Raw genomic sequence first — 57,671 nt, 5'->3', positions numbered from 1 at the left:
GGCCCCGTGCTCGATGGGGCGCAGCAGGTAGGGGGTGGGGATGGTGTTGTCGACGATCAGCGGGATCCCGGCCTCGTGGGCGACGTCGGCGACGGCGCGGATGTCGAGGACGTTGCCACGCGGGTTGCCGAGGGTCTCCGAGAACAGGGCCTTCGTCTCGGGCCGGATGGCGGCCCGCCAGGCGTCGAAGTCGTCCGGGTCCTCGACGAAGGTCACCTCGATCCCGAACTTGGGCAGGGTGTGCCGGAAGAGGTTGTAGGTGCCGCCGTAGAGGGAGGCGCTGGAGACGATGTGGTCGCCTGCGCTCGCGAGGTTGAGGATGGCGAGCGTCTCGGCGGCCTGGCCGGAGGCGACCGCCACGGCGGCGACCCCTCCTTCCAGGGCGGCGATCCGCTGCTCGAAGACGTCCTGGGTGGGGTTGTGGATGCGGGTGTAGATGTTCCCGGGCTCGGCGAGCGAGAAGAGGTCGGCCGCGTGCTGGGTGTCGCGGAAGACGAACGAACTGGTCTGGTAGATCGGGACCGCCCGGGCCCCGGTGGTGGGGTCGGGCACGGCACCGGCGTGCAGTTGCTTGGTCTCGAAGGACCAGGCGGGGGCGGTGGATCCGGCGGACTCGCCGTCAGGCGTGCGGTCGGCGGTGACGGCGTCGGTCGGCTGGCTCATACTTCTCCTCGGACACGTGTGGAGCCCGGCAGACCGGGCAGGCGCCGATGCGAGCGGCGCGGGTGCGGGGAAGGGGCGTACGGGCGCTCCGGGCGGAGCGGGTACGCGGATCGCGGCTACGGCTGCGGAAGGATCACCAGGCGCCGCGTCAGCGGGCGGCGGGACAACTCGTGGTCGTGACGCGCGTGTAGTCCACGTGGCGCCGGGTCACGAGGATGATCATGGGCCCAGGGAACCACAGTCGCGTTGCGGACACCAACGCGTCCCATCATTCGGACAAATGGGGTCCGACGGGTGGATGCGCTCCACCTTCCTGCTGTGGCGCGCACGTTGGGAGCGGTACTGCGGTGGCGCCGTGCGAGCGTGCCGACCCGCTCGCGCAGCGCCCCGCCGTGCGTGCCCCGACCGTCCGACCGGCTGCCGTGCGCGGCGACCGGACGATGTCCTCCGCTCGCCGGGGGCAGGAGGGTGCTCCTCGTGGATCGGGCTGATCCTGCGGGGCCCGAGCGGCGAGGGCGGCGGGGGCGGCCGGTGCCGGTGGCCGGCTACGGTGCGGCGGTCAGGGCAGTTCGTCGGTGATCGCGTCGAGGAAGACGGCGAGCTCGGCCCTGGCGGCCGGGTCGCGGACGGCATCGGGCAGCGCCCGTCCCGCCAGGCGGACGTGTTCCCTGATCCGCGTTTCGAGCCAGGTACGGCCTCCGCACGCTTCGACCAGGGCGGCGACCTGCACGAGTTGATCGGGGTGGGGCTCGCCGGAGTCGTCGTAGAAGGCGGCCAGTTGGTCCCGGGCCGGGCCCCGGGAACGGAGTGCGCGGGCCACGAAGGCCCGGCTCTTGCGCCGGCGCAGGTCGGCGAGGGGGTCCTCCAGGGAGTCGCGCGAGCGGCTCCAGACTCCTTCCCAGTCGTCGAAGAACGCCATGGCCATCCCGGCGTGGTAGCCGAACCGCTCGGCCGCCGCCACCTCGGCGTCGGCGGCTCCGCGCACCACCGCGCCGACCAGGCAGACACCGGCGGTGGGCAGCGCGATGGTGCGCTCCAGCAGGTCGAGCGAGTCCCGCAGACTCATCCGCGAACTGCCCTCGGACTGCAGGTCCCGGATCTGGCCCGAGCAGCACTCCCGGACGGCGAGGGCGGCGCGGCGGCTCAGTTCGACGGCGACCCGTGGCTCCTCGGCGGCCAGGAGCTCGAAGGCGAGGCAGTGGAGGGCGACGCCCACCTGGATCGCGGCCGGGACGCCGAATGCGTTCCACAGCGTCGCTCGGCCCTTGCGGATCAGCTCGCGGTCGATGATGTCGTCGTGGACGGTGCCCGCCGCGGACATCAGGGTGCCCGCCACGGCGGCATTGCGGACGCCGTCCCACGCTTCCTCGGTGCTGCCGGCGCACAGCAGGGACATCAGTGCCGGACGACGACGGAACCCCACCGGGGTGGACGGTCGTCCGTCGGCGTCGACCCAGCCGAAGTGGTACTCCGTCATGTGCAGAACGGGTTCGCTGAGCCTGCTCGTGGCCTCCCGCAGCGCGGGTTCGAGGTAGGCGATCACGTCGTGGGTGATCTGCTGTGAGGTTCGTGCGGTCCGCAAGATGGCCTCCTGCGACGATGGGCGGGACCGGTGCGGGTGTGCGGTGTCCCGGCCGGACGCCAGGGTGATCGACCGGAAGCCCGTCGGAACTCTACGTCACTGAGGTGGCACGGGCCGTGTCAGTCAGTATCGGGGATCGGTATCGGCCGCCGCATGTCGGGAGCGTCATGTCGAGGAGCGGCGCTGCACCCTCGACGGCATCACCACAGCCGGCGCCGCCATCCGCGCGACCCGCGCCTTCGCCCCCGGCATTCACCCCCGGGGCGCGGACCGGCCCGCCGCCCACCCGCCCCCCGCGGGGATCCCGCCGTGGTCGAATTCCGGTGGGTATGCGGTTGGAGTGACTCACTGATTCGTTCCGGAACAAGTTGAGCCCCGAGTATCGCGCTCGCCGATCTTGGGCCTGGCCGCACCCCAGGCCGTCCGCAGGGCTGCCGGTTCGCCGGCTGCCGGGCGATCCAAGAACAGGACTAGTGCAATTTCACATTGCGATGTAAGTTTCCCCATCAAGATCGGCGGGTCTCCCCACAGGTGGCTACGGTCCCCTCCTGCCGCCGGTTCCAGCCCCCCCTCAGGAGAACCGTGTCGATTTCTCGTATCCCGCTTCCGGGCAGGTCCGTCCGGATGGAGGGCTACGCCCCCTAACAGCCGCCACGCCCCGTCAGCGGGCACCCCCACTCCCGTACGAGGACACCCCCCCGGCTGCTTCCCGTACGGTCCACGGCTCCGCGTCGGCTCTCGGCGCGGTCATCGGCCCCGGCCGCCAGTTCCCCCACGCCTCGGCGCCGGTGTCGCCGGCGCGTGCCGCCTCTCTCTCCTCCCTCGGCACGCGCCCGCACACGCACCACCAGACCACCCCCCCACACCCCCCTTGAGGAGATCTCGGTGCCTTCATCAGCCACCGTGCGCAACACCCTGCTCTCGGCAGCGCTGGCCGCCGCGCTCGCGGTCCCGCTGCTGCACAGTGCTCAGGCGTCCGCCGGGCCCGCGCCCGCCGCCTCGGCCGAGGCCCGCACCGCCCCCGTCCTGCCGCAGACCGGCGACCACCTCGCCCACCAGGGTGCCCCGGGCGGCGCTGCCGCCACCGGCCCGCAGGGCTGGCCGGGCACGGCGACGCGCCAGCCGACCACCGGCCTGCAGTCCGGCGACCCGGCCAACCCCGCCCTCCCGGCCGCCACCTCCGCCGCCTCCGCCAAGAGCGCCGCCTGCACCCCCGAGGTGTTCACCTCGCTCACCCCCGCGGCCCTCGTCGACTTCCTCACCGACCGCGGCCACACCTACCAGGACTGCCTGCGGCCCCTGCTGGTCAACTGGGACCCGCGGACCGCGAAGGTGATGACGCCCGAGCACGTGCGGGCCGTCGCGGCCGAGGTGAGCTCCCGCGCACCGTCCTTCGACAGCGCGAACAACCTCAACCAGCAGGAACTCTGGTACTACCTGCACATCGCCGTCTTCTTCGACTTCGGCCAGACCGAGATCGACCTCGGCGACGACACCACCGTCGCCGCCCTCGACCGCGCGATCCGCGACTACACGGCCAACCCCCGGGTGTTCGAGCCCACCACCACCAACGGCGACACCATGGGCGAACTGCTCCAGGCCGGCAGCGCCCCCAGACTGCGCCTGGCCCGCCTGCCGCTGGTGAAGCAGGTCATGAGGACGTTCGCGCCCGGCTCGCCCGTGACCGGCGACCGGGGCTGGAACTGGGCCGTCCAGGGCGCCCTCCAGATCAACTTCCAGGGCATCGAGAACGTCGGCGAGGACCCGCAGGGCCTCTTCCGTGCCGCCGTTGCCGCCGACGCCGACTACCGCGAGGCGTTCCGCGCCTACGCCGGCTACACCCACCTCAAGGGCACGGCCAGCGAGTGGGCGGCCGCCGACGCCATGCTGGAGTACGGGCGCTTCGCCCGGATCGACGCCCTCAAGCCCGAGCTGAAGCAGCGCATCGGCGCCCAACTGGATCTCGCCGCGGCGACCTTCGGCCGGATGAGCCGGCCGTGGGCCAACCTCATCGCCCCGGTCAACGACCTCGGGCTGTGCGGCCAGTACGCGGTCTGCCGCACCGACCTGGAACGCCTGGTGTTCCCCCACACCTACAGCTACGACAACGGCACCCTGATCGTGCGCACCGCCCTCGACAGGGCCACCGCCGACCAGCTCTATTACGCCACCAAGCAGGTCAAGGCCCAGTTTTTCCGGACCCTGGGCACCGACCAGCCCCTGGCCGGTGACGACCACCCCGTCCTGACCGTCCAGCTGTACGACACCAAGTCCAACTACCAGGCCCTGCAGTACGTCCTGTTCGGCATCGGCGACGTCCAGAACGGCGGGATGTTCATCGAGGAGAACTCCACCTTCTACACCTACCAGCGCACCACCCAGGAGTCGTACTTCAGCCTGGAGGAGCTGTTCCGGCACGAGTACACCCACTACCTCAACGCCCGCTGGGCGATCCCCGAGGAGGGCTACACCACCCGCTGGCCCAGCGACGCCACCTTCGCCATGAACGAGGGCACCGCCGAGTACTTCGCCGGCGCCACCCGCGACGGCGGCGTCAAGGCACGCAAGTACATGCTGCGCCAGATCGGCTGGGACGACCAGGCCGGCACCCCGCGCCTGAGCGTCGACCAGATCCTCCACGCGACCTGGAACGGACTGGGCTTCCGCGCCTACCCCTACTCGGCCGCCTTCTTCAACCTGCTCGGCGAGAAGCACCCCGACCAGCTCGCCGAGATGTACCGCCTGCTGCGCGCCGACGACCGCACCGGCTACGACGCCTGGCGGGACCGCCTCGGCAAGGACACGGCCCTCCAGCGCGAGTACACCGCCTACCTGGACGCCGAGGTCCCACGCGCGGACGACCTGTTCGTCCCCGACACCACCTACACGGCCAACGGTTCGCTGAACTACGCCTGGGCCTCCGAGATCCGCAACGCCTTCGCCGCCGCCACGCAGAACACACCCGACTGCAAGGACAACGGCGACTGGGACAACAAGATGCGCTTCACCTGCACCGGCCGCATCACGGCCAACCTGACCAACTCCGCCGACTCCGGCCAGACCCGCAAGGACATGGCCGCCACCGTCGACCACTTCCTCCTCGGCCGCGCCGGTGCGGCCGCCAACAACATGGCCGACATGAACTGCTGGTTCGGCAAGGTCGACGTCTGGCCCTCCGGCGGGGCCGGCACCGCCGACTACACCTGCGAGGGCCCGCTGCGCCGCTGACACCGCCGCCCGTGCACGACGCGCCCGGTCCACCAGGCCACCGGGCGCGTCGTGCACGCCGCCCTCGGCCGTCGTCACCGGGACCCAGGCTTCTCCGGCCGGCAGTTCGGCTACGGCCTCGCCCTGCTGGCCGTCATCGAACCCGGCGTGGCGACCGGCCACTTCCCACGTGGACCGGCACCTGGATCGCCCAGCTCGCCACCCCCTCCGCCGAACGCCTCACCGCCGGCGACCAGCAGATCCTCATCGACCACGCCACCGGCTCCCACGCCCGCACCCGCCCCGACGGCCACGGCGGCTGGACCGTCACCCAACGCGGCCCGCTGCGCCTGTGGGACCAGGTCGAGGACGCGATCGGGGTGTGGCTGGCGCCTGCCCCTGTGACACCGTCCCAAGGCGGACGGGCCCCCGAGGAACCCGCCGCGGCCGACTCCGCCGCTCACCGAGACCCGCCCGATCGAGGCGCCGCCCGCCGACACAGCGGACCGGGGGTCCTCGTCCGGTCCGCCCGGCGCCTGCGCCACGAGGTCCAGGGTCGCGAACAACTCGATGTGGATGAGGCCCATGTCTGTACTCCCGATCCGAGCCGGTGGTCCCTGTCGAGATGTAGACCCCCCGGGGCCGGAAATCTCATCGCCACGCCGCCACGCCGTCACCCCTTCGCCACCGCCACCGCCGGTGGCCCGGTGATCGGGCGTCGGGTCGGAAGCTAGTGCTGAAGATCAGTCAACTCAATGGAAACAGGAGGTTGTTGCATCCTGCAAAACATGTCCGGGCGGGCCTTGACCGCGGTGAACGCGAAACGATTCAGTGTGCGCCAACATCGTCCCCCACGGCGCCTGTCGGCCGACCCGGCCCCCACCGGGTCTGATCGGCGTGCGCGCGATGTACGAAAGGGAAACACGTGCTCAGAGCTCGTATGAAGGCAGCGCTGGCCGGTCTGATGGCAGCCGGCTCCCTGGCCGCCGCGGCCCTCGTGCCCAGTACGGCGTCCGCCGCCACCCCCACCCCGGCGGACGAATGCGCGATAGCGCCCAGCTGGTCGAAGGGCGCCAACTACCAGGCGCACGACATCGTCCGGTACACCGACGGCAGGATCTATGTCGCCCAGCGCGACAATCCCGGTTACGACCCCACGGTGAGCACGTACTACTGGTCGCCGTACACCTGTGGAACCGGTGGCAACCCGTACCCGAACAGCTTCGTGGTGAGCGAGGCCCAGTTCGACCAGATGTTCCCGAACCGGAATCCCGCCTACACGTACCAGGGCCTGGTGGATGCCATGAAGGCGTTCCCGGCGTTCGCGCACACCGGTGACAGCACGATGCGCAAGCAGGAGGCCGCGGCCTTCCTCGCGAACATCAGCCATGAGACCGCAGGGCTGTACTACATCAAGGAGGTCAACGAGGCGAACTACCCGCACTACTGCGACACCGGCCAGCCCTACGGCTGCCCGGCCGGCCAGTCGGCGTACTACGGGCGCGGCCCGATCCAGCTGAGCTGGAACTACAACTACAAGCGGGTGGGCGACTTCCTGGGCATCGACCTGCTGAACGACCCCTGGCTGGTGGAGAACGATCCGGCCGTCGCCATGATGACCGCCCTGTGGTACTGGAACACCCAGAACGGGCCGGGTCCGATCACCGGGCACGACGCCATGATCAGCGGCGCCGGCTTCGGGCAGTCGATCCGCTCGATCAACGGCGCGCTGGAATGCGACGGCAAGAACCCGCGCCAGGTGGAGAGCCGCGTCAACCGGTACAAGGCGTTCACGCAGATCCTCGGCGCGCCGACGGGCTCCGGCGTCTCCTGCTGACCCCTCGCGGCACACCGAGGTTGCGGGCCGGGCGTCCTCGCCCGGCCCGCAACCGTGCGGGTGGGGTCCTGGACGCAGTCCTGCGATGAACCGGTCGTGCGCGCACGCGCCGCGCCCGGCACCGCGGACCCCTCGGTGGTCGGTGTCCTGCCCGGCCGTGCTTGCCGACCCCGTGGCGGTGAACGGCCGGTTCGACGAGCCGTTGCCGCAGACCGACGGCCGGTTCCTCTCCACCGCGCGGCGCTGGTTGTTCGAGCGGGCCGAGGTTCGCCTTCGCCGGACGACCACCCCTTCCACGAACTCGCCGCCCTCCGGCTGCCGGGAGGCCGAACGGCCTGCGCGGGTCCGGCCGGATTCCCCGATCCGGGCCCACCGTCGGCGATGTTCTGACATCCTCACCGGAAGTTTCCGACGTGCGACACGGGGTGGGCTGTGCGGTACACGATCAGCATGAGCGCGTTCCGCGCGATCGCCGCCGTCGTCCGCCTGAGCCCGCGCCTGCGCCGGCGGACCCGGCCCGGCTCCCGCAACGACGAACCGGTCACCGTGCTGAGCGCCGTCACCCCCAGGGCGCCGCTCGCCGCCACCCCGCCGGGCCGGAGCATCCACCAGGCCGTCGAAGCGGCCGTCAGGGCCTTTCGGCCACCGCACCGAGCCGGCCGTGTCCGCCCTGCTGGAGGCCCCGCTCGCGGGCTTCGTCCATCCGATCGCCACGCACAACGCGTTCGGACGCCGGCCGGGCGGACACCCCACCCGGAACAGAGGACCCGCACACCCCTGGCAACCCGCCACAGGGGCCCGCGCGAGGCGACCGGCCCGGGCCGTCACCCCGCCTCCCACCAGCAGCTGACCACGAGCCCTGTCGCGGGGGCCGCAGACAGGAGGGTTCACCAGTGACCAGCCCGGACGAAACCGCGGCCCCCCGGCCCGCGGACGCCGGCCCGCGGGCCGCGCACCGCCCCGCCGCCTGGGTACGCACCCGGCTGCGCGCGGCCCCGCTCGCCGCGCTGCTCACCGCCGCCCTCGCGTTCGGCACCGTCTTCCTGGCGACGGCCTACCCCCGCCTGCTCGACCGGACCGCCGACCAGGGCCTGCGCGAGTTCCTGCGCGACCGGGGCCCGGCGGCCACCAGCGTCTTCGCCGTCTCCGACCGGGGCATCGACGACCGGGGCAGGGCCGACGGAGCCGAGGGCCCGCGCGTTGATGCCGCGCGCCTGGACGCCGACGCCGCCCTGCTCGCCGCCCGCACCGGCATCCTCGGTGTTGCTCCCGGCGACGTGGTCCACGGTTCCCGCAGCCGCAAGCCGCGCGTCCTCATCGACCCCGGCCTGACCCGGCCCGACGACGCCGACCCGACGATGGACCTGCTCTACGTCCAGGGCCTGCGCGACCACGTGACGCTCGCCGAGGGCAGCTGGCCCGGCACCCCGGTACCGGGGGAGCCCGTGCCGATCGCGATCAGCCGCGACGCCGCGGACACCATGGGCATCCGCCTCGGTGCCGTCCTCAGGACCGGTCCGTCCTCGCTCGAGGACGAGGCACCCCGGGCCGAGGTGGTCGGCATCCTCCGTGTCAACGACCACAACGACCCCTACTGGACCGACCTGCCCTGCCCCGACCGGGCCTGCCTCAACTTCCTCCGGCGCCAGGGCAAGCTGCCCGCCAGGTACTGGCGCACCGCCGGCCTGGTCGACGGTACCGCCCTCGAACAGGTGCGGACGTGGCAGCTCGGCGCCCAGGACTTCTGGCGCCTGCCCGTCGGCGTCGACCGCCTGCGCGCCGACCGCCTCGCCGAGACCGACCAGGCGCTCGCCTCCTACCTCACCGGGGCCACCGCCAACACCCTGGCCAACGAGACCCAGCGCCCCGGCCTGCGGATGACCTCCCCGCTGCCCGTGCTCTTCCGCCAAGCCACCGCCCGCAGGGAAGCGGCCGCGTCGCTCGCCACGATCGGCCCGGCCGGCCTCGCCGGCGTCGGCGCCGTCGTGCTCTGCCTGGCCGTCGCACTCACCGGTGACCGACGGCTCGCCGAACTGCGACTGCTCCAGGCCCGCGGCGCGTCCCGGACCGGCGCCGTGCGGCGACTGCTCGGCGAGGGCGCGGTGACCGTCCTGCCGGCCGCCGCCGTCGCCACCGCGCTCGCCCTGTGGCTGCTTCCCACCCCGCGCTGGGGCACCGCCGTACTGGCCGCCACCGCCGTCGCCCTGTTCAGCCTGCTCGCCTTCCCGCTGCGCGCCGCCCGGCTCTGGTCCCGCGCCCGGCCCGGCGGCCGCCGCCGACGCCTGGTCGCCGAACTCGCCGTGCTGGCCCTGACCGCCGCCGCTGTGGCGGAGGTCCGGCGGCGCGGCGTCGCCACCACCGAAGAGGGCGCCGACCCGCTGCTGGTCGTCGCGCCGCTGCTGCTCGCCCTCACCGGGGGACTGCTGCTGGCCCGTCTCCAACCGCTGCCGCTCGGCGCGCTCGGCCGGATCGCCGCCCGGCGGCCCGGCGCCATCGGCTTCCTCGGTCTGGCCCGCGCCGCCCGCGGCACCGGCGAACGCAAAGGCCCCTCCGTGCTGCCGCTGCTCGCCCTGCTGCTCGCCGTCACCACCGCCGGCTTCGGCGCCACCGTGCTGGGCGCCGTCGACAGCGCCCGCGTCCACGCCGCCCGGATCAGCGTCGGCGGCGACGCCTCCGTGCTCGTCCCGATCGGCGTCACCGTCCCACCCGCCTTCGCCGAGGCCGCCGCCGCGCTGCCCGGCATCCGGGCTTCCACACCGGTCTGGGCCGACACCGAGGTCTTCGTCCTCGGCGGCGGCGACGCCACCCGAATCTTCGCCGTGGTCGCCGAACCGGCCGCGTACGCGGAGATCTCCCGCTCGCTCGGCCGCGGCACCTTCGACCCCGTCGCGCTGTCCGGCGACACCGGCGGACCGGACGCGGCGGTGCCCGCCCTGCTCTCCACCGCGCTCGCCAAGCAGCTCGGCCCCGAGGCCACCCACCGCCTCCGACTGCCGAGCGGCGGCGAACTGCCCACCGCCACCACCGGCACCGTCGACGCCACCCCCGCCCTCCAAGGCGACGACCGCCTGTTCGTCGTCCTGCCGGCCGGCCCGGCCGCCGCCCTCGCCCCCGAACTCGGCCGCCCCAATCTCTGGCTGGCCACCGGCTCCGTCGACCAGGACGCCCTCCGACGCCTGGTGCGCGAACGCATCGCCACCGGCGACGAACGCACCGCGTCCACCCCCGACGGCCAGGACGCCCTACCGGACGGCTACACCGTGCGCACCAGCGCCGCCGTCACCGCCGAACTGGGCGACGACCCGCTCCAGGACTCCGCGGCCCGGCTGTTCTGGACGGCCGTCATCGGGGCGGGCGCCCTCGCCCTGCTCGCCGCCCTGCTCACCCTGGTCCGTGCCGCCCCCGAACGGGCCGCCCTGCTCGCCCGGCTGCGCACCATGGGCCTGCGTCCCCGGCAGGGCCTGGCCCTCATCCTGATCGAGACCCTGCCGCAGACCGTGGCCGCGGCGGTCGGCGGCGGCCTCGTCGCCGTGGGCGCCGTCGCCCTGCTCGGCCCGGCCTTCGAGCTGTCGATCCTGGTCGGAGCGGAGACTCCGCGCGGCCTGCCGGTCGACGTCCCGCCGGTCCTGCTGCAGACGCTCGGCCTCGCCGCGCTCGTCTCGGCGGGCGTCGTCGCCGAGGCACTCGTCGCCGGGCGGCGCCAGATCGCCACCGAACTGCGCGCGGGGGACCAGTGATGACAGCCCCGCCCCGGCTGCGCGGGTGGCAGCTCGGCTGTGGTCGATGCCGGGTGCGGCCTCGCGGGTCATCCGTAGGTTGGGCAGCCTTTCGTGCCAGAGCTCTCGTTCACCCGTGATTCTGAATCCGTGCCGCTGGTAGAAACGGACTGCGCTGTCGTTGTAGTCGGTGGCCCACAGGCATATGGGTGCGGCTCCGGCCCAGGCGAGGAACTCGGTCATCATGCGACCACCGAGTCCCTGGCCTTGGACATGTCTCAGCAGATACATCGGTCCGAGGGTGACCACCTCGCCGCGGCGCCCGCAGAGAACGCCGACGATCTCGGTGTGAGAACGGACAACACGACAGAACAGCAGGTCCGGTTCCTGGTTCGCTGCCTCGATGAACTCCCGCCACTGGTCAATGCCTTCCGTGGTGGCTGACGAGCCGCGATGCTCGCGGATCCACTCCTCGTCGATCCCCACCTCCGGGTTGGGGTATGTCTGCAGCCAAGCTGTCAGCAGCAACGGCCCCAACTGCGCGGAGTCGTCCGGGTGGGCAGCTTCGATCGTGTGGGCCATGGCAGCGATCCTCGTCGACTGTCCACTGCTTCGGGCCGCCCGGCCGGATGTCAGCCGGTTTTGGTGGGCTGCTCCGCTCGGGCCCTGGTGTCGAGGGAGCGGCCGCTCGCGGTGACGGGCCGTTGGTGAAGCACGGATCGACCACCCCGAAGCGCCGAAGTCGGTACCGGCACCGCAGGGTCACCGGCCGACGGAGCGCCCGGACTCCGCGCGGCGGAGCCCGGGCGCGGCGCCGGCCGCCGTCGACGGATCAGACCGACGGCCTCCGGACGGAGGCCGGCTCGGTGGTGAGGAGTGCCGTGATCTCATCGGCGAGGTGCGGGCCGAGCTCGCCCCAGCCGTCCTTGTAGCCGTAGACGCCACCCAGGGTGCGGGCCTCGTAGTCGCCGTTGAGGATCTCGATGTCGTTGGTCGTGATGAGTGCCGGGTGGGCGACACCGACGGCCGACGAGACCTTCATCAGCTCCTTGCGCAGGGTGCGCAGGTAGACGGCGGCCCGGGTGGCCTTCGAGGCCGGGTCGAGGCCGCGGGCCAGCCACGCGTTCTGGGTGGCGATGCCGGTGGGACACCTGTCGGTGTGGCACTTCTGCGCCTGGATGCAGCCGATGGAGAGCATCGCCTCACGGGCCACGTTGATCATGTCGGCACCCAGGGCGAAGGCGACCGCGGCGTTCTCGGGCAGGCCGAGCTTGCCGGAGCCGATGAAGGTCAGGTCGTCGGTCAGCCCCAGCTCGGCGAAGGTGCCGTAGACCCGGGAGAAGCCCATCCGGAACGGCAGCGACACCGAGTCGGCGAACATCCGCGGGGCCGCCCCGGTACCGCCCTCGCCCCCGTCGATGGTCACGAAGTCGACACCGCGGTCACCACGCGCCATCAGCGCGGCCAGCTCCTGCCAGAAGCCCATCTCGCCCACCGCGCTCTTGACCCCGACCGGCACGCCGGTCTCGGTGGCGAGCAACTCGACGAAGTCGAGCATCGAGTCGACGTCGCTGAACGCGGTGTGCCGCGACGGGGACGCGCAGTCCTCGCCGACCGGGATGCCGCGGATCCGGGCGATCTCCGGGGTCACCTTCGCGCCCGGCAGCATCCCGCCCAGCCCCGGCTTGGCGCCCTGGGAGAGCTTGATCTCTATCGCCTTGACCGGGGCGCCGGCGACCACGTCCTTGAGCTTGTCGAGGTTGAAACTGCCGTCGTCATTGCGGCAGCCGAAGTACGACGTACCGAGCTGGAGGACGAGGTCGCCGCCGTTGCGGTGGTACGGCGAGAGGCCGCCCTCGCCCGTGTTGTGCATCGCGCCCGCCAGCGCCGCCCCCTTGTTGAGCGCGGTGATGGCCGCGCCGGAGAGCGATCCGAAGCTCATCGCCGAGATGTTCACCACGCTCGCCGGCCGGAACGCCCTGGCGCGCCCGCGCGGCCCGCCCAGCACCTTGGCCGAGGGGAGGGGAGCCTGCGGGTCGTGCGTGTCGGGCAGAGCGCCGGCGAACGTGCGCTGCTTCAGGTAGGCGTGTCCCTGCACGTGCTCGACGTCGACCTCGGTGCCGAACCCGAAGTAGTTGTTCTCCTCCTTCGCCGACGCGTAGATCCAGGTGCGCTGGTCACGACTGAACGGGCGCTCCTCCTCGTTCGAGGTCACGATGTACTGCCGCAGCTCCGGCCCGATCCGCTCCAACAGGTACCGGGCGTGCCCGACCACCGGGAAGTTCCGGAGCAGTGCGTGCCTCTTCTGGATGAGGTCGCGGGCAGCCAGAAGTGTGACCGCTGTTGCGGCGGCTGTGCCGATCCTCCGGGCGTGCATGAACGTTCCTCCTCGATGCACGACTCCATCGCCGGGCGGTGGAGTCGCGTGGTGTCGTGTTGGGCGCTGGACGCGCGGCCGAGCGGGCATCAGCGTCCGTCGAAGAATGCGAAATGATAGTAAAAGGCCACGCGGACAGGGACGTGGCCAGGGCCTGGTCCCGGGTTCGGCTTCGTTGTCGGTGTTGCCCGGCATGATGCCCGCATGACCGACGACACCGCCCCCGCCCTCTCCACCGCGGCCGACTACACCGACGCTGTCGACCGGGCGGTGCGGGCCGCCGCCGCCTACTACGGTGACGGATCGACCCCGCTGGGGGACGACGAGTACGACGCCCTGCTGCGGGCCGTCACCGCCTTCGAGGACGCCCACCCCGAGCAGGTACTGGGTCATTCCCCGACCGGCAAGGTCGCCGGCGGCGCGGCCGGCGGGGACGTGCCGCACAGCGTGCCGATGCTCTCCCTGGACAACGTCTTCTCCGCCGACGACCTCACCAAGTGGGCCACCGGGCTGGAACGGACCCTGGGCCGCGAGGTGTCCGCCTGGTGCGTGGAGCCCAAGCTCGACGGCATGGCCATCGCCGCCCGCTACCGCGCCGGCCGCCTGCACCGGATCCTCACCCGCGGCGACGGCCTGGCCGGCGAGGACATCAGCCACGCCGCCGACGCCATCCTCGGCCTGCCCGCCGCGCTCACCGACCCCATCGACGTCGAACTGCGCGGCGAGGTCCTGCTCACCCACGACCAGTTCGAGCACGCCAACAAGGTGCGCACCGCCCACGGCGCGACACCGTTCGCCCACCCCCGCAGCGGCGCCGCCGGCACGCTGCGCGCCAAGGACCGCCCCTACCGCGTCGAGCTGACCTTCTTCGCCTACGGCGCCGTCGGCCTGGACGACGACCTCGGCCACAGCGCCCTGCTGGAACGGCTCGCCGCCCTCGGCGCGAACACCGCCGCCACCACTCCCGCCCACCCGCAGCGCTGCGCCACGCAGGAGGAGGTCCAGCAGCGCGTCGAGGAGATCGCCGCGCTGCGCGCCGCGCTGCCGTTCGGCATCGACGGCGTGGTCGTCAAGGCCGACTCCGCCGCCGACCGGCGTGACGCCGGGGCCGGGTCGCGCGCTCCGCGGTGGGCCGTGGCCCGCAAGCTCGCCGCCGAACACACGGTCACCCGGCTGCTCGACGTCGAGTGGAACGTGGGCCGCACCGGCATCATCGCCCCGCGCGCCGTCCTCGAGCCCGTCGACATCGACGGCGTCACCGTCACCTACGCCACCCTCCACAACCCCGCCGACATCACCCGGCGCGACCTGCGGATCGGCGACCAGGTCTTCGTCTACCGGGCCGGTGACGTCATCCCGCGCGTCGAGGCGCCGCTCACCGACCAGCGCACCGGCGACGAGCGGCCCATCGCCTTCCCCGACGCCTGCCCGCGCTGCGGCGACGCCATCGACACCACCGAGCAGCGCTGGCGCTGCACCCGCGGCCGCGGGTGCCAGGCCGTCGCCTCCGTCATCTACGCGGCTGGCCGCGACCAGCTCGACATCGAGGGCCTGGGCCGCACCCGTGCCGTCCAGCTCGTCGAAGCCGGCCTGGTCGCCGACCTCGGCGACCTGTTCACCCTCACCCGCGACCAGCTCCTCTCCTTGGACCGCATGGGCGCCACCAGTACCGACAACCTCCTCGCCGCGATCGAGACCGCCCGCAGCCGCCCGCTCAACCGGGTTTTCTGCGCGCTCGGCGTACGCGGCACCGGGCGCACCATGTCCCGCCGCATCGCCGCCCACTTCGGGTCCATGGCCGCGATCCGGGCCGCCGACGCCGAGACGCTGGCCGCCGTGGACGGCATCGGCACGGAGAAGGCCCGCGTCATCGTCGCCGAACTCGCGGACCTCGCGCCCCTCCTCGACAAGCTCGCCGCCCAGGACGTCGGCACCGCCGTCACCGAACCCCAGGTGCCGGCCGCCGGGGAGAACGACGCCGCCGACGAGAACACGGACGGCCCCGCCACGCAGCAGCCGACCGAGGGCGCGCCGCTCGCGGGCGAGGCGGTCGTCGTCACCGGCAGCATGACCGGCCCGCTCGCCGCCCTCTCGCGCAACGAGATGAACGAACTCATCGAGCGCGCCGGCGGCAAGGCCTCGTCCTCGGTGTCCGCACGCACCACCCTGCTGGTGGCCGGGGAGAAGGCCGGCTCGAAGCGGGCGAGGGCCGAGACGCTCGGCATCCCGATCCTCACCCCGGAGGAGTTCGCCGACCGCGTCGCCGCGTACCTGCCGTAGCGCGCCGGACGCCCTGCGAAGACAGGTGCCGGCTCGGATCGGATGACAGGGCGATCGCACCTTGGCCACGTCGCCGACGCGATCAACCGGTCCACCCGCAGGTCGCAACCGCCACCGTCCCGGTCGGCGGCCCGCCGCGCGCCTCAAGGGCGACGGCGTCCACCACGCCGTGCTCGGCATCGCCCGCCTGCACAACCTCCTCCAAGCCGCGTCGTCAAGCTGATCCCACGGCGGCCGGTCCCGACCGAACCGCCCGAAGACCAATGACGGGACAACCCTGCGGCCAGCAGGGCGTGCACCACGGTGTGCCGGGACCGGGCGCGGTCGGCGAACCTGAAGCCCGTCGGCCAGGGCGGGTCCGCGTTCTCCTTCCGCCCTGCGGCCTCGACGGGAATGGCTCGACTGGGCAACGGAGTTGCGGCACGCGGACACTGTCGGTGGCGGGTGACGGCCCGCTCGGCCGGGGTGTTCGCTGTCCACGGTGGCATCGCGGAGCGGATCGGCCGCACCCGGGAGGGAGCGGTGGCAGCCGGGAGCCGGTCGCCCCTGCGGGGTGACCGGCTCCCGGCTTTCGTCAGGTCCAGGAAGCTCGCTGCCCGGTGACGGCACTGCCACCGGCTGCCCGGCACGGAGACGCTCTCCACTGTCTCCTCGCCGCCGGCCCCGACCGTCACCGGCCGCGCCTCCTCGATGTGCTGGCGCTTCACCCGTGTCCTGTGCCCCGTGTCCTGCGTCCCGTGCCCTGCGCTCGTGGTGCCTGACGGACCGGGTCGGCGTGGTGTTCGTGAGCGCGGACCGGTTCCTGTGCGGCGTTCTCGGGTTCGCCGTGGCGGCCTGTTGGGCGGCTGTCGGCTGCGGGTGGGCCTCGGTCCGGGCACGGTCGGCGGGTCCCGCTGGTCCTCCTCACGTTCGGCCCGGCAAGCCCGCCGCGTCCGCGCCGGGGGGTGGGCGGTTTGCTGTGGGAGAGCGTTGTCGTCGGGTACTTGTACCCGGTCGGGCACGCTTCTTCATGTGCGACCGGTGGCTGGTAGCCGCCGGTGTCTGCGGGTGGTCAGCGGCACAGGGCCGCGTCGAGTGCGTCGGTGAGGTGTGTGGCGGTGGGTTCGTCGGGGACGGTGGTGAGGGTGATGTTCGCGGCGCGGCCGTCCTGGGTGACGGCGCCGCGGGTGCGGTGGCCGGGGGAGGTGCCGCCGTGGCCCCAGGCGAGGCCGCCGCAGGTCAGTGGCCTGCTCTGGATCCCCAGGCCGTAGCGGATGCCGGGGCCCAGGAACTCGGCGGGGACGGTGGTGAGCATCTGGGCGAGCTGGGCGGCGGGCATCAGACGTCCCTCCAGGAGCGCGCCGTAGAAGGTGTTGAGGTCGGTGTTGGTGGACACGACGGCGCCCGCGGCCCAGGCCATCGAGGTGTCCATCACGGTGTAGTCGACCAGCGGCGCGCCCGGGTCGGTGCGCAGGTAGCCGTGCGGGTGGGCCTCGTGGATCGTCATGTCCCCGGCTGCCGGGACGTACGTGTGGCGCAGGCCGATCCGGTCGATGACGCGTGTGGTGACCTCCTCGCCGAAGGGGCGTCCGGTGACCTTCTGGATGATCAGGCCGGCCACCAGGTAGTTGGTGTTGCTGTAGTCCCAGCCGGTTCCGGCGGGGAACAGCGCTTTCTGGGCCAGTGCCTCGTCGAGGAGTTCACGCGGCTCGAAGTACCGGTACTGGATGGTGGTGAAGTCGGCCAGCGCGGGGGCGTTCATGTAGTCGGGCAGGCCGCTGGTGTGCTGGAGCAGTTGGCGGACCGTGATGGTGCGGCCGTCGAAGCCGTCGCCGCGCAGGAGGCCCGGCAGGTAGGTGTCGACGGCCGCATCCAGGCCGACCTTGCCCTCGGCGACCAGTTGCAGGACGACGACGGCGGTGAAGGCCTTGGTGTTGCTGCCGGCCCGGATCTGCCCGTCGACCGGGACCCTGGCCCCGGTGGCCAGGTCACCGACCCCGGCGGTGTACGTGCGGCTTCGCCCGTCGCGGCCCTTGACGGTGGCGAGGGCGGCGGGCATCCCGTCCTCCTTCACCAGCGCGTCGAGGCGCTGCTGAACGACGTCCGGGCGCGGTACGGCCGAGGCCGGGAGCGGGGTGAGGGCGGTCAGGGCGATGCCGGCGGCGGCCGTGGCTGTGGTGGCGTACCGCGCGAGGCGCATGCGGTGCGCCCTGCGCTGCGGGGCGTGTTCGTTCATCGGGGGCTCCGATTCCGGGAAGTGAGGGGGGAGGTGCGGTGCGGTGCGCCCTGGCGGCAGGTGTCCGGGGGTCAGCGGCACAGCGCCTCGTCGACCGCCTGCGTGATGTGGTCCATGGTGTTGCCGTCCGGGATCGTGGTGACGGCGATGTTCACGGCGCGGCCGTCGTCGGTGGTGCCTCCGGCGGTGTAGTAGCCCGGGATCGTCCCGCCGTGGCCCCAGGCGGTGCCGCCGCAGGACAGCGGGCGGCTCACCAGGCCCAGTCCGTAGCGCACGGCGGTGCCGGCCGCCTCGGCGGGGACGGTGGTGCGCATCTGGGCGAGCTGGGCGGCGGGCAGCAGACGGCCCTCCAGCAGTGCGCCGTAGAACCGGGTGATGTCGGTGTTGGTCGAGACGACCGCGCCGGCCGCCCAGCCCCAGGACGGGTCCAGTTCCGTGTAGTCGCGCAGCGACCCGTCCGCGGCGCGCTGGTAGCCCTGGGGGTGGGCCTCGTGGATCGTCATGTCGCCGGGGACGGGGACGTAGGTGTGGCGCAGGCCGATCCGGTCGATGACGCGTGTGGTGACCTCCTCGCCGAAGGGGCGTCCGGTGACCTTCTGGATGATCAGGCCCGCCAGCAGGTAGTTGGTGTTGCTGTACTCCCACTGGGCGCCGGGCGCGAAGCGGGCCTTCTGCGCGAGCGCGGCGTCGAGGAGTTCGCGCGGCTCGTAGTAGCGCCGGGGGGCGTTGAGTATGACCTCCTTGTCCAGGTAGTCGGGCAGGCCGCTGGTGTGCTGGAGCAGCTGGCGGACCGTGATGGTGCGGCCGTCGAAGCCGTCGCCGCGGACCAGGCCCGGCAGGTAGGTGTCGACGGCCGCATCCAGGTCGACCTTGCCCTCGGCGACCAGTTGCAGGACGACGACGGCGGTGAAGGCCTTGGTGTTGCTGCCGGCCCGGATCTGCCCGTCGACCGGCACCTTGGCCTTGGTGGCCGCGTTGCCGACGCCGGCCGTGTAGGTGCGGGTGCGCCCGTCGCGGCCCTTGACGGTGGCGAGGGCGGCGGGCACCCCGTCCTGCTTCACCAGCGCGTCGAGGCGCTGCTGCACAGTGTCCGGCCGCGGGCCGGCGAAGGCCGCGGTCGGTGCCAGGACGCCGGCTGCCACGGCGCCTGCCACCGCGGCGGCGGTCACCGCGGTCACGGCCGCCGCCCGGCGTCGGCCGCCGCGCAGGCGGTTGGGAAGGTGGTACTGCGGTGCGTGCTCGTTCACGGGAAAGCCCCTTCGGGTAGGGCGCCGGAGCTCTTCTCGGCGCCCTCCAAGAGGACCATCTGATGGACCGTCGATCCGTCCGCGCGAAGGACGAGACGGCGCCCGGGAGCGTGCTCCGGGTCGGGGCCGGGCGCGGGAGCGTGCTCCCGGGGCCCACCGGGCGGAACACTCCGCCCGGTGGCCCGGGGTCCGGACCGGCCTCGGGCTCGGCGCATTCCCGGCCCGCGCCGCGCGTCCCGCCCCCGGAGTCGACCGGCGGCGCACCCGGACGACGGCCAGGGCCGCCGCGCCGCCCGCGTCCGGCCGATCCGCACCGCCAACACCCCGGGCTGCGCTCCGCGGCACAGGCGGGGTCCCCGAAGCCCGCCGCCACGAACTCACCCTTCACCGAGTGGGACAAGACCTTCGGCGACGCCCGCCTCTGCACGGCCATCGCCGACCGGATCACCTTCCGCTGCACGCTGATCCAGACCGGTACCGAGTCCTACCGCTATCAGGCCACTCAGGAATCCCTCTTCCCCACCCCGAACTGACATGCCGTCAGCAGCACGGACCCCACGGGTCCAGCCGGCGGCATACATGTGAGAGTGCTCGGCCACGCGCTGGTGAACGTGCACAAGTCCAGGACGACGCTCAGGGATTGATCCCAGTTGTCCCGCATATCGAGCGTCCACGACCGGACCCCGCACCCTGCCGCACGACAGCACGTTTGCCCGTGAGATGGTTCCTGTCATGACAGAGACTCCGGACAGCGAGTTTGTACTTGAGACGAGTCGCCTACTGCTCAGGCCTTGGCGGGTGGCCGAGGCTGTCGTCCAGCGTGAGCTGTGGACCGAACGTGATCCACGAGTGCCGCCGCACCGCCGAATTGACGCAGACGGACATCCCACGGTCGCGGAGCTCGAGGATTCGATCCGCACCAACCAGCTGTGGTCGACCGGTTTGCTGGCGGTCGAGCGGAAGGCCTCTCATGACGTCATCGGCTACTGCGGGGTGGTAGACACCGGGCGAGGAGCGGCAGGGGAACCGGAACTGGCATTCGAGCTGCTACGCCGGGTTTGGTGTCAGGGATACGCGACCGAGGCCTCGTTGGCGGTTCTGGAATGGGCGAGAGCGTCTGGATACGAACGTCTGTGGGCCACGGTCTGGGACTGGAACACCGCTTCTCGCCGTGTTCTGGCCAAGGTCGGGTTCACCGAGACCGAGCGGAAGGAAGTGGACGCGGAGCGCGGGACCACCCTGTTCACGACGAGACGGCTCTGACACACCCGATGTTTGGCCTCGCGGACGGCTCAGTGCAGTTCTGGCAGGCGGCAGTTTCCCCATACAGTCGGCAGAAGCGGCTGCGGCACACGCTCGATGCCGGGGCGTTGGGAGCGGAACATCACGGCGGCCGCCGGACTGTTCTTATGGGTCTCGCTGAGTCCGGTGGTCGGATCGTGGTCGGTTGAAGCGTCGGTTCTGCATCCGCTCGTCTCAATCGCCGATCCGCACGACGCTGTGCACGTCTATCCAAAGTGCTGATGTCCTGCTCGCACTGGAACGTACGCGTCACCGTCCCGCAGGGCTGGCAGCACGTCGGCCTGCTCCCCGCCGGCGGCCCGCTGTTCGAGGACGGCAGGCCGCTGGATGAGTGGGGCAAGGGTCTGAAGGCCGTGTGGGCGGACCTGACCAACCTCTCCCGTATCCATGGGGATGAGCGGTAGCGGCAGGCGGCCTACCCCGCGTCCCGAGCGGACGAGTGGTTTCTGTTGGTGTTCCACGGGCGCGGGTTTGGCGAGTCCGTGGTGCCGGCGGCCTTCGTGACCACTGCTCTGCCGCGCCATACCGCCGAGGCCATCCGGCTGCGGCGGGCACGGGGCAGGCTGCCGATGGGCCGGGAGGTCACCGCCTGGCTGTATGAGAGTCTGACGCAGTACGCCGCCGGCCTCGGCACCGCGGTGACCGACGTGCCCGGGCCGTGCGACCCGGCGGACCGGACCAGGGCGGACGAGCACGCGCGCCACCTGGCCGAAACGGCCGAGGCCCGCCTCCGCAGCCGACGCTCCCACCGGGGCGGCCCGGGTGTCCCGGGCGGGTCGTAGGCTGCTGTTTCGGGTGGGCGCGCACCGCGTGGTGCCGCGGCGGCGGGACGCTGAGAGGAAGAGGAGCAGCAGGCATGCCACTGACGGACTCGCAGCGGATCGTGGAACTCGCCCGGTGGGCCGAGCCTGTGAGGGCCTCGGACGGGCAGTGGCTGGAGGACGCGAGGCGTCTGGTGGCCGGCGCGGTGGCGCGGCATCCGGCGTTTGCGGGCCTCGGGTTGTTGGTGGAGCCCGTCGGGTCGTGGGCGAACGGCACTCACCTTGGCAGCGCCGTCGATATCGATGTCCGGGTCGAGTTCGCCGAACGGACTTTCCACGGCGCGGTGGGCGGCATGTCGGCACAGGGCCTCGCCCGTCGGCACCGGGCGTACGGCGGTCGCTGGACGCCGCAGGAGTTCCGGTCCGAACTCGGTGCCGCGCTGAGTTCCGCCTGCGACGTCGTCGACACCGGCCGCTCGACCGCTCTTCGTGTCCCCGGTGTTCCGGGCGGCCGGCCGGGCATCCGGGTGGTGCCGTGCTTCGGCTACCTTCACCGGCCCGTGCTGACGGGCACCGAGCAGCGCGGCATCGTCGTGTTCACCCGCGACGGCAGGCACCTCGTCAACTGGCCGCGGCAGCAGTTGGAGAACGGGCGGGCGAAGGACGCCGCGACCGGCCACCGTTACACGTACGCGGTCCGCGCCCTCAAGGCGGTCGCGGCCGACCTGACCTCGACGGGCGCGTCCAGGAGCCTCCCGTCGTACTTCACGGAGTGCCTGATCCACTGCGTCCCCGACGGGACCCTGCGCACGGGATCGCCCGACGACGCGTTCCGCGGCTCCCTCGGCTTCCTGGAGTACCAGCTCAGCGTCTGGTCGATGTTCGCCAAGCCGGACACCCTGCTCGAACCGAACGGAATCAGGAGGCTGTTCGGGCCGGGCCGGCCGTGGACCAGGTCCGACGGGCACGCGCTCGTCACGGCGGTCCGCCGGCACCTGGGCTACCGGCGCTGACCTCCCGCACGGGGAGCACCCCTTGCGTCCGGCGACGCGGCGGGTGGCCGCCGCTGGCCGAGGCCGACCCGGCGCAACGCTGCACGCCGCCTTCGCCCAGTACCCCGACCGCCCCGACCGCACCCCTGGACGAGCACGACGTCGACCAGGAGCACGAGCTGCTCGGCGACGCCTGCGCCCGGGTCCGCCGCCGGGCGGCCGGGATGCTCCTTCTGGTGAGCTGTGCGCACCGGCACGGGCTTCCCGCTGGGGCGCGCGGGTGGGCACTGGCCACGAGGGCTGGCGTCGCTGTGGGCTCCGGTCGTTCGCTTCCGGCTCCTTATGGCTCGCGTTGGCGGTGTTGTCCGTCGTTGTCCGGGCGGGGGCGGGTCCGTGAGCGGAAGGTGCGGCGGTAGGTGTCCGGCGGGACACCCACCGTCCGGCTGAAGTGCCGGCGAAGCGTCGTGGCGGTGCCCATGCCGGTGGCGGTCGCGATGCTGTCGATGGTGTCGTCGGTGATCTCCAGCAGCTCCTGGGCGTGGCGGATCCGTTGGGCGAGCAGCCACTGCAGTGGGGTGGTGCCGGTCACCGCCCTGAAGTGGCGGCCCAGGTTGCGCGAACTCATCCGTGCCTGGCGGGCCAGGTCCTCCACGGTCAGCGGGTGGTCCAACCGTGCGATCACCCAGGGGAGGAGTCCGGCGAGCGGGTGGTTGTCCGGGGCGGGGACGGGGGTGGTGACGAACTGGGCCTGGCCGCCGTCCCGGTGCGGCGGCACGACCAGGCGGCGGGCGAGCGTATTGGCGATCGACGCGCCGTGGTCGAGTCGGACGAGGTGCAGGCACAGGTCCATGGCGGCGGCCTTGCCGGCTGAGGTGAGCACGCTGTCGTCGTCGACGTAGAGGACGTCCGGGTCCACCGTCACCCGGGGGTAACGCTCGGCCAGCTGCCGGGTGTGCGCCCAGTGAGTGGTCGCACGCCTGCCGTCCAGCAGCCCGGCGGCGGCCAGCACGAAGGCGCCCGTGCAGAGGGAGGCCACGCGTGCCCCTGCCTCGTGGGCCGCGCGTACCGCGTCGATCAGTTCGGCCGGCGGGTCCTGGTCGACATCGGCCCAGCCCGGGACGATCACGGTGTCGGCGTGCGGGAGGCGATCGAGTCCGTGGTCGGGCTCCAGCCGGAAGCGGCCGACCCGCACGGCGCTCGGTCCGCAGACCGAGAGGCGGTACCAGGGATCCGCCACCCCGGTCATGTCCGCTCCGAAGACCTCGCATGCCAGGGCCAGCTCGAAATGCAGCATGCCGTCGGTGACGGCCAGCGCGACAGCAGTCATGTCCGGAATTGTATGGAGCATGGCGTTCCGGACAAGCGCGGGGAGTGTCGGCCTTCGGCAGGATGTCCGTGACGGATCGCAGCGGATCATTCGAGTACGGGGGAGAACCCATGGGATCAGGCCAGACGGTGGCGGTGTTCGGCGCCTACGGGCACACCGGACGGTTCGTGGTGGCGGAGCTGAGAGAGCGTGGGTTTCTCCCGGTCCCCTCCGGCCGCGACGCCGACAAGCTGAAGGCGCTGGCGTACGGGACCGGTCTGGACGCCCGCCCGGCGTCGGTCGACGACCCGACCTCGCTCGACCGAGCGCTGGCCGGCGCGGCGGCCGTGATCAACTGCGCCGGGCCCTTCGCCACAACGGCCGCTCCCTTGATCGAGGCGTCTCTGCGGGCCGGGATCCCGTATCTGGACGTGGCGGCCGAGATCGAAGCCAACGTCGACACCTTCGCGCACTTCGCCGAACGGGCGCGGGAGGCGGGAGCGGTGATTGTCCCGGCGATGGCCTTCTTCGGCGGCTTCGGCGACCTGCTGGCCACCGCGGTGATGGGTGACTGGAAGGCGGCCGACGAGGCGCACATCGCCTACGGACTCAGCGGCTGGCACCCCACCGCAGGGACGCGCACGGCGGGCGCGGTCTCCCGGCAGCGGCGGGACGGCGGACGCGTCGTGTACACGAAGGGGCAGTTGGAGCACCGCCACGACGCCCCGCCCACCGTGGAGTGGCTCTTCCCCGACCCGATGGGACCCCGGCCCGTCGTCGCAGAGTTCACGATGGCAGACGTCGTGACCATACCCAGCCACCTGTCCATCCCCGAAGTCCGCACCTACATGACGGTCGAGGCAGCCCGCGACGTCGCGGCCCCTGACACGCCGACACCGGCCGTGGTCGACGAGCGCGGGCGGTCCGCCCAGACCTTCCTCGTCGACGTCGTCGTGCGCTCCGGCGGGGCCGAACGACGCGTCGTGGCCCGCGGTCAGGACATCTACGCCGTCACCGCGCCACTCGTGGTGGAAGCCGTCGACCGCATCCTCACCGGCCGGACCCATGCGCTCGGCGTCGCCTCCGCGGGAAAGGTCTTCGACGCGCCCGACTTTCTTCGCGCGCTGTCCCCGCACATCACCCTGGAACCGCGTCCGTAGCCAGCCGACCGGCGATTCCCAGTACCGGTCTTGTTCAGGTCGCCAATCGAGCCGCGCGGTGCAGGCCGGAGGCGGGGCCAGGTCATCGTCCATGCCGCGATGATGACTCGGCCGGGCGCCGTCCGAGCAGGAATACCGCAGAACCACCGGCCTGGCGCCGAGCGCGTGGGACGATGCCTCCATGACGACGCTCCCGGATCTGGCGCGGCGAGGGCGGCCCTGGATGAATGAGTCCGATGTCCGGGCTGGCCGCGACCATGACGAAGGGTGCCCGTTGGTTGGTTTGTGAAGACGAACCTTGGCACCCTTCTGACGGCGCTGTACGTGTTCGTCGGCGACAGGGGCTTTGCCGGAGCCGCGTTCGAGGCTTTCGTCACCGACGAGCTCGGTGCGCACCTGGTACGGCCCGGCCGAAAGGGGGAGCCTGCCCGCCTCGGCAGGCTCGCCTGCGTCCGCCAGTGGATCGAAGCGGTCATCGACATCCTGAAGGGTCGGCTCAGTCTGGAACAGCACGGTGCACGAACCGAGGCCGGCGTCTTCGCCCGTACCGGTCAGCGCTTGCTCGCCCTCGCTGCCGCGATCTGGCGCAACTGGACCACTGGCGCCGGAATCAAGCGCTCACTCATCGCCTATGACCACTGAGGACATCGGACTCATTTATCTAGTCTGATTCTCCTCGTCTCCGTGTTGGGTCACGCCTGCGGCAGCCGGGCGTGGGTGTGGTTTGTCGGTGTGGTTCTCGGTTCTGTCGCGGTGGCGCCGAGCCAGTGATGCCAAGGGCGATCCCGCTCTGGGGGTGGCCGGGTTCGGCGCGGTGGCGGGCGGCGGTGGTCGTGTGGAGGGATGCCGTCGCCGGGCTGTCCGCCGTGTCTACGTCGCGGCGCGGCCGGGTGTCGGGGCGTGGACGCCGTCCAGGGCGAGTGCGAGCAGGCGGTCGGCGCGCGCCTCGTGGTCCGGTTCCGGCGCGGTGGTGGTGAGGGCGATTCCGAGGGCGAGCTGGAGCAGGTCGTCGGCGGCCAGGTCCGGGCGGGCCGTGCCGTTGCGTTGCGCGCGGGTGAGGACGGCGGCGGCGGCGTCCTCGATCCGTCGGTGGCAGTCCGCGTCCGGGGCGTCGGAGGCCTCCAGCAGCAGTGCGCCGCCGAGACCGTGGTGGGTGCGGGCGTGGGTGATGAAGGCGCGCAGCCACTCGGCGAGGGCCTGATCGGCGGGGCGGGTGGCGGTCAACTCGTCGGCGCGGGCGCAGAGTCGTTCGACGCGTTCCTCCAGGACGGCGGCCAGGAGGGCGGCGCGGGTGGGGAAGTGCCGGTAGAGGGTGCCCGGTCCGACGCCGGCCCGCCGGGCGATGTCGTTGAGCGAGGCCTCGGCGCCTGTCTCGGCGAACGCCTCCTGGGCGGCGGCGAGCAGGCGCTCGTGGTTGCGCCGGGCGTCGGTGCGCTGTGTCGGGGGCATGGGCGGGGTCCTCGCGATCGGTGGGCGGTGGTGGTGGTCGGGCGGTGGTGGCTCGACGGCTCGGAGGTGATGGCTCGGCGGTGGCCAAGCGGAGAGGTTCTCCGTATTGTAGGCCGAGGCTAACCGGAGAACCTCTCCGGATGGGCGGGCGTCGGCGTGTCCTGCTGTGCCCTGCCCATGACGACCATGGACAAGCTTCGAGGAGCACCGATGACGGACACCGCGCGGACCGGACTCGGCAAGGTCGGGATCTGGACGTTCGCCTTCGACGCCCAGCCCGCCGGCCGCGTCCGGGAGGCCGCCGCCGAGATCGAGGAGCTCGGATACGGCGCGATCTGGTTCGGTGAGGCGTTCGGCCGGGAGAGCGCGGGCCAGGCTTGGTTGCTCCTGTCGGCGACCCGGCGGATCACCGTCGCCTCCGGCATCGCCAACATCGCCTTTCGCGACCCGATCGCCACCGCGACCGCCTCCCGCGCCCTCGGTGAGGCCTTCCCCGGCCGCTACCTGCTCGGCCTCGGCGGCCACCGGGTGGACGACACCGTCCACAAGCTCGACGGCTACCCGATCCCGGCCCGCGGCCGGGCGGTCGCCACCATGACCGCCTACCTGGACGCGATGGACGCCGTCCCCGCGCACAGCCCCGTACCGGACCCGGCGCCCCACCGGGTGCTGGCCGCACTCGGCCCCAGGATGCTCCAGCTGGCCGCCGAACGTACCTGGGGCGCGCACCCGTACTTCGTGCCGGTCGAACACACCCGTCGTGCCCGGGAGTTGATGGGCCCCGATGCCTTCCTCGGCGTCGAACAGGCCGTCGTCCTGGACACCGACCCTGCCCGTGCCCGCGAACTCGCCACCGCCCACGTCGCCGCCTACGTCTCGATGGCCGCCCACCAGGAGGCCAACGTCCGCCGGTTCGGCTTCGGTGACGAGGACATCGTGGGCGGACCGAGCCGCCGCCTGGTGGACGCGATCGTCGCCCACGGCGACGCCGACGCGATCCGCCGTCGCGTCCGCGAACACCTCGACGTCGGTGCCGACCACGTCTGCATCCAGGTCTTCACCGCCGACCCGACCGCCCTCCCCGACCGAGAATGGCGCGAACTGGCCCCGGCGCTGCTCCGCTGAGGCCCGGGCATGAGGCCGCCCGTGCGGCGGATGTCCGTGCCGGCCGCTCGCGTGACGGGGAAGCCGGCGGGGGAGGAGGTGGCCGGCTCGCGGGAGTGTCCGCCACGTCGGTGAGCGGGTGGAAGTCACTCTCACTGAAGCTGTCCAGGCGCACCGCGCTCGTCCCGCTCCACTTCGCTCACCGGGCCGCGTGGGCGTCCCCGCGACTCATCGCCTCACCAGCCGCCTGGAGGAGCAGCGGTGCCAGCGCGCACCGTCCTGGAACGTCTGCCTCACCCTCATTGTTCACCCTGGATGCCACATGATCCAAACCAGGCGGAACCTGAAGGAAGTTGACGACTTCTGTCGAACTTCTGCATTAAATTACTGTGAAATGACAGCCAGTTCGTATGACCGACAAGTAGACGCTACGGTCGCAGCCCATGAGGATCCTGCACACCTCGGACTGGCACCTCGGCCGCTCGTTCCACCGTGAACCCCTCCTGACGGCCCAACGCGCCTTTCTCGAGGACATGATCGACGTGGTGAAGCGCGAACACGTGGACGCGGTAGCCGTCGCGGGCGACGTCTACGACCGGGCCATCCCACCACTGGAAGCGATCGACCTGTTCCAGCACACCCTCGCGCAACTCGCCGAGCTGAAGATCCCCCTCGTCATGATCAGCGGAAACCACGACTCGCCCCGCAGGCTCGGCGTGAACTCCCGACTGATCGAACACGCCGGCATCCACCTGCGCACGGACCCCCACGACCTGGCCCGCCCCGCACTGCTCCAGGACGCACACGGCCAGGTCGCCTTCTACGGCCTGCCCTACCTCGAACCCGCTCTGGTCCGCGAGAGCCTCCACGCACCGACCACCAGCCACCACGCGGTCCTGAGCACCGCGATGGACCGGATACGCGAGGACCTGGCCACCCGACCCGGCACGCGCGCCGTCGTCCTGGCCCACGCCTTCGTCACCGGCGCCGAACCCAGCCCCAGCGAACGCGACATCACCGTCGGCGGCGTCGCGAACGTCCCGGCGAGCCTCTTCGACGGCGTGGACTACGTCGCCCTCGGCCACCTGCACCGCAGCCAGCGGATCAACGACCGCATCCGCTACAGCGGATCACCCCTGCCCTACTCCTTCACCGAGGCGGACCACTCCAAGAGCATGTGGCTCGTCGACCTGGACGGCGACGGCGCCGTGACCGCCCGCTCCATCCCCTGCCCCCGGCCCTACCACCTCGCCCGCCTCCAGGGCCACCTGGACGACCTCCTGACGGACAGCCGGCACACCGACCTCGAACAGGCCTGGCTCCACGTCACCCTGACCGACACGAGCCGCCCCCACATGGCCATGGAGCGCCTGCGGCAGCGCTTCCCCCACGTCCTCAAGCTCACCCACGCCACCGCCGGCCCCTCCGCCGACGACCTGCCCTCACGCGAACGCGTGGAAAGCCTCACCGACCACGAGATCGCCGTCGGGTTCCTGCGCCACGTCACCCACGCCGACGCCACCGAGCCCGAGCGGGACCTGCTGCGCCGCGGCATCGATCACGTCCGCGTCGCCGCCCAGGGAGAAGCCCTCTGATGCGTCTGCACACCATGGCCGTCACCGCGTTCGGCCCGTTCGCCCGCACCGAGAACGTCGACTTCGACCAGCTGTTCAGCGCCGGCGTCTTCCTCCTCAAGGGTGTCACCGGTGCAGGGAAGACCAGCGTGCTCGACGCGGTCTGCTTCGCCCTGTACGGCACGGTCCCCGGTCACCGGCCCACCACCAGACTGCGCAGCGACCACGCCCCGGACACCCTGCGAACCCGTGTGGAACTGCAGTTCAGCGTCTCCGGCCGCCGCTTCAAGATCACCCGAACCCCGGCACAGACCTACCGCAGCCTGCGGGCCAAGGACGGCACCGCCACCGCCCAGGCCACCGCCCACCTGCACGAACGCATCACCCACCCCGACGGCACCACGGCCTGGGAGCCGGTCAGCGCCCACATCCAGGAAACCGGCACCCAGGTCACCACACTCCTCGGCCTGACCAAAGAACAGTTCTGCCAGGTCGTACTGCTCCCACAGGGCGACTTCGCCAAATTCCTGCACGCCAGTGCAGGCGACCGGCGCGCACTCCTGAGCCACCTGTTCACCACCCACCGATTCCAGGACCTGCAGAACTGGCTCGCGGCCCACAGGAACACCCTCAAAGCCGATCTCCAACAGGCACAAGGCATCATCGACCACCTCAGCGGCCGCATCGAACAAGCGGCAGGCCCCCATCTCACCGAGACGACACCACTCACCGAGACGACACCACCCCCCGGCACACCCCACCGCACCACCCTGCTGCCCTGGACACAGAACCTCCTCACACGCGCCACCGCCGCCTTCGAAACAGCCCGCGCCGCCGAAGCGAAAGCCGACCAGGCCCACCAGGCGGCCAAAGCCGCCCTTGCCACCGCCGTCGACCTCGCCGGCCGCCAGCAGCGCCACCGCGAAGCACTGGCCCGCCGTACCACCTTGGACGGTGGTCGCGAAGACAACCAGCATCTGCGAACCCGCCTGGAGCACGCCCGCGGCGCCGAACACCTGCGCCCGCTCCTGGCAGCAGTACGCACCAACGCCGACCAACTCGCCAAAGCCAAGGACGCCGAGCGCGACAGGCGCAGTCTCCTGGACACGGCGCACACCCACGCGACCGTCCCCGAACTGGAACAGGCCCACCAGGACCTGCACGCCGCCCTCGGACGCCTCGAAGCACTGCGCCCCCGCGAGGAGCGCCACACAGAACTCGCCCACCGGATCGCCACGATGGACGAGAAGGAGAAACTCGCCCAGGAGGAACTGGACGACACCCAGGAGTGGCTCGACAGCTGGCCCCGGACCCATGCCGCCGCCACCGAGCGCATCACCGTGCTGCGCGGCGTCGCCGATCGGATCCCCCAGCTGGCGAAGGACGAGGACGCGCTCGCGAAGCAACTGGAGTTCGCCGAGACCCGCGATGCGCTGGCCGCCGAACTCGACAAGGCGACCAGGACCGCGGCCAGGCGTGGCGACCAGGCCCGCGCCGCCCAGCAGAAGTGGCTGGACCTGCGCGAACAGCGACTGAACGGCATGGCGGCGGAACTGGCCGGTGACCTGAAGGACGGTCGGCCGTGCGTCGTGTGCGGATCACCCGAACACCCGAGCCCGGCCCGGCCCTCCGCACAGCAGCCGACCCGCGCGGACGAGGAGAAGGCCGCCCAGGCGTACGAGAAGGCCGGGAAGCTCCACGAAGCCGCCGACCGGACCCGCGCCGACCTGGCCACCCGGCACGCGCAGGCAACGGGCGCCGCGGGCGAGGAACCCGTCGCGGAACTGCGCACCCGCCTGGAGCAGGCGTGTACGGCGCACACCGAAGCCCAGCAGGAAGCCGCCGACCTCGTCGAGGCACAGCAGCACCTGGAGGAACTGCAGACAGAGCACGACCGGCGGACGCATCAGCGCGCCCAGGCCCAGAAGCAGGTCACCGAGGCCCAGAGCCGGGCCACGACACTGCGACAGGAACAGCAGCAGATCGTCCGGGAACTCGAGGAGGCGCGCGCCGACGCTCCCACGCTGGAACAGCGCATCACCACGCTGACCGGGACCAGGGACCGGCTCTCCGACGTCATCGAGTACGCCCGACGGACCGCGGCGGTAGCCGCCCGCCTCGCCGACTCCACTTCAACCGCCCACGACAGCGCTGCCGAAGCGGGGTTCCCCACCTTCGAAGAAGCCGGCGACGCCCTCCAGCCCCCCGCCGCCGTGCAGCAGTGGCAGAAAGAACTCGAGCAGTGGGACAAGGACGACGCCGCCGTCACTGACCTCCTGTCCGCTCCCGAACTCGTCGAGGCGGGCCAACTGCCCACTGCCGAACCGGCCGTGGCGCAGACGGTCCTGACAGCGGCCGAGACAGCGGTCAAGTCCGCCACCAACAACGCCCACGAGGCTCACACCCGCGTGATTGAACTACGGCACCTGACGGACGAACTCACCCCTGCCGAGGCCGCCCTGGAGGGCCTGCGCGCCGACCATGCCCTGGCAGACCGCCTCGCCGAAGTCGTCAACGGCCGCAGCACGGCCAACACCCTCAGCATGGAACTCGAGGCATACGTCCTCGCCGGTCGCCTCAAGGAGATCGTCACTGCGGCCAACACCCGCCTGACGGCCATGACTTCCGAACGTTTCCAACTGGTCTACAGCCAGGAGAAGGAGCCCGGAAGGGGCCGCGCCAAGGCCGGCCTGACCCTGCGCATCCTCGACAACTGGACCGGGCTGGAACGCGAGACCTCCACCCTCTCCGGAGGAGAGACCTTCACCACTTCCCTGGCCCTCGCGCTCGGCCTGGCCGATGTCGTCACGGGCGAAGCCGGCGGACGCCCCCTGGGCGTCCTGTTCGTCGACGAGGGCTTCGGCAGCCTGGACGAACAGAGTCTGACCGACGTCATGGACGTCCTTGACCAACTCCGGGCCGGTGACCGCGCCGTGGGCGTGGTCAGCCATGTCGGAGACCTCAGCGACCGCATCCCGACGCAACTGCACATCCGCAAGGAACGCAACGGCTCGACCGTCCACCCCGTGCTCGCCGGCGCCTGAAGCTTGTTGCGGAAGCCTGGACGTGGGCAGGTCTGTGTGTCCTGACCTGTGAGTTCACATGGTCCGGGCGAGGTTGTCCATGGGGGCGACGGCCTGCACCGCGTGGTGCAGGCCGTCGCCTTTCTGTCGGCAGGCGCGAAGGGATCCTGTAGTTCTTCCTGCGGGCGAAGGCGTGCCCGACACGGGCGCGGACGCGGCGGTGTTCGGCGCAGAAGTCGGCGGAGTCGAACGCATCGTAGTGGGGGTCCTGGACGCAGGCCGGCAGTGGCCGGTCCAGTACCGCCGGCGCCTCGGCGGCCGGGCCGGACGGCGCCAGCCACGGCACTGTGCCTCCCAGACTTTTCGCCGCGGTCTTCGGGGCCTGGCCCGCGGTCCTGTCGTCCATACCGGGAAGTCTTCAGGACGGCATCGTGTCCGAAGCAGCAGAGTCCACCTCCACGGAGAGCGCGACAGTGCAGGAGAAGACCGGAGGGCGTCGCCCAAGCCGCCCACGTGGCGATGGCCGACGCTGTCCGGCGCGGCGGGGCGGCCAACGCCCCACAGGTCAGCGGCGGAACGCCGGAGAGTCGGGTGCTCGCTCTCAAGCTTCGCCGCTGGGGGCGGGTACGTCGTCGGTGCTGGCTGCGATCATGTCCCCATGATCGGGACATCGCTTCGTTGTCGTCCTCGCCCGCCGATGCCGACGCCGTTGCTGTGCAGACAGCCGCCGCGTACTGCACCGACGGGGCCACGCCGCTCGGGGCCGACGAGTACGACGAGCTGGTGCGGGTGATCGTGGTCTACCAGGAGGCGCACCCGGGTGAGGTGCCGCCGGATTCCCCCGGGGGGAAGGCCGCCGGCGGCGCGGTCGCGGGCGACCTGCCGCACAGCGCGCCGATGCTGTCGCTGGACAACGTCTTCTCGGCCGAGGAACTGGACGCCCGGGCGGCCGGGCTGGAGCGCCGTCCGGGCCGCCCGGCGGCCGGCCGGCGTGTGGAGCCGAAGCTGGACGGCCTGACGCCGGCCGCACGCTACCGCGCCGGGCGCCTGCACCGGCTGATCACCCGTCTCGACGGCCTGGCCGGCGAGGACACCAGCCGTGCCGCCGACGCCGTGCCGGGCCCGCCACCGGGTGCCGCCACCACCGCCACCACCATCGCCGGTCCGGCGCACTGCGCCGGCATCGACGAGGTCCAGCAGCGGGTCGAGGAGAGCGCCGCCCTGCGTGCGGCGCCGCCGTTCGGCACCGACCGTCAGGAGGGTGGATGTGAGCGAACACGGTGAGGCGAATGGCCGGGCATGGTCAAAGGAGAAGGAGCACCCGTCCGGGGACCCGCGGACTCGTTCTCGCCTGCGCGGCCTGCTCCGGCTGTTGGGTGTCTGTGTCGTGATCGCCCTGCCGGTGAACGCCTTCGTGGCTCGCCCGTTCGCGGTGCCGTCGAGCTCGATGGAGAACACTCTGCGACCGGGCGACCGCCTGATCGTGAACAAGCTGGCGTACGCCTTCGACGGCCACCCCCAACGCGGGGACGTGGTGGTCTTCGACGGGAGGGGCTACTTTGTGCGAGGGTCGGCCAAGCGGACCGATGCCTTGGAGGGACTGCGTTCGCTGGGACGGGACTTGGGCCTGACATCGGCCGGGGACACGATCTACTTCATGCGCGTCATAGGCATCGGCGGGGACCGAGTGACCAGCACCGGCCCGGGCGGGCGGATCACTGTCAACGGCGTGCCGATCGACGAGTCCTCCTACCTGGCCGAAGGTGACGAACCGTCGAACGTGGTCTTCGACGTGGTGGTGCCGGATGGAAAGCTGTGGGTGATGGGGGACCACCGCAGCGCCTCCCACGACTCGCGTGACCACCTGGGCGATCCTGGTGGTGGCTTCGTGCCCGAGCGCCGGGTCATCGGACGGGCGGAGTGGGTGGTCTACCCGTTCGGACACTGGACCGTCCTGGACCGGCCGGCGGCGTTCACCGCGATAGCCGGGGGACGGACGGTCACGGAGACCAGAGGGAGAAGTCGGCCGGCAGACCGGCTCACCGCAGCCACGGAGCGCGAGGCAGCGTAGGAGAAGCCCGAAGCCGCCACCCCGCAGGTGACGGCCTCCAACGCTGTCTCAGGGCCTCGGCGGGCAACGAGACCAGCCCGACGGCGGCCCGCTACGCCCACTCCACGCCGTGCTCGGCGAGCTGCGCCGGCGTGACCTTCGCCCGGCGGCCTCTGGGCTGTCGAGTCAGGTGCCGAGCGCGAACTGCGACACCGCTGTCTGCTTCTCACCTTCGGGACCGGCATCCGCGGCCTCCACCCGTTCCTTCACGCGAGCGGGGGACCTGGGGATGCCGCTCCCGTTCGCGGAACTGGGCGAGCGCGGCCAGACCCTGCTGGAACCGGTCGATGCGGGACATCTTCGGCTTCGCCTCGGCGGCGGCCTTGACGGTCACCAGCTCTTGGTCGGCCTCGATGCCGATCGCCGTCAGCAGGTCCCGCCGGTCCTCCTCCAACCCCGGCCGTCCGGCCCGCTGCGCGAGCACCCAGCGGCCGAGCTGCTCACCCTCGAACACCGTGTCCAGGGGCAGGGCGGTCCAGCCGACCCGCCCGTCGGACTCCAGCCACCACAGGCGGGCGGTGGTGTAGGCACGCTGCCAGGTGACCGGCCACACCGGGCACCACCACGGGTCGATCTCCTCCCGCGCCCGCCGCCGCTCCGGAGACAGCGCCCCTGCTTGATGATCGGCGTGTGGGTTTCAGTTGGTTCGGTGTTGTTGTTCACCGGGGTCCGAGCGGCTGACTTTCCTGTTCATGAGGGTTGTTGTGAGGAGTAGTGATGAACGGGAGGGCGGCGGATGGCGGTGAAAGATCACGCTGAAGTGCGGTGAACGGCAGCTGCGGATCGTGGTCACGGCAGTCTGGCCGGGGCTTGCCGGGGACGGCTTCGCAGACGCGATGGTTTCCCCGAGGGCCTTGGACATGGGGGAGCGTGCGGTCCGTCGGATCGGGAAGGATGGCCCGATGAGCTTCCACCGTCAACGTCACCGGTTCCCGCCGCACCCCGGTGGTGGCGCGAGCGTCTTGGAACGCGGCCGGGGCGTTGCACCGTGCTCGGTCGCGGTGGGGCAGTGACGTGCTGCCGTACGTATACCGGATCACCAAGTACGACCCTGCGGACCGTGACGAGCGGGGCGTCTGCACGGGGGCGCAGGAGACGGTCAGTGACCACGGGCCCGTCGAGGCCGCCTACCTCGAGGCGGTTGCCGCCTTCGCCGAGGACACCGGTGTGCGGCACCTGGCTGTCCGCGAGCCTCAGGCCGCGCTCGGCTTCGCGTACGTCGGCTCGGAGCCGGCAGCCGAGGACGATGGTCTCGCAGGCCCCTTCCCGTCCGACCTGACAGGCTTCCATGACGGGGCGCAGGTATCGGTGCCGCTCGGCCTGGAGTTGGTACGGGCGATGCTGCGCGACACCGGCGCCTGGTGTCGCCTGGAGGTCGAGGACACCTTCGCCGTGCACGTCGGCTGGGACCAGTACGTGTACGTGGGCAGCAACGTGCCCTGCGAAGCGGCACTGGCGCGTACCAGCGAACTGGGGCTCTTCCCCGAACCACTGGACGCCTCCCCGTACGAGGCGGTGTTCGACGAGCCGGTTGAGCAGCGCCTCGCCGATGACGTCTTCTGGGCGCGGGTGCGCTGGTGCGTGGCGACGCGTGAGGCGGCGCTCCTGGAGGAGACGCACGTCGGCAACGCTTCCCGCTGGCACCGGCTCGCCGATGGCACGCTCGATGCGGTGCGCGCCCGGCTGACCCTGCGGGCCCGTCTGGCCGTCTGGCCGGACCTCTCCACCGATGTCGCCGCAGTTGTCGCCGGCCTCCCGGCCGAGGGCCTGGTCGAATCCGTGTGGGAGGACAAGGGGGGCCGGATCACCGGTACGGTCGCCGACGAGACCCAGTTCACGGCACTGGCCGCCCAGGTCCGCGGCGCCCGTGCCGCCGTTCTGCCGATGGACGTCGACGGACGCAGCCCTCTGTTCACGGCCGTGCTGCCCGACGGGGACGGCGTCCTTCGCGCCCGGTGGCGTACGGAGCCGACCCCGAGTGACCGGGACTGGGCCTTCCTGCAAACCCTCCGCCGCGGCCAGACCGTGACCGGCACCGTCACCGAGATCGCGAGCTTCGGCGTCACGTTCGTCGACATCGGCGGTTTCACCGCGATGATCAACATTCCCGAACTGTCGTGGCGCCCCATCGGTCACCCCTGCGATGTCGTCGCGGTCGGCCAGCGGATCACGGCGGAGGTCCTCGACGTCGACATGGTGCGGGAACGGGTACAGCTGTCCCTCAAAGGACTGCAGGACGACCCGATCCTGCAAATCGCGCAGCAGGTGGGCCGGATCGTCACCGGAGAGGTCACCAAGCTCGTACCGTTCGGCGTTTTCGTCCGCATCGAGGACCGGGCGGACGGCTTCGAGGGGCTGGTGCACAACACCGAACTCGCGCAACCACCCGCAGGCCGACCCGAGGACACCGTCCGGGTCGGGGACAGGCTCACCGTGGTGATCACCGACGTGGATCCCACGCGGCGCCGGATCACGCTGTCGCACACAGGAGCCCTCCGGCCAGGCGCGGAGGAACACCACCACGCCTGACACATGGAGCCGATGGCCGCCGCGCCTGTTCGGGGCTCTGCGTGCGGACGTTCTGAGTGCCCGGGCGGGCCGGACCACCGTGCGTGCTCCCGAGACGTCCCGGGCCCGGGGGTCATCCACGGGCAGCCGGGCGGAACCGACACCTTCAAGGCATCGAAAACCTTAGAATCCATTACCTAATAGTCCATAAAGTCAAATCTTCCCATTGCTACAGTTCTCTCATGACTTCCTACGGCGGGGACCTGGAGCAGGTCGAGAAGGAACTCCGAGCGGCCCAACGGGAATGGGACCTGCTCGGAGCACGGATCGAGGGCCTGAAGGCACAGCGCGAGGCCCTCCGCAAGCTCGCCCGGGCCCCTTTCGTCCCGGGGGAGGAGATCCAGGACCTGACGAAGTCGGACGCGATCGTCACGATCCTGCGGGCCTCGCACAAACCGATGACCCTGGGAGAGATCGCCCGGGCGATGACCGACGCCGGAAAGAAGACCACCAGCAACGGCGCCTCGGTGTACATCGACACTCTGCTGAAGGCCGGCCGCGTCGTACGCGTCCAGCGTGGCCACTACCGCGCGGCCTGACACCGCAAGGGGAGGGACAGGGAGATGACCGGAATCCCGCCGCACGCCCACGAGGCGATCGATGCCCTGCTCGGGGCCGGCCCGCGCCGCCCGGTGCCGCTGCCCGAGCCGGCCGAGCGTGCACGCCTGCGCACCGAGTACGGGCTGACCAAAACAGAGACCGCCAAGGCCCTCAAGGTGAGCGCGAGCACGTTCACCGCCTGGGAGAGCGGACAGCGTGACCCCCAGGGCGAGGGCCGGGCCGCGTACGCGAAGCTGCTGGAGGGCATCGCCGCCCAACTCACCCCCGCACCACCCGAGCCCGACCCCACCCCCGCGGTGTCCGGACTGCAGACCCCGGCCGCTTTCGCCCCGGCACCGCAGTTGGTGATGCTGGACCAGAATGCGGACGGGTCGCTGGTGATGGCTCCGGCGGCGCCGTGTGTGCGGTGCGGGCAGCCGTCGGTCTACCGGGCCCAGGGGCACCCGATGCACCTGGGCGGGTTCTGCCGCCCCACCGCCGTCCCGGCCGCTCCGCAGCAACCCGCCCCCGCTGACCAGACCGCCGCAGGAGCGCCTGGCCGGCTGGAGCCGGCCGGGCCGTCGCGGGCCGCGCTGGAGGCGCTCGCCCAGCACCCGAACATCGCCGCCGCGCCGGCCGTCCCCGCGGCCGGACCGGAGCCCGCGTCGCGTCGCGTGGCCTCGTCGCGTCCCGCGGCGTCGTCGCGGGCGCGGAAGGCTCCGGCGCGCAAGCCGGCCGCCACGGCTGAGGGCCCGTCGGACTGGGAGACGGCTGCCGCCACGCGCTTCCCGGCCGGACCGCTCGCGGTGCTGGACGTCGCCCCGACCGGACGCGGCCTGGTGGCCTACCTCGCCGACGGCACCCAGGCGCCGACCCCTCCGACCGGGCGGACGCTGGCGGCCGTGGTCGAGTGGGCGCTGGAGTCGCGCCTGGGCTCGCCCCGGCTGCACCGGCACGGCAAGGACGGTGATGCCTTGGTCGTCGTCTCCGACGCCGCCCTGGCCGAGCTGGGCCTGCCGCCGCTCGGGCGGGACGAGAAGAAGGAGTTCGTGCAGCGCCTCGGTGCGCTGCCGAAGACCCACAAGGCCGTGAAGGCGTTGGAGAAGGCGGGCTGGCTGCTCACCCAGCGTGGCCTCGGCCCCTGGGCTCGCATCTACCGCACCCCGGAGGACGGCAAGCGGGTCTGCGTGCAGCTGTGCATCCCCGGCTGGGGCGCGCTCGCGTCCGGGGGCTGGCAGATCCCCGACGGCCTCGACGCGGCCGGCCTGGCCCGCCTGCTCGGCACCTACGCCACCCGCGTCCTCACCCCCCGCGGCTCCACCGCCGTGACGGGCCTCGAACTCGTCACCGCGCTGCGCCCGCCCACGAAGGCGGTGCGCATCGAAACGAGCTGGACGTCCGGCCCGGTGGAGGGCTCCCGGCCGAAGGACGCGTTCGACCCGGCGCCGCCGGAGGTCCCGGACGTCCACCCGCTCGCGGAAGGCCGCGGGCCGGGCGGCGAGCTGGTGACCGAGGCGTGGGACTGGTTCCGCGAGCTCAGCGACGACGAGAAGAAGACGGCGCTGTACGGGGTCGGCCTGGACGTCAACATGGCGTTCCTCGCGGCCGCCGGGCGCCTGACCCTGCCGCTGTCCGGGCCGGTGCACGAGCTCAACCCGGTCTTCGACAAGACGGTGCCCGGCTCGTGGCTGGTCGACCTCTCCCACGTCGACACCAACCCGCTGCTGCCCTCGCCGTTCACCGCGGACGGCTCCCGTCCGACCGGGCCGGCCTGGTACTCCACGGTGAAGGTCGCCTACGCCGTCGAACTCGGCGCGACGGTCCACCCGACCGAGGGCTGGCTGCGGCACGAGCACGGCCCCTACTTGGATCCGTGGCACAAGCGGCTGCGTGCCGCGTACCTGGACACGATGGCCGCCCTCGGCGTCCCGGGCGACCTCGCCGACCAGGATCCGCTCGCGTTCCTGGACGCCATGGCCAACCTGAAGACCGCCGGCGACCCGGCGGAACTCGCGGTGCTCACCGCGATCAAGCAGACCGCCAAGGGCACCATCGGCAAGATGCGCGAACGCCCCCGCGGCCACGGCTACAAGCCCGGCGAGCGCTGGGCGGCCCTGGACCGGCCGACCTGGGACCCGCTGATGCGCGCCCTGGTCATCGACACCGCCACCGTCAACCTCCACCGCAAACTCCGCCGCATGCACGCCGACACCGGCCTGCACGCCTTCGCCGTCCTCTCCGACTGCGCCGTCTTCGCCGCCCCCGGCCCCGGCGCCCTGGACATCCTCACCAAGCCCGACGGCACCCTCACCACCTCGCTGCGCCTGGGCGTCAGCCCCGGGCACGTGAAGTTCGAGGGCTCCCGGCCGATGCCGGAGATCGCTGAACTCATCGCCGACGACACGAACCCGGCCCGCCACATCAAGACCGGCGGCGTCGTCTCCGCCGACGAGTAGCCCCCGCGCGGCCCGCCGGTACCCGCCCGGCGGGCTGCCCGCTCCACCACCGCACGAACACGAGTCGCCCCGGCCGGGGCGGGGAAGGACCTGATGCCCCGTGGGGGAGATCGACGAGGGCCTGGAGCGCGCCGAGCGCACCCGCCCCATCCCGGTGCACCTGAACACCCGCGTGCGCTTCCTGTGGGAGAAGGTCGCCAAGGCGGACACCGCCCGGCTCGCCCGCGCGGCCGGCGTCTCGGTGCGCACCGCGCAGCGCTGGGTGCACGCCCTCAAAGCCGCCGCCGAGGGCGAGCTGAAGGGCGACATCCCGATGGCCAAGGCGAACGCGGCCAAGGTCGAGCAAGCCGTGCGCGCCGCCTGGCAGCCGCGGGTGAAGAAGCGGGTGCGCCGTGACGCCGAGCAGCGCGGCTTCATGCTCCACATCCAGGCGACCTTCGGTTACAGCGCGGCCGGCGGTACCACCGACGACCCCCGCCCCCGGATGATCACCCAGAAGATGCCCGGCTCCGTCGCCAGCGCCCTGTACGAGGCCCGCGACGCCGGAGCCACCCAGGCCCAGCAGGAGCGCATCCTCGCCGAGGCCCTGCGCGAGGAGTACTTCAAGGACGGCGGCCGTCGCGCCCAAGGGCTCGACGTCGAACTCAACGACATCGCCTGGATGGACCTGGAGCTGTAGACCGGCCCCGGCACCCCTCGTGTCGCTGAAAGAAAAGTCCCGACCGCCTTCCGGCGGTCGGGACTTTTCTATTTCTGCAACCCATCGCGTGAATTCACCGGAGAAATTCGGAGAACCGGACGACCACCGGCCCGCGCCACCGGAAGCGCGGGCGAGCTCGGCGCTCGTTCGCGGCCGCGCTCGCCGCGACGCCGACCAGGTCGACGCCGAGTGCACCGCGGCCGCCGACCGGGCCGCCGCTCCTACCGGCTGACTCTGCCCGCCGCCCGCCCGCCCACCGAGGGCCTGCCCCATACCGGGGGCGGGCCCTTCTCCATGCCCCGCAGCGAAGGAGACCTGCGTTGCCGACGCTCCACTACGCCCCCGCCGCCGCCCGCACCCTGACCCGCCTGGAGCGCGGCCGCCGCGCCGACCGCGCCCGGCTGCGCCGGGTCCGCCGCGCCCTGGAGCGCCTGGCCGCCGACCCGCGCCACCCCGGCCTCTGCTTCCACCGCTTCCCGGAGATGCCCGGCCACCGGACCGCCCGGGCGTGGACGTCGTACGTCGACCAGGGCGCCGGGGCCTGGCGGGTGTGGTGGAGCTGGGGGCCGGCCGCCGACGACCACGGCCAGGAGCACGCGGCGGTCACCGTGCCGGCGATCGGCCCGCACCTGTAGAGCGGCCGACTCTGTCCACAGGCCACCCGCCCGAAGCTGGTCCGGCAGGCCGGGAGACGCCCGGCCGTCGAAGGGAGCGCACCATGCCCAAGCTCAAGGCACTGAGCGGGGAACACCTGCCGCACCACCGCTACGTCGCCCAGGTCGTCACCGGCCGCGAAGAGAACGGCCGCGCGTGGGCCTGCGGCGGCGGGAACGCGCGGCGTGCTGCATCTCGGCCTCGGCCACCTGCTGACGCCCCGCGGCCAGGTCCTGGCGGACCCGCTCCTCCACGGCGGTGAACACCCGGTAATAGGTCTCGTCGTACGCCTCGATCAGCTGGTGGGTCCACATCCCCGGGACGACGTCCCGGCCGAGGAGCTCCCGCTCGACCCCGTCGGCCTGCTCCCCGTGCCCGGCCCGGCGCAGCGTCCCCACCGCCTCGGCGAGCATCCGGTCGGCGCCGCCGGTCATCTGGTGCACCGCGTACAGGCGGCCGCGGGCCCGCTCGGTGTACTCCAGCGCCTTCGACAGCATCCCCAGCGCCTCGACGGTCGCGTCGTCCACCCCCGCCGGCCGGCGGTGCGCCTCGTCCGGCTCGTCCGCCCGGCTCCCGCCATCCCCGGCCTCGCTCACCGCCGCCTCCCGCCGCACTCGGCGGTCCGATCTGCCGGATCGGCACGTGAAATGGTTTGTCTGTCCCGGCCGTTAGGATTCCAGGGCCCGCACCCGCGTTCCGTGGAGCGAGCACCTCCACGAGCAGCGGTGCGGGGCCGTGGATTCATTTGCGAGAGCCCATGAGACGGTCCGCAGGTCGCGGGCCGTCCGCGACCAGTGGAGTTCGAACAGCATGAGACCTGGACGTCTGCGCCCCCACATGTACATAGGAGCCCTCCTCACAGTCGGGCTCCTGGCTGGCTGCTCCTCGTCGGACGGGTCGGCCGAGCCGACGCGTCCGGAGTCGTCGTCCGGCCGGCCCGCGCAGGGGAGCGCCGGCCCGAAGGAGTCGTCCCCTGCCTTCGCCACCCCGGCCGAGTGCGACGGTCTTCAGCTCAAGGGCGGTACGACCTTCGCCGGTTCGGCCCTGTCGAAGTGTCTGGTGGCCGCCCTGAAGGCATACGGATCGGGAACGGAGTCCGTGCAGTCGGGGGACGAGGCGGGGACCTCGCGGTTCGTCTTCGGGGACGATCCCGCGCTGGCCGGCTCGATGACGGGGCCGGAGGGGGAGAAGGCGTACGTCTTCAAGGGCGAGGACGAGTGGATCAAGACACCAGGGCTCGGCAAGTGGGTCAAGGGGGACAAGAACAGCAGTGACCCGCAGGAGCAGATCGTGGCTGCCACGGGGAAGCTCTACCGCGCGCTCGCCGATCCGGAGGTGACGGCCCAGATGGTCGCGTCGGCGCCGGAGTGGACCGTCGAGCAGGAGCGGCCTGTGATCTCCCTGGAGAACGGGGAGGACGTCACAGCGTGGCGGATCGTGAACAAGAAGCCGTACACGTTCCTGGGCACGGCCGTGCGGGAACACATTCTCTGGTTCGGGGACGACTTCACGCCCTACGGCAGCCAGGCCGAATCCCGGACGGGCGGCATGCTGAGCACGACCACGCAGCACTTCTACGACCTGGGCAAGCCGGTGACGATCGAGGCGCCTGAATAGGCCCGCGGGCCCGCGAACCTGTCACGTCCTGCGTCCTGCGTCCCGGGGCGCCGGACGCCGGCGGACAGGCTCCTACAGCGGGACGACGACGAGGGCCGTATCGTCGTCGGCGCCCGCCGCCGGCAGCCGGTCCGCCAGCAGGGCGTCGGCGGGCGCCTCGTCCCCGCCTGCTCAGTCCTGACGACGAGGACTTCGTCGTTCAGACGGCCACCACCCGCCCGGCCAAGCTCGGGCAGCCTTTCACCCGCTGGTCCATCCGCAAACTGCTGGCCTACCTGCGTCGGGTTCACGGCCAGGTGATCCGGATCGGCCGTGAGGCCCTGCGCTGCCTGCTCACCCGGCGTGGTGTCACCTTCCAGCGCACCAAGACGTGGAAGGAGTCCACCGACCCCGAGTACGACGTCAAGCTCGATCGGATCGAACACGTCCTGGACCGCTTCCCGGACCGCACCTTCGCGTTCGACGAGTTCGGCCCGCTCGGTATCCGGACCACCGCGGGCAGCCGCTGGGCCGAACAAGGCAAGCCGAACCGGCTGCCCGCGACCTACAAGCGGACCCACGGCGTCACGTACTTCCACGGCTGCTACTCCATCGGCGACGACACCCTGTCGGGCGTCAACCGCCGCCGCAAGGGCACCGCGAACACCCTGGCCGCACTCAAGTCGATCCGCGCCGCCCGCCGGGACGGCGCCCCCATCTACGTGATCCTGGACAACCTCTCCGCCCACAACGGCAAGAAGATCCTCCGCTGGGCGAAGGACAACAACGTCCACCTCCGCTTCATCCCGACCAACGCCTCCTGGGCCAACCCGATCGAGGCCCACTTCGGACCACTGCGGCAGTTCACCCTCGCCAACTCCCATCACCCCAACCACACGGTCCAGACCCGCGAACTGCACGCTTACCTGCGCCGGCGCAACGCCAACGCCCGCCACCCCGACGTCCTGGCCGCCCAGCGCCGCGAACGCGCCCGTATCCGCAGCGAGAAAGGCATCCGCTGGGGCGGCCGTCTCCCGACACGTGCCGCGTGATCAGTCACGTCTGCGAGGAACAGGACAAAACGCAATGGCGAGGCCGCCCACCTCATGCTGGAGTGGGCGGATGGATCACGAAGAAGTGCTCGCCCTGTTCGACCGCCAGATGAGGCGCGACGCGCAGCCCGACGGTGCCGGAGCCCGCGTCGAGCGTGACGGCGACGTCGTGCGGCAGGTCGGCGAGGATCACGACTGGAACGGCGTCCTCTGGTCGGACCTCGACGATGCCACGGCGGATGCGGCGATCGCGGCACAGGTGCGCTACTTCGGCACGCTGGGGCGCGAGTTCGAGTGGAAGGCATACGCCCACGACCGGCCCGGCGATCTCGGGAGGCGGCTGCGGTCGGCCGGGTTCACAGCCGAGCCCGAGGAAGCGGTGATGGTCGCCCGGATCCAGGATCTGCCGGCCGACATCGCGCTGCCCGAGGACGTCCGCCTGCTCTCGGTGACCGATCCCGCGGGAGTGGATCTCGTGGTGGACGTCCACGAGCAGGCCTTCGGCACCAGCGGCGCCGGTCTGCGGCAGCGGCTGCTCGCCCAACTGACCCAGGACTCGGAAACGGTCAGCATGGTCGTGGCGATGGCCGGCGACCTGCCCGTCTGCTCGGCGCGGATGGAACTGAACCCGGGCACGGAGTTCGCCGGCCTTTGGGGCGGCGGCACTGTGACCGCCTGGCGAGGCCGGGGTATCTACCGGGCCTTGGTCGCCCATCGCGCCCGGATCGCCGCCGGCCTCGGCTACCGCTACCTCCAGGTCGACGCAACCGACCAGAGCCGCCCCATTCTGCAACGACTCGGGTTCGCCATCCTGAGCACCACGACTCCATACGTCTACCCGCCCCAGCGCAACGACCGCGGAGCGTAGCGCGGCAACGCTGCCATCGGGCACACCCGGTGAACCTTCTCGGTCACAGCACCAGCCATGTACGGCGGACCTTCCTGCCGACGACGTCCTCGATGGCCTGGGCAGGTTGAGCAGCGGCCCAGGACAGCGGAGAGGCCCTCCTCGATCGCGGTGCGCAGTTCCCCGGTCAGCCGCCGGGCCTCGGCCCGCGAGGCCGGGCCCCCGAGCAGTGCAGCCGCGCTATGTCCTCCCCAGGGCGGTTGGTCTCCCACCGGCCGGGAGTCGCGGAACACCCCCCTTGCTTCCCCGGGGACCCGGCCGCTGTGCCGCTCGCACGCTGCGCTGGCGTTGGTGGGCCGACACCGCCAGGATCCCGGCGGTCAGGACGGTGCGGTGCTCACCGTGCTGCTCGGCCGCCCGCACCTGCCGCTGTAGGCCGCCGAGATGGTCGATGAGCTGCTGCATCGTCTTCCTTCTCCTGCCGAGGTGTTCGGCCAGGGCGTGTTCCAGGGCGAACAGCGAGTGCGCGACGGCGACGGTGGTGGACTTGTATCGGTAGTACGAGTGTCGGATCTGCTCGTGGGAGGTCTCCAGCACGCTGACCACGTAGGCGGGCGCGTGCTCAGGCAGGACCAGCGCGGCGACCAGGCTGTGCATGTCCGAGTAGTGGCCGACAAACAGGCGTGTGCGGGAGTCCGGCACCGGCCAGGGGAGTGGTCCGGGCAGGGGCGGCAGGGTGTCCATCCGCGCAGTCTCGCGGCCCAGCCCGCGCCGGTGCCAGCGAATTCGCAGACTCCGCGAGGTCCGGTGGGCGGTGAGTCCGCTGTCAGGCCGCCTGTTCCTGCGCTGCGTCCGGCCGGGTGGCCTGCTTCAGCCGCATGAGGGCCTCGTGGCGGTTGCCGGCCTCGGCCCAGTGCGCGTGGGCGTGCAGCTCGGCGCCGATGGCGCTCGTCTTCGTCGTGGGGGAGCGCGACCAGGCCGTCGCCGCTGTCCGCGCGGCCGACAGCGAGCTAGCTGAGACGATCGCCCTGGCGGTGGCTTCCGGCGTGCCGCCCGACAGGCTCGCCGCCGTTCTGAAGCCGCTGGTGCCCCTGACGTCGTCGCAGGACCTGTTGGCCGGCCTGTTCGTGTTGGCGTTGTTCAAGGATGGGACGGGCTCCGCCCGGCGTACCGCAACCCGGTCCTCGACGCTGCCCCGCTCGTTGGCGTGTGCTCTGTCGGGGCTTTCGCGGACCTGTGCTCGTTGGGCTTGGTCGGCTGCGGTCCCGGTGGTCAGCGGGCGCTGCTTCCGCCTGGTGGCCGGGGGCAGCGGAAGAAGAGTTCGGGATCCCCCTCGTCCAGGCCGTTGATCAGCCCGACCGGATGCCAGCCCGCCTGGTGCAGGAGGCGCTGGACGGGCTGGTTCGAGACGTTGGTCGAGGGGTGTCCTGTCGCGGTGTATGGCCGGAACGTCTCGGGCGGGGCCCGTGCCTGTCGGGCGGGTCGTGTTCAGTGTGTGTCCAGCTTTTCGCTCAGCTGGCTGCGGGAGGTGATTCCGAGTTTCGGGAAGATCCGGTACAGGTGTGTGCCGATCGTCCGGGGTGACAGGTGCAGCTGCCGGCCTATCTCTTTGTTGGAGAGTCCCTGTACCGCCAGCTGGGCGATCTGGACCTCCTGGGGTGTGAGGAGGTCCCGGTCGGGGCGGCCCTGGCTCGTGCTGCCCTCGCCGGCGGAACGGAGTTCCTGGGCCGCGCGCTCGCGCCAGGGTTCCACGCCCATGGCGGCGAAGGAGTCCCGGGCGATCCGCAGCGGAGTGCGGGCCTCCATCACCCGGCGGCGCCGGCGCAGCCAGGTGCCGTAGGCGAGCATGAGCCGGGCGCGGACGAAGGGTGTACGGGACATGTCCAGGTCGAACGCCGACCGGTAGTGTTCTTCGGCGTGTTCGTCGTCGGCGAGCAGCGCCTGGGCGAATCCCAGACTCACCCGGATCATCTGGACCTCGCTCGTCCCGGCGGACGTGAGGAGTTGTTGGAGGGCGGCCTTCGCTGTGGCGCGCTGGTCGTCGCCGGTGGCGGCCTCGGCCAGTTCGGTGATGGCCATGGTCTGCATGACGGGTGGTAGGAGGGGTCGGCGGGGTCGAACACCCGCCGGACGCAGGAGAACGCCTCGGCGAAATGGCCCGCGGCGAGGCCGATCAGGCCACGGGTGATCTGGATGTAGGCGAGTCGAACTCCGCGCGTCCGGTGAAGTCGACCGCGTGGAACTCGGCGTCGCCGGTGAAGGTGGCCGATTCGAACTTGGCGTCGCCGGTGAAGGTGGCCGATTCGAACTTGGCGTCGCCGGTGAAGGTGGCCGAGTAGAACCGGGCATCGCCGGTGAAGGTGCTCTCGGTGAAGTCCGTCCGACCGAAGCGGGGATTTGTCGTCGAACGGTCGGTGCAGGCGGCGCGGATGCTGGACAGCAGGGTTTCGTCGATGGTGGCGCCACGCAGGTCGAGGTCGCTACCGGGCGCGAGCGCGGCTAGGTAAGCGACGGGGTCCGAATCCGGAAGATGGGCAAGGCACCGACCGTCTGACCCGACACGAATACCCCGGCAACCCACTAGGTCAGCGGCGGTGACCCCTTGTCCGCAATGATCCCAGGATGGCGCGGTGATGTTGGATGCGGCGTTCATGAACGGTTTCTAACGGCTGCCCAGTCCACGCATGGAGGAGATACGCAAGCTGTGACAGAGCTGGTGTAGAACCCCGCCACCGACCCGGAAAACGTGTCCTAGGCACGCTCCTGAGGCGGGCCGCGACAGCTACCGCCGGGCCGGACCGGGCCGGACCTGGCTCTGTTCACGTCCACTCCACCCCGTGCTCGGCGATTCGCCCGGGCACCTCGCCCTTGGTCGTCGTCGTTGTCGTAGCCGTCCTCGTCGTCGTCCTGGTGGAGGTCGGCCACCTCGTAGGCGATGGTGGCGTAGGCGTCCAGGTCCCGCGGGTGCAGCCGGCGGCCGCCGATCGTCTGCTCCGACCGAAGCAGCCGCCCCCTGAGCTTTGTGACCTGTCCCTTCAGCTGGTGACCTGGGCCTCGCGGGGTTGGGGATCTCTCCGGCCTGACGCATCGGCGTTGGTGCTGCCAACGGGGCAAGCCTCTCGTCGATGCTGGCGACCGCACGGCAGGAGCCGAAAGGCCGCCACCCGCAGGTGCAGGTACCACCCTCGTACAGCTCCTTGTCGCACTCGTCGTGGTGCTCCCGCCTCGCCTCCGGCGCGGGCGCGACGCTACTGCTGGACGTACTACGGGATCGGCGGCTGATGGATCGCCGGAATGGCGGCAGGCGTGGGATCGCGTCCTGGAATTGGTCTCTCCGCATCGACGGCGTCGACCAACATCGTCCCGATCACCGGAGCCGCTGCCGTGCCGTTCCTGCGCAACACCGGCTGACCGGTCAGTCCCGCACACGCGACAGGCCCGCGGCTTCGCGCAGTGCGAAGCCGCGGGCCTGCGGGGCTGGGTCAGTGCCGGGCGGAACGCCGACGGCGGACGGTGAACAGGACGCCACCACCGACCACCACGAGCGCGGCGGCGATACCCGTGATCACACCAGCGCCGCTGCTGCCGGTCTTGGCCAGTGCGCCACCGGGCGTGGGCGAGGCCGACACGCTCGGGGTGGCGGAGGACGTTGCCCCGCTGGTGGGCGAGAGGGACACGCTCGGGCTGGCGGAGGAGGTCGCCCCGCCGGTGGTGGAACCCGTTGCGCTCCCGCCGGTGGTGCCGTTGGTGGGCGAGGCCGACACGCTCGGGGTGGCGGAGGACGTTGCCCCGTTGGTGGGCGAGGCCGACACGCTCGGGGTGGCGGAGGACGTTGCCCCGCTGGTGGGCGAGGCCGACACGCTCGGGCTGGCGGAGGAGGTCGCCCCGCCGGTGGGCGAGACCGAGACGCTCGGGCTGGCGGAGGGAGTCGCCCCGCCGGTGGTGTTCCACCGCGCGACGGCCTCGGCACTCCTCGTGGCCCCGCTCGGCGCCACGAGGACGATCGACTGAGCGTGGTTCGCCGCGGTGGGCGTGCCTCCGGGCGCGGTGGGAACCGAGACGACGTGGCCGCTGAGCGTCGAACCCGCGGCCGTCGCCGTGATCGTTGCGGTCCCGGACTCGCTCGTGCCTCGGAGATCGAGGTACAGGGCCTGGCCGTCAACGATGGAAGTCGGGTCGAGAACAGCCCCATTCGCATCGGTCAGCGTCGCCGCGGGGTCGACGGAGACGCTCACCGTGGGTCGATTGGTCGTCACAACGAACGGGCCGACGATCGTTCCGGCGTCCTGCGGGGTGCTCGGCGCGGAGATCGAGATCGTGGTCGCGGCTTCCGCCGGCGTCATTCCCGTGCTCGCGTTCGCACCGGCGAGGAGGTGGTAGTAGGCGGTTTTCGAGTCGGCGTTCTCCCAAGGCCAGGCCCCGTCGTGGTCGAGCTCGGTGTACCGCCAGATCGCGTACTGCGTCGCCTCGATCGCGTCATTGCGTGAGATCCCGGGCACTCCTGCCGCGGTTCCGAACTCTTCGAGGCTCAGGGCGGGATAGCTGTGCGCCAGCACCCACAGGACCTTGCTCTGGACCGTCGGATCGGTGAAACGGTTGGCTCCGAGATAGCTCCCGAGATCGCCCACCGTGCCGTTGATTCCCGTCAGTGCGTGCACGTCATGCTCGATGCAGTACGCCCAGAGATCCGGCGCACCCGGCTTGCCGGGGTCCGCCGGCGCATGTGCGTAGACGGGGAAGAGTCCGGTGCCGCCGTATCCCTCTCGGGCACCGATGTACACCGTGCCGCCATTCTGCGGAGACGCGGCAACGTCAGCGAACGCCGCAGCCGTTCCAGGCGCGAAGAGCACGACGGACGCGAGGAGACCCATCGTCACCGCACGCACCACCCGCCTCGATCGCCCCAGTGCCCTACTCGCTATCCTCACGGCCAGTCCTTTCGTTCCACGGAGAGCCACGTCGGCATGTCATCAGTGCCGCGCCCGCCAACACTTGCCCTGCCGCGACGCCTGGTACGTGCAACTGCAAGGCAGCGGACCGCCCTCGTGCTGGACGTACTCGGGTGGTTCGCCAACGCGGCAGATATGCGGACCAGGCGTCGCGGCAGGGCAAACGCTGGCGGGCGCCTAGCAATCGAAGGGCCCATGCCATCGGCTCCTGCGAACACGATATCGATCCGGCTTCTCAAGGCTTCATAGGACACGCTTGGACGGCGGCGGTCGATCCCCGCACCTCGGACTGGCCACGGCCGCCAGGTACGGAACGGGCCCGCGCCGCCTCCTGACGGTCGACGAGTGTGAGTGGGTGGGTTGGGCGGCAGCGTGTTGGTCGAGAGGAAAAGGGCTCCTGATCTCGGTTTCTACGTCGATGGGGCGTTCATCGTGGCTGTCATGGCTTGCGGATTGCGTCTAGCACACCGGGACCGTGGCTGACACGGGGTTGCTCATTCCTCTGTGCGTGTGGCCGCAGGCGGGGCAGTGCCGGGTGCAGCGCGGTGTCGTCCTGCCAGTGCTTCACCCGTGCCGCTCGGCTGCTGAGCTGGGGCCTTGCCCGGGACTGCAGCACGGTGTCGCGGTGCGCTGCACGAAGATGTCGCCGTTGTGCTGCACGAAGGTGTCGCTGCTGTGCTGCAGCACCGGCGCTGCTGGGTGCCGCAGCAGCGGGGGGTGTTCGGCGTGGCGGACCGGCCGCGGCCGTCAGCGACGCCCGGGCGCTCGCGGCTGGCCGGCAGGCAGTCGTCAGCGTCCGTGGGCGGCGCCGGCGACCGCTGCTGGCCGGCACGCAGCCGTCAGCGGCCCGGTGCGGCGGGGGCTCCCGCGGCCGGGGAGGGCGCCGCCAGAGTCCTTCAGCGCGGGAACCGCCGCCCGTGCTGCTGGTGCTGGGTCAAGCCCCGCACCCACAGCGCCGCCCGGGCGGGATCCGGTGGGCGCGCCGCTCCGGCGCCCCGGGGCCGCCGGAGCGGCGCGCCCACCCAACGCGGCCCGCTGCCCGGGGGCGCCTAATGCCTCCGGCTCACCCGCTGCTCTGGCGCCCCTCGGCCCTCGGCCCGCATGGTGATCGCCGGCACCGGTCCGGGAACCCCCGCGTCAGCCCGCCCTGCTGCCCCAGGCACCCGCGACCATGCCTCCCATCCCCGGCCCCGCCCCGAGGCCGCCAGCCGGGCAAAGCCCGCCCCCCGACACCCCGGACCAGCACTCCCTCCGCTGCGCCGTTGCCGCAGAACACGGCAGCCTCCTGCGGATGCCGCTGGCCCGGGTCTCCGCAGGTCTGCGCCCGGCCCTCGGTCCCGTCCCTGGTGGCGGGAACCTCGGGCCGCCACCGGCGTCAGTCCGTACGCCAGCGCCGAAGCACCTCCACAGCAGCCAAGGTGTCGGGGTGGTCTTCACCGAGGATTCGTTCGCGGTCGGTGGTCACCCGCTTCAGCAGGGCGATGGCCGCCTCGGTGCGCCCCGGCCTCGTAGTAGGAGAAGGCGAGATGGACGTGGGCGCCCAAGGTGTCGGGGTGGTCGTGGCCGAGGATTCGTTCGCGGTCGGCGATCACCCGCTCCAGCAGGGCGATCGCCTCCGCGATGCGCCCCGCCCGCCGGTAGGCGGTGGCGAGGTTGCTGCGGGCGGTGAGGGTGTCGGGGTGGTCGTGGCCGAGGAGGCGTTCGCGGTCGGCGGCCACCTGTTCCTCGATGGCGATGGCTTCTGCGGTGCGCCCCGCCTGCCGGTAGGAGGCGGCGAGGTTGGTCCGGGCGCTCAGGGTGTGGGGGTGCTCGGCACCGAGGAGGCGCTCAGCGTCGGTGAGGACCTGCTCCTCGATGGCGATCGCTTCTGCGGTGCGCCCCGCCTGGTGGTAGGAGACGGCGAGGTTGTTGCGGGCACCCAGGGTGTCGGGGTGGTCGTGGCCGAGGATCCGCTCGCGGTCGGTGAGGACCTGTTCCTCGATGGCGATGGCCTTTTCGGTGTGCCCCGCCTCGTAGTAAGAGGTGGCGAGGTTGGCGCGGGCGGTGAGGGTGTTGGGGTGGTCGTGGCCGAGGACGCGCTCGAAGTCGGCGACCACCTGTTCCCCGATGCCGGTCGCCTCTGCGGTGCGCTCCGCCTGCCGGTAGGAGGTGGCGAGGTTGCTGCGGGCGGTGAGGGTGTCGGGGTGGTCGTGGCCGAGGAGGCGTTCGCGGTCGGCGGCCACCTGTTCCTCGATGGCGATGGCTTCTGCGGTGCGCCCCGCCTGCCGGTAGGAGGCGGCGAGGTTGGTCCGGGCGCTCAGGGTGTGGGGGTGCTCGGCACCGAGGAGGCGCTCAGCGTCGGTGAGGACCTGCTCCTCGATGGCGATCGCTTCTGCGGTGCGCCCCGCCTGGTGGTAGGAGACGGCGAGGTTGTTGCGGGCACCCAGGGTGTCGGGGTGGTCGTGGCCGAGGATCCGCTCGCGGTCGGTGAGGACCTGTTCCTCGATGGCGATCGCTTCTGCGGTGCGCCCCGCCGCGTAGTAGGAGTGGGCGAGGTTGGCGCGGGTGGTGAGGGTGTCGGGGTGGTCGTGGCCGAGGTGGCGTTCGGCAGTGGTGGTGAGGTGCCGCCAGTGAGTGGTGGCGGCCTGGTGGAGGCCGGCGTCGAGGAGGCTGGTGCCCGCCCGGTCGAGCAGGTCGTGCCTGTCAGGGTGCCAGAGGTGGTCGTCGGCGTGGGTGGTGAGAACAGTGGTGTTGGTGCGCAGGGCGGCGGCGAGGGCCCGGTCGTGGTGGTCTGCGGCGGGCCAGGCTTCCAGCAGGGCGTCGGCCGCGGCGCGCACGAGGGGGCCGCGCTGTGCGCGGGCGGTCGGGGTGTCGCGAACGGCGTGCTGGACGAGGCGGTGGACGTGGACCGTCCCCCACCTACCGCCGCCCCGGCCGTCGCTGCCCTGGTCGCTGCTGGGGCGCTCCTCCCGCCCGGCGCCGGGCGGGGCGGGGGTGTGGTCGAGGAGGTTGAGGCGGTCCAGGACGCGTAGGGCGTCCTCGGCGTCCGCGACGTCGACGGGCTCGGGTCCGGTCTCCTCGGCCGCGTGTTCCCCGCTTGGCGCCGTCGAAGTGCCGCTTGCCGATGGCCGGGCCTCGCCGCCGGGCCCGCTGCCGGGGGCGTTCGGCCGTGTGGTGTGGGTGAGGTGGGTGCGGGTGGCCTTGGTGGTGAGGACGGTGTCGGGGATCTGGTCGGGGTCGAGGACGGCGATGAGTTCGAGGAGGGGCCGGGCGAGGCCTTCGGGGCGGGTGCGGTCGGCTTGTTCGATGGAGATGTCCCACAGGGCGGCGACGGCCAGGTGCTGCTGGTCGGGCAGACCGGTCTGGTCGGGCAGGCTCTGGCGCAGGGCGCGGGTCCGGTCGGCGAGCAGCGTGCGGTAGCGGTCGATGGTGCGGGCGGTGTCGGTGAGGTACGCGGCGGCTTGGGCGAGCGCGATGGGCAGGTGCCCGAGGTCTGCGGCCAGCGCGGCGAGGTGCTCGTCGCTGTCGTGCAGGTGGGCGCGGTCGGGGTGGTCGAGGGCGGAGCGGAGGTAGGCGAGGGACTGGACTGGGGTGTAGACGGCGACCTGGAGGAGGGTGCGGGTGGAGGTGGTCCAGGCGGCATGGCGGCTGCGGGTGGTGACCACCGTCCGCCCCGCGGGCACCTCGGGCGGCCACAGCCCGGTCAGCGCGGCAGGGTCGGGAACGTTGTCCAGGACGATCAGCCACCGCCGTCCACTGCCGCGCAGCCAGCCGAGGAAACCGAGGGCCGCCTCCTCGGCGTCCTGCCCGTCGTACCGGCCGGGCACCACCTCGCGGGCGGCCTGGGCGTACGCGGCGGTGACGGCCCCGGCGGTGGTGGCGTTCACCCACACCACCAGATCCACCGTCACCGGCAGCGCCTCCGCCGCACTGCCGGCCCCGACGCCCCCGACGGCCCCGGCGGGGCTCACGCCGCGCGGGGGGCCAGCGGGGGAAGGGCCGCCCGGACCCACCGGCCCGGGCCCTGCAGCGGCAGCCTCCGCTGCCGGGCCGCCGCCGGCCGCACCGGCAACACTGGCCTTGCTGGCCGTACCAGCCTCGCTGGCGGTGAGGGATACCTGCCAGGTCTGGTGGGCATGGTGGGCGGCGAGCTGGGTCTTGCCGACACCGCCAGTGCCGGTGACGACCTGCCCCAGCACCGCGGTCCTCGCACCACCATCGGCGAGCGCGGCGTGAAGCATCGCGGTCTCGGGGCGGTTCTGGAAGTGCCCGGCCAGGTTCGGGACCGGACCGAGGAGGACCGGCCATCGCACCTCCGGGGCGGGCGCCGCGTGGTGGTGGACCTGGTGGACGGTCAGGTCGCCGCCGACCCCGCCGACCTGGAACACGCTCCCGCCGACCGTGCTGCCCTCTACCCGGTTCGACACCTCGCCGGCCACGTCCCTGCCCCCGCTCTGCCTGGTCGTGCCGGTTGCACGGATGCCGCCGGGTTCGCTGTCCCCGGCCGAGCCGGGAGCGGCCGGTGCGGTGCGACGTTCGTTCTCGGCGGGCGGCTCGGTCTCGGCACCGGGGGACGGGGTCATGGCCTGCTCCGTCGCGGGCCGACGGCCGGACGCTGGTCTCCACCGGGCCTCGCGGCCGGGGTCGCGCCCTTCGCCGCCGGCGGGACCACCACCGCCCCGGGGCCCGTTTCGGCTGCCGGGTGCGGTCCGGCCGCTTGTGTCCGTGCTTCTCGACGCATCCCGCGCCCCCGCCTCGCTGTCCCGCCCCGCGTGCGCGGGACTACCCCCGCGCGTGGAGGGGATTCTTCCACCCGCCGCCCACCCGCGCAGGGCAAACACCGAACCCCGAACCCCGGCGCTCGGAGCGTGTTGCCCGCACTCCGCGAGGCCGCCGGCGATGTCGCGGCTGCCCGGGGCGCTACTCCGGCAGCACCAACCGGCCCGCTGCGGTGGCGGCCGGGGTGACACACTGCGGCGGCCCCGGCGCGCGGCCGTCCGCCAGGAGCCGAGCTGGCCTCCCGGCGACCTGGTCCTGCCGCTGCCTCCGACCGCCCCCGTGGCACCAGCCCGGCAGCGGCGCCGCAGACAGGCTCCCGGCGGCTGGCACACAGCCGGGACCCGCGGACGCAGCCGATCCCCCACCCCGGGCGCAGGCGGAAGAGCCTCGCAGGGCTTCGCGGGACCCCGGCACCCGGGGCCTGTCTACGCCCACTCGACGCCGTGCTCGGCGAGCTGCGCGAGCTGTCCCGGTGTGAGCTTCGCCCGGCGGGCCTTCTGGTTGTTGAGCCAGGTGCCCAGCGCGAAGTGCGACACCACCACCCGCTCCTCCCCTCCGGGGCCGGCCTCCACGGCCTCAACCTGCTCCTTGTGCGGGCGGGGCACCCGGGGGTGGCGTTCCCGCTCGACGAACTGGGCGAGCGCGGCCAGGCCCTGGGCGAACCGGTTGGTGCGGGACACGGTCGGCTTCGCCTCGGCTGCGGCCTTCGCCGCGACGAGCTCCGGGTCGGCCTCGATGCCGATCGCGGTCAGCAGGTCCCGCTGGTCCTCCTCCAGGTCTGGCCAGCCGGCCCGCTGCGCCTGCACCCAGCGGCCGAGCTGCTCGCCCTCGAACACCGTGTCCAGGGGCAGGGCGGTCCAGTTGACCTGGCCGTCGGTGTCCAGCCACCACATGCGGGCGGTGGCGTAGGCGCGCTGCCAGGTGACCGGCCAGGCAGGGCACCACCACGGGTCGATCTCCTCCAGCGCCCGCCGCCGCTCCGGCGCCAGTGCCCCCTGCTCGCCCGCCGGCACCTGCGCCGCGGCCCTCAGCTCCGAGAGCCACGTGCCGATGGCGTAGCCGCCGACCGAGGCTCGCGCCGGCGCCGCCAGAGAGCCGCCGTGGCCCTTCGCCCAGACCCGGGCCCAGTCGAGGCCGGCCTCGAACCGGGCGTCGCTCACGGACCAGATCATGCCGAGCGCGTCGAGCATCTCCACCCGGTATGGCGCCAGCTCACCATTCGCATTCTGGCTACGGCGGTCCGACAGCCACTTTCCCAGCGGGTAATTCCCCATCTCCCCGACCATTGCGGAATAGGGGACATCGAGGCCGCCGGTCTCCTCGAACCACCGCCGCGCGTGACCGATCCCCTCACGCCACAACTGCGTCTCACCGACCAGGACCCTGGAGGCGATGAACAGCGCGAGCACGTTCTCGTCCACCGGCGTCTGGAACCGCACCGGCAGCGTGAACGCCCCCGACCCGCCACCCGCACCGACCATGCTCTCACCAGGACCGGAAGCAGCCTCAGCGCTGCGTCCCTTGGTCCGCTTGCCGGACTTCTGCGGCACCGCAAGAGCCTCCACCACCTTGGCATCGTGGCTGCGCAAAGCGGTCAGGATCTTGACCAACGGACCGTAGGAATCGGACTCCAGAATGTCTCCGGGCTCCTCTCCCGGCTTCAGGAAGACCGGCACGACCAGGCTCGCGGTCTTTCCCTCTCCGGGCTGCATGCGCAGGGCCCGGCCGATGGCCTGGACGATATCCACCATGCTTCCCCGGCCTTGCAGAAGAATAGAATCAGCGTTCGGCATGTCGACGCCTTCGCCCAGGACTTTGCAGTTGCTGAAGACGCGGTGCTTGAGACCGTCATCCTCCTCGCCCTTCCCGAAGTCCCCGATCAGCTCCTTCCGGTAGTCGATCTCGTGCTCACCGGAGAGCCACTGCGCCCAGAATTCCGGCGGGTATTTCTGCGGGTTCTCGAAGTGCAGCTTCTCCACGGTCTGGTTCAGCGTCTCGGAGAAGTAGCGGGCCTCGATCGTGCGGCTGTGGAACGTGATGCACCGCTCCAGGCTCCGCTCGACCACGGTCTTGACCAGCCCGGCCTGGATGGCCGCGATCCGTGCGGCTGGCACCTCGTCCTCGCTCCCGTCCTCGGCCTCGCCGACACCCGGCCCCCACGGAACCCCCTGCTGCTCCGCCTTGTCCCGGTCGCCGAGCGGGTCGCGCAACTCCAGGACCACGATCTCGAACGGCGCCAGCAGCTTGCGGTCGATGGCCTCGGCCAAGCCCAGGGAGTACACGTGCGGGCCGTAGACCCGCTGGTCGTCCATGGACACCGCCAGCTCCTCTGGCAGCGGCTGGTAGGCCCCCTCACGGTTCTTCACCGGGCGCCTGGGCGGCGCCCAGATCCGGGGGGTCGCCGTCATGTAGAGCCGGCGCTCCGCCGGGATCGCGCCCTGGTCGTGCACCACGGTCCACGTCTTCTCGACACTGCCGGAGGAGCGGTGCGCCTCGTCACAGACCATCAGCCCCAGCGGCGGCAGCACCTCGCCCTGGCGCTCCGCCCAGTACTCGTAGGCGTCCTTCACCGCCCCGACCGAGGTGTAGGTGGCGAACAGAGTGGTCGGCCGGCGGTGCCTCGCGGCATGCTCCAGCCACCTGCCGATCATCAGCGGACTGGTGCTCGCCACCACCCCGAACGGCAGCTCACGGTCCACCAGGGAGCAGATCGCGTGCATGTCCCCGGACCGGCCAGCCGCCCGCCAGGCGCCGATCATCTGCACCAGCAGGTCCAGGGTCGGCACGACCACCAGGACCACGCCGCGGGGCACCAGCTTCTGGCCGGCCGCCGCCCCGACGTAGCTCTTGCCGGAGCCGGTGGCCATCTGCACCGTCACCCGCAGCCCGTGCGGCGCCGGATGCCCCGGACGGGGCGTCAGGCCCCGCACGATGGCCTCCAGCGCCTCCTCCTGGTGCCCGCGCAGCGAGATGCCGGCGGCGGACTGAGCGGCCTTCAGACCAGGCTTTACGACGTTCACGAAGACGTGTCTCCCCTCACCCATTCCCGGACCCACATAAGGGATCACGCGGGAAATGCTGACAGTGCCCTACTGATACATTCGACGGGTCGCCCCGAGAATCGGGGCGACCGGAAAACCTGCGCGACAGAAGCGACTATCCGGCAGGATATCAGTCCCCGGTGGCGAATTCTGGCGAACACCCGAAAAAAACGGGGCCGGACCCCGCTCACGGCGGGATCATCTGACGCTCATAGACTGATACACTGGAGACCGCTGCTCACCCTCTGAGGGTAGCGCACCCCGACCCGTCGTGAGACCGAAGTAGTGGTCTAGACCGTGGACTAGACCAATCCGCCGGGAGTGAAGCCGACCCGCACGCGCCCCCGGCGCGCTACCCCTCCTCCCAGTTAGCCTGTTGTAAGCTCAGCCAAAAACCCAGTTCAACCATGTGATTAGGCCTCAGCCCACAGGCCTCATGGAGCGAAGCGGAGTGAGGCCGGCCAAGGCGCGGAGCGCCGGGCCCACCCGGGCGAAGCCCGGGTGCGGACACGCGGAGCGGGTCCGCCGCCTGACCGAAGGTCAGGCGCGAACCTCGGGGGGTCGTACGAGTATAAACATATAACAACCCACCAGAAAGAAGTTGA

Annotated in this window: 38 protein-coding genes and 4 pseudogenes (1 of these 42 running past the window's edge); 24 read left to right on the top strand and 18 right to left on the bottom strand. The window is 71.8% G+C overall.

The annotated features are described in order from the left end of the window. Window positions 1-663, bottom strand: partial view of a bifunctional o-acetylhomoserine/o-acetylserine sulfhydrylase gene (locus tag ACFVUH_RS20470; protein WP_355369515.1) — the 5' portion only. Its footprint begins 699 nt before the window's first position; the window shows 663 of its 1,362 coding nt (coding positions 1-663); it begins with the start codon at window positions 661-663; its stop codon lies beyond the left edge, outside the window. Between the two features lie 559 nt (window positions 664-1,222). Next, window positions 1,223-2,245 (bottom strand): polyprenyl synthetase family protein, encoded by a 1,023-nt coding sequence (locus tag ACFVUH_RS20465; RefSeq protein ID WP_387914759.1) that lies wholly within the window; start codon window positions 2,243-2,245, stop codon window positions 1,223-1,225. An 885-nt stretch (window positions 2,246-3,130) separates the two neighbouring features. Between ACFVUH_RS20465 and ACFVUH_RS20460 the strand changes: the two genes are divergently transcribed. The 3 genes from ACFVUH_RS20460 (at window position 3,131) to ACFVUH_RS20450 (ending at window position 11,026) form a co-directional block, all read left to right on the top strand. Continuing rightward, window positions 3,131-5,473 (top strand): collagenase, encoded by a 2,343-nt coding sequence (locus ACFVUH_RS20460; RefSeq protein ID WP_387914758.1) that lies wholly within the window; start codon window positions 3,131-3,133, stop codon window positions 5,471-5,473. Window positions 5,474-6,377: 904 nt separating this feature from the next. Next, window positions 6,378-7,289: a glycoside hydrolase family 19 protein gene (locus ACFVUH_RS20455; protein WP_387914757.1), complete on the top strand. Its 912-nt coding sequence runs from the start codon at window positions 6,378-6,380 to the stop codon at window positions 7,287-7,289. Between the two features lie 893 nt (window positions 7,290-8,182). Then, a complete protein-coding gene (locus ACFVUH_RS20450; RefSeq protein ID WP_387914756.1) occupies window positions 8,183-11,026 on the top strand; it encodes a hypothetical protein in 2,844 nt (947 codons plus the stop codon). Window positions 11,027-11,143: 117 nt separating this feature from the next. Here the strand turns inward: ACFVUH_RS20450 and ACFVUH_RS20445 are convergent. Together ACFVUH_RS20445 and ACFVUH_RS20440 are read right to left on the bottom strand one after the other, a co-directional pair. Beyond that, window positions 11,144-11,587: pseudogene (locus ACFVUH_RS20445) on the bottom strand (GNAT family N-acetyltransferase); the annotation flags it as partial. A gap of 250 nt (window positions 11,588-11,837) precedes the next feature. Continuing rightward, window positions 11,838-13,382 (bottom strand): FMN-binding glutamate synthase family protein, encoded by a 1,545-nt coding sequence (locus tag ACFVUH_RS20440; protein WP_387914755.1) that lies wholly within the window; start codon window positions 13,380-13,382, stop codon window positions 11,838-11,840. Between the two features lie 204 nt (window positions 13,383-13,586). Here ACFVUH_RS20440 and ligA point away from each other — a divergent pair, with 204 nt between their 5' ends. After that, window positions 13,587-15,662 (top strand): NAD-dependent DNA ligase LigA, encoded by a 2,076-nt coding sequence (gene ligA / locus ACFVUH_RS20435; protein ID WP_387914754.1) that lies wholly within the window; start codon window positions 13,587-13,589, stop codon window positions 15,660-15,662. A 1,051-nt stretch (window positions 15,663-16,713) separates the two neighbouring features. Here the strand turns inward: ligA and ACFVUH_RS20430 are convergent. Together ACFVUH_RS20430 and ACFVUH_RS20425 are read right to left on the bottom strand one after the other, a co-directional pair. Next, the gene (locus tag ACFVUH_RS20430) at window positions 16,714-17,877 is read right to left on the bottom strand and encodes a serine hydrolase domain-containing protein (RefSeq protein ID WP_387914753.1); all 1,164 of its coding nucleotides are present in this window, start codon (window positions 17,875-17,877) and stop codon (window positions 16,714-16,716) included. A gap of 71 nt (window positions 17,878-17,948) precedes the next feature. Then, window positions 17,949-19,124: a serine hydrolase domain-containing protein gene (locus ACFVUH_RS20425; protein ID WP_387914752.1), complete on the bottom strand. Its 1,176-nt coding sequence runs from the start codon at window positions 19,122-19,124 to the stop codon at window positions 17,949-17,951. 62 nt (window positions 19,125-19,186) lie between these two features. Between ACFVUH_RS20425 and ACFVUH_RS20420 the strand changes: the two genes are divergently transcribed. The 5 genes from ACFVUH_RS20420 (at window position 19,187) to ACFVUH_RS20400 (ending at window position 22,200) form a co-directional block, all read left to right on the top strand. Beyond that, window positions 19,187-19,657 (top strand): ATP-binding protein, encoded by a 471-nt coding sequence (locus tag ACFVUH_RS20420; protein WP_387914750.1) that lies wholly within the window; start codon window positions 19,187-19,189, stop codon window positions 19,655-19,657. Between the two features lie 199 nt (window positions 19,658-19,856). Then, complete coding sequence (locus ACFVUH_RS20415) at window positions 19,857-20,387, top strand: GNAT family N-acetyltransferase (protein WP_355369535.1); 531 nt, start codon at window positions 19,857-19,859, stop codon at window positions 20,385-20,387. A gap of 260 nt (window positions 20,388-20,647) precedes the next feature. Then, on the top strand, window positions 20,648-20,830 hold the full coding sequence (locus tag ACFVUH_RS20410; protein ID WP_355369537.1) for a hypothetical protein: 183 nt from the start codon (window positions 20,648-20,650) through the stop codon (window positions 20,828-20,830). Between the two features lie 96 nt (window positions 20,831-20,926). Continuing rightward, window positions 20,927-21,208, top strand: a complete 282-nt coding sequence (locus ACFVUH_RS20405; protein ID WP_387914748.1) for a hypothetical protein — start codon at window positions 20,927-20,929, stop codon at window positions 21,206-21,208. A 74-nt stretch (window positions 21,209-21,282) separates the two neighbouring features. Then, window positions 21,283-22,200: a hypothetical protein gene (locus ACFVUH_RS20400; protein WP_387914746.1), complete on the top strand. Its 918-nt coding sequence runs from the start codon at window positions 21,283-21,285 to the stop codon at window positions 22,198-22,200. Window positions 22,201-22,519: 319 nt separating this feature from the next. Here the strand turns inward: ACFVUH_RS20400 and ACFVUH_RS20395 are convergent, their stop codons facing one another. Beyond that, window positions 22,520-23,506, bottom strand: coding sequence for a helix-turn-helix domain-containing protein (locus ACFVUH_RS20395; protein WP_387914744.1), 987 nt, complete (start codon window positions 23,504-23,506; stop codon window positions 22,520-22,522). A 110-nt stretch (window positions 23,507-23,616) separates the two neighbouring features. Here ACFVUH_RS20395 and ACFVUH_RS20390 point away from each other — a divergent pair, with 110 nt between their 5' ends. Both ACFVUH_RS20390 and ACFVUH_RS20385 read left to right on the top strand, forming a co-directional pair. Then, on the top strand, window positions 23,617-24,645 hold the full coding sequence (locus tag ACFVUH_RS20390) for a saccharopine dehydrogenase family protein (protein WP_387914742.1): 1,029 nt from the start codon (window positions 23,617-23,619) through the stop codon (window positions 24,643-24,645). Between the two features lie 324 nt (window positions 24,646-24,969). Further along, window positions 24,970-25,287, top strand: a pseudogene (locus ACFVUH_RS20385) (IS982 family transposase); the annotation flags it as partial. Between the two features lie 228 nt (window positions 25,288-25,515). Here ACFVUH_RS20385 and ACFVUH_RS20380 read toward each other — a convergent pair. Then, a complete protein-coding gene (locus ACFVUH_RS20380) occupies window positions 25,516-26,094 on the bottom strand; it encodes a TetR/AcrR family transcriptional regulator (RefSeq protein ID WP_387914740.1) in 579 nt (192 codons plus the stop codon). A gap of 210 nt (window positions 26,095-26,304) precedes the next feature. Here ACFVUH_RS20380 and ACFVUH_RS20375 point away from each other — a divergent pair, with 210 nt between their 5' ends. From ACFVUH_RS20375 to ACFVUH_RS20365, 3 genes are all read left to right on the top strand, one after another. Then, window positions 26,305-27,219, top strand: coding sequence for a TIGR03620 family F420-dependent LLM class oxidoreductase (locus tag ACFVUH_RS20375; RefSeq protein WP_387914738.1), 915 nt, complete (start codon window positions 26,305-26,307; stop codon window positions 27,217-27,219). A 422-nt stretch (window positions 27,220-27,641) separates the two neighbouring features. Continuing rightward, the gene (locus tag ACFVUH_RS20370) at window positions 27,642-28,793 is read left to right on the top strand and encodes an exonuclease SbcCD subunit D (RefSeq protein ID WP_387914736.1); all 1,152 of its coding nucleotides are present in this window, start codon (window positions 27,642-27,644) and stop codon (window positions 28,791-28,793) included. Beyond that, window positions 28,793-31,816: an AAA family ATPase gene (locus tag ACFVUH_RS20365; protein WP_387914734.1), complete on the top strand. Its 3,024-nt coding sequence runs from the start codon at window positions 28,793-28,795 to the stop codon at window positions 31,814-31,816. The genes ACFVUH_RS20370 and ACFVUH_RS20365 overlap by 1 nt, the downstream gene beginning before the upstream one ends. Before the next feature lie 54 nt (window positions 31,817-31,870). Here ACFVUH_RS20365 and ACFVUH_RS20360 read toward each other — a convergent pair. Continuing rightward, a pseudogene (locus tag ACFVUH_RS20360) lies at window positions 31,871-32,024 on the bottom strand (IS5/IS1182 family transposase); the annotation flags it as partial. A gap of 485 nt (window positions 32,025-32,509) precedes the next feature. On the opposite strand from ACFVUH_RS20360, the gene ACFVUH_RS20355 reads away from it, so the two are divergent. Then, window positions 32,510-33,079 (top strand): hypothetical protein, encoded by a 570-nt coding sequence (locus ACFVUH_RS20355; protein ID WP_387914733.1) that lies wholly within the window; start codon window positions 32,510-32,512, stop codon window positions 33,077-33,079. Beyond that, the gene (lepB, locus tag ACFVUH_RS20350) at window positions 33,057-33,866 is read left to right on the top strand and encodes a signal peptidase I (protein ID WP_387914732.1); all 810 of its coding nucleotides are present in this window, start codon (window positions 33,057-33,059) and stop codon (window positions 33,864-33,866) included. The genes ACFVUH_RS20355 and lepB overlap by 23 nt, the downstream gene beginning before the upstream one ends. Window positions 33,867-34,071: 205 nt before the next feature. Here lepB and ACFVUH_RS20345 read toward each other — a convergent pair whose 3' ends face one another. Beyond that, window positions 34,072-34,458 carry a helicase associated domain-containing protein gene (locus ACFVUH_RS20345; protein ID WP_387914730.1) on the bottom strand — a complete coding sequence of 129 codons (387 nt, stop codon included), beginning with the start codon at window positions 34,456-34,458 and terminating at the stop codon, window positions 34,072-34,074. Window positions 34,459-34,919: 461 nt separating this feature from the next. Between ACFVUH_RS20345 and ACFVUH_RS20340 the strand changes: the two genes are divergently transcribed. The 5 genes from ACFVUH_RS20340 to ACFVUH_RS20320 all read left to right on the top strand — a co-directional run bounded on the left by ACFVUH_RS20340 (window position 34,920) and on the right by ACFVUH_RS20320 (window position 40,804). Beyond that, on the top strand, window positions 34,920-36,434 hold the full coding sequence (locus ACFVUH_RS20340; protein WP_387914728.1) for a S1 RNA-binding domain-containing protein: 1,515 nt from the start codon (window positions 34,920-34,922) through the stop codon (window positions 36,432-36,434). A gap of 221 nt (window positions 36,435-36,655) precedes the next feature. Next, window positions 36,656-37,012 carry a hypothetical protein gene (locus ACFVUH_RS20335; RefSeq protein WP_387914726.1) on the top strand — a complete coding sequence of 119 codons (357 nt, stop codon included), beginning with the start codon at window positions 36,656-36,658 and terminating at the stop codon, window positions 37,010-37,012. A 24-nt stretch (window positions 37,013-37,036) separates the two neighbouring features. Next, window positions 37,037-39,469, top strand: coding sequence for a telomere-associated protein Tap (tap, locus tag ACFVUH_RS20330; RefSeq protein ID WP_387914725.1), 2,433 nt, complete (start codon window positions 37,037-37,039; stop codon window positions 39,467-39,469). Window positions 39,470-39,569: 100 nt separating this feature from the next. Beyond that, on the top strand, window positions 39,570-40,148 hold the full coding sequence (tpg, locus tag ACFVUH_RS20325) for a telomere-protecting terminal protein Tpg (protein ID WP_387914724.1): 579 nt from the start codon (window positions 39,570-39,572) through the stop codon (window positions 40,146-40,148). Between the two features lie 341 nt (window positions 40,149-40,489). Further along, window positions 40,490-40,804 carry a hypothetical protein gene (locus ACFVUH_RS20320; RefSeq protein ID WP_387914722.1) on the top strand — a complete coding sequence of 105 codons (315 nt, stop codon included), beginning with the start codon at window positions 40,490-40,492 and terminating at the stop codon, window positions 40,802-40,804. 147 nt (window positions 40,805-40,951) lie between these two features. Here ACFVUH_RS20320 and ACFVUH_RS20315 read toward each other — a convergent pair whose 3' ends face one another. Next, window positions 40,952-41,419 carry a hypothetical protein gene (locus tag ACFVUH_RS20315; RefSeq protein WP_387914720.1) on the bottom strand — a complete coding sequence of 156 codons (468 nt, stop codon included), beginning with the start codon at window positions 41,417-41,419 and terminating at the stop codon, window positions 40,952-40,954. Between the two features lie 502 nt (window positions 41,420-41,921). On the opposite strand from ACFVUH_RS20315, the gene ACFVUH_RS20310 reads away from it, so the two are divergent. The 3 genes and pseudogenes from ACFVUH_RS20310 (at window position 41,922) to ACFVUH_RS20300 (ending at window position 44,339) form a co-directional block, all read left to right on the top strand. After that, window positions 41,922-42,440 (top strand): hypothetical protein, encoded by a 519-nt coding sequence (locus ACFVUH_RS20310; RefSeq protein WP_387914719.1) that lies wholly within the window; start codon window positions 41,922-41,924, stop codon window positions 42,438-42,440. Window positions 42,441-42,598: 158 nt separating this feature from the next. Next, window positions 42,599-43,471 (top strand): annotated as a pseudogene (locus ACFVUH_RS20305) (IS630 family transposase); the annotation flags it as partial. A gap of 70 nt (window positions 43,472-43,541) precedes the next feature. Next, window positions 43,542-44,339 carry a GNAT family N-acetyltransferase gene (locus ACFVUH_RS20300; RefSeq protein ID WP_387914717.1) on the top strand — a complete coding sequence of 266 codons (798 nt, stop codon included), beginning with the start codon at window positions 43,542-43,544 and terminating at the stop codon, window positions 44,337-44,339. Between the two features lie 219 nt (window positions 44,340-44,558). On the opposite strand, the gene ACFVUH_RS20295 is transcribed toward ACFVUH_RS20300, so the two are convergent. From ACFVUH_RS20295 to ACFVUH_RS20265, 7 genes are all read right to left on the bottom strand, one after another. Then, window positions 44,559-45,062 carry a hypothetical protein gene (locus ACFVUH_RS20295; RefSeq protein WP_387914715.1) on the bottom strand — a complete coding sequence of 168 codons (504 nt, stop codon included), beginning with the start codon at window positions 45,060-45,062 and terminating at the stop codon, window positions 44,559-44,561. Between the two features lie 82 nt (window positions 45,063-45,144). Beyond that, a complete protein-coding gene (locus tag ACFVUH_RS20290; RefSeq protein WP_387914714.1) occupies window positions 45,145-45,462 on the bottom strand; it encodes a hypothetical protein in 318 nt (105 codons plus the stop codon). A 344-nt stretch (window positions 45,463-45,806) separates the two neighbouring features. Continuing rightward, entirely contained in the window at window positions 45,807-46,397 is a 591-nt protein-coding gene (locus ACFVUH_RS20285; RefSeq protein WP_387914712.1) for a response regulator transcription factor, read from the bottom strand. Between the two features lie 94 nt (window positions 46,398-46,491). Next, window positions 46,492-46,971, bottom strand: coding sequence for a pentapeptide repeat-containing protein (locus ACFVUH_RS20280; protein WP_387914711.1), 480 nt, complete (start codon window positions 46,969-46,971; stop codon window positions 46,492-46,494). A gap of 829 nt (window positions 46,972-47,800) precedes the next feature. Next, complete coding sequence (locus tag ACFVUH_RS20275) at window positions 47,801-49,189, bottom strand: Cys-Gln thioester bond-forming surface protein (protein WP_387914876.1); 1,389 nt, start codon at window positions 49,187-49,189, stop codon at window positions 47,801-47,803. Between the two features lie 1,511 nt (window positions 49,190-50,700). Next, entirely contained in the window at window positions 50,701-53,829 is a 3,129-nt protein-coding gene (locus tag ACFVUH_RS20270; protein ID WP_387914710.1) for a tetratricopeptide repeat protein, read from the bottom strand. Between the two features lie 621 nt (window positions 53,830-54,450). Next, window positions 54,451-57,093, bottom strand: coding sequence for a Helicase associated domain protein (locus ACFVUH_RS20265; RefSeq protein WP_387914709.1), 2,643 nt, complete (start codon window positions 57,091-57,093; stop codon window positions 54,451-54,453). Window positions 57,094-57,671 lie beyond the last annotated feature (578 nt).

Source organism: Kitasatospora sp. NPDC058032 (genome assembly GCF_042885845.1).
GTDB lineage: Bacteria > Actinomycetota > Actinomycetes > Streptomycetales > Streptomycetaceae > Kitasatospora.
The sequence above is the reverse complement of the archived record's forward strand: the minus strand, read 5'-3'. Positions and strand labels throughout refer to the sequence as shown.

What these genes read in the sequence shown, in the direction of transcription:
- ACFVUH_RS20440 (WP_387914755.1), bottom strand. Translation starts at nt 13,382, where the DNA reads ATGCACGCCCGGAGGATCGGCACAGCCGCCGCAACAGCGGTCACACTT.
- ACFVUH_RS20335 (WP_387914726.1), top strand. Translation starts at nt 36,656, where the DNA reads ATGACTTCCTACGGCGGGGACCTGGAGCAGGTCGAGAAGGAACTCCGA.
- tap (WP_387914725.1), top strand. Translation starts at nt 37,037, where the DNA reads ATGACCGGAATCCCGCCGCACGCCCACGAGGCGATCGATGCCCTGCTC.
- ACFVUH_RS20430 (WP_387914753.1), bottom strand. Translation starts at nt 17,877, where the DNA reads ATGAACGAACACGCCCCGCAGCGCAGGGCGCACCGCATGCGCCTCGCG.
- ACFVUH_RS20270 (WP_387914710.1), bottom strand. Translation starts at nt 53,829, where the DNA reads ATGACCCCGTCCCCCGGTGCCGAGACCGAGCCGCCCGCCGAGAACGAA.
- ACFVUH_RS20395 (WP_387914744.1), bottom strand. Translation starts at nt 23,506, where the DNA reads ATGACTGCTGTCGCGCTGGCCGTCACCGACGGCATGCTGCATTTCGAG.
- ACFVUH_RS20415 (WP_355369535.1), top strand. Translation starts at nt 19,857, where the DNA reads ATGACAGAGACTCCGGACAGCGAGTTTGTACTTGAGACGAGTCGCCTA.
- ACFVUH_RS20365 (WP_387914734.1), top strand. Translation starts at nt 28,793, where the DNA reads ATGCGTCTGCACACCATGGCCGTCACCGCGTTCGGCCCGTTCGCCCGC.
- ligA (WP_387914754.1), top strand. Translation starts at nt 13,587, where the DNA reads ATGACCGACGACACCGCCCCCGCCCTCTCCACCGCGGCCGACTACACC.
- ACFVUH_RS20390 (WP_387914742.1), top strand. Translation starts at nt 23,617, where the DNA reads ATGGGATCAGGCCAGACGGTGGCGGTGTTCGGCGCCTACGGGCACACC.
- ACFVUH_RS20400 (WP_387914746.1), top strand. Translation starts at nt 21,283, where the DNA reads ATGCCACTGACGGACTCGCAGCGGATCGTGGAACTCGCCCGGTGGGCC.
- ACFVUH_RS20370 (WP_387914736.1), top strand. Translation starts at nt 27,642, where the DNA reads ATGAGGATCCTGCACACCTCGGACTGGCACCTCGGCCGCTCGTTCCAC.
- ACFVUH_RS20295 (WP_387914715.1), bottom strand. Translation starts at nt 45,062, where the DNA reads ATGGACACCCTGCCGCCCCTGCCCGGACCACTCCCCTGGCCGGTGCCG.
- ACFVUH_RS20380 (WP_387914740.1), bottom strand. Translation starts at nt 26,094, where the DNA reads ATGCCCCCGACACAGCGCACCGACGCCCGGCGCAACCACGAGCGCCTG.
- ACFVUH_RS20410 (WP_355369537.1), top strand. Translation starts at nt 20,648, where the DNA reads ATGTCCTGCTCGCACTGGAACGTACGCGTCACCGTCCCGCAGGGCTGG.
- ACFVUH_RS20375 (WP_387914738.1), top strand. Translation starts at nt 26,305, where the DNA reads ATGACGGACACCGCGCGGACCGGACTCGGCAAGGTCGGGATCTGGACG.
- ACFVUH_RS20275 (WP_387914876.1), bottom strand. Translation starts at nt 49,189, where the DNA reads ATGGGTCTCCTCGCGTCCGTCGTGCTCTTCGCGCCTGGAACGGCTGCG.
- ACFVUH_RS20300 (WP_387914717.1), top strand. Translation starts at nt 43,542, where the DNA reads ATGGATCACGAAGAAGTGCTCGCCCTGTTCGACCGCCAGATGAGGCGC.
- ACFVUH_RS20280 (WP_387914711.1), bottom strand. Translation starts at nt 46,971, where the DNA reads ATGAACGCCGCATCCAACATCACCGCGCCATCCTGGGATCATTGCGGA.
- ACFVUH_RS20420 (WP_387914750.1), top strand. Translation starts at nt 19,187, where the DNA reads ATGGACCGTCGATCCGTCCGCGCGAAGGACGAGACGGCGCCCGGGAGC.
- ACFVUH_RS20285 (WP_387914712.1), bottom strand. Translation starts at nt 46,397, where the DNA reads ATGGCCATCACCGAACTGGCCGAGGCCGCCACCGGCGACGACCAGCGC.